Raw genomic sequence first — 57671 nt, 5'->3', positions numbered from 1 at the left:
GCGTTCGCGCCGAACTGCGTTAATATTGCCTTCATCCCTCCTTTCGGGGGGATGTTCTCTCCCTGCTATTTTTTCCCTTTCTTTTCCATAATTGATCTCTTCCGGGTGACATCTTCATTCTGCGCGCTCATTATAAAAGCAGTAGTCTTGATGGGGGTAATCTCATATGGAACAGCTGCGTGCCGAACTTAGCCATCTGCTGGGCGAGAAGTTAAGCCGGGTTGAGTGCGTGAGTGAAAAGGCCGATACCGCGCTCTGGTCGTTGTATGACAGTCAGGGTAACCCAATGCCACTGATGGCCAGAAGTTTTACCTCGCCGGGGGTTGCCAGGCAGCTTGCGTGGAAAATGTCGATGCTGGCACGGGAGGGGACCGTGCGTATGCCAACGGTGTACGGCGTGATGACACATGAGGAACACCCCGGCCCGGACGTACTGCTGATCGAGCGTTTGCGTGGCGTGCCTGTTGAAGCACCGGCGCGTACGCCGGAACGCTGGGAACAGTTGAAAGACCAGATAGTCGAGGCGCTGCTGGCCTGGCACCGTCAGGATAGCCGTGGACTTGTCGGTCCGGTCGACAGTACCCAGGAAAACCTGTGGCCGCTGTGGTATCGCCAGCGGGTTGAAGTACTGTGGGGGACGCTTAACCAGTTCAATAACACCGGTTTAACTATGCAGGACAAACGTATTCTGTTTCGCACCCGCGAGTGCTTACCGGCGCTGTTTGAAGGCTTTAATGATAACTGCGTGCTGATCCACGGTAATTTTACCCTGCGCAGCATGCTGAAAGATTCCCGCAGCGATCAGCTTCTGGCGATGGTCGGGCCGGGGATCATGCTCTGGGCTCCGCGCGAATATGAGTTATTCAGGCTCAGCGACAGCGGGGCGGCGGAAGGTTTACTTTGGCACTACCTTCAACGCGCGCCCGTTGCAGAAGCGTTTCTCTGGCGACGCTGGCTTTATCTGCTTTGGGACGAAGTCGCGCAATTGGTCAATACCGGGCGTTTTAATCGCGCAAACTTCGATCTGGCGACAAAATCACTCTTGCCCTGGCTCGCCTGAGGAACCTTTCAGCCACTGCCAGAGGCGACCGAGCGTCTCATAGCCGACGCGATCGCTATGCATCAGCCACGCCGGGGACGGGATTGCCCGTTCCCATGGGTTGAGCGGGGCATCAATGGCCATCTGGTTTGCCGGTGCGGGAAGCGGGTGCAGACCTTGTTTTTCAAAGAAAATCATCGCTCGTGGCAGGTGTGAGGCGGAGGTCACCAGTAAGAATGGGACATCGCCAATCGCCTGCTTCACTGCAGCCGCCTCTTCTTCGGTATCTTTTGGGTTGTCCAGAGTGATGATAGCGGATCGTGGCACGCCGAGTGATTCCGCGACTCTGGCACCTGCTTCAGCCGTACTTACCGGGTTCGTTTTGGCCGCCGCGCCGGTGAAGATCATTTTTGATCCCGGGTTAGCAAGCCACAGGCGAATACCTTCGTTTAACCTTGGCAAGCTATTGTTGATCAGGTTTGAGCTGGGTGCCCAGTCAGGGTCCCAGGTATATCCGCCGCCCAGCACCACGATGTACGCTACTTTCTGATTTCCCTGCCATGTCGGGTACTTATTTTCGATTGGGCGTAACAGGCCATCCGCGATCGGCTGCAGGCTCAACAGCAGCAAGACAAACCAGCCAAGCGTGATAAGCGTTTTGCCGCTTCTCTGAAAGCGACTGAACCACACCAGCGCCAGCCCCAGCGCGATGATGATGAGCAACAGAGGAAGGGGAAGCATCATCCCTCCAATGTATTTCTTAAGGGTAAAAAGCATCCTTTTTGGTTCCTTTTTTGACCATATAGCAGGTGATTACCCGTGATATTACACCAGAGAGGTTCATTCTCCGCGCGGGTGTGACAAAATAGCGGTTTTGCAGTTAGCGAGTGGAACTCTCCCAATGCGGGATCGCAATTTTGATGACATCGCGGAAAAGTTTTCGCGCAACATTTATGGCACCACGAAAGGGCAGTTACGTCAGACGATCCTCTGGCAGGATCTGGACAACATTCTTGCCACCTTTGGCGGTCAAACGTTGCGTGTGCTGGACGCCGGAGGCGGTGAAGGGCAGACGGCGATAAAAATGGCCGAGCGCGGTCATCACGTCACGCTTTGCGATCTTTCTGCTGAAATGGTCGCCCGTGCGACGCGTGCAGCAGAAGAGAAAGGTGTGAGCGACAACATGCATTTTATACAATGCGCCGCTCAGGATATCTCACAGCATTTGGAAACCCAGGTTGATCTGATATTGTTTCATGCGGTGCTGGAGTGGGTTGCCGATCCGCAAAGTGTGTTACAAACCCTGTGGTCGATGTTACGCCCGGGCGGCACGCTGTCGCTGATGTTCTACAATGCTAACGGCTTCCTGATGCATAACATGGTTGCAGGTAACTTCGACTATGTTCAGGTCGGGATGCCGAAAAAGAAAAAGCGCACGCTTTCCCCGGACTATCCGCGCGATCCACAGCAGGTGTACGGCTGGCTGGAAGAGATTGGCTGGCAGATCGTTGGGAAGACGGGCGTCAGGGTGTTTCATGATTATCTGCGTGAAAAACACAAACAGCGTGACTGTTTTGACACCTTAACAGAATTAGAAACGCGGTATTGCCGTCAGGAGCCTTTTATCAGCCTTGGCCGCTATATTCACGTCACCGCGCACAAGCCGCAGATGCAAGGATAACCTATGAGTGAATTTTCCCAGACAGTCCCCGAACTGGTTGCCTGGGCCAGGAAAAACGATTTCTCCATCTCGCTGCCGGTAGACAGACTCTCTTTCCTGCTGGCGGTTGCCACGCTGAACGGCGAACGGTTGGATGGTGAAATGAGCGAGGGTGAACTGGTGGATGCGTTCCGCCATGTCAGTGATGCGTTTGAGCAAACCAGCGAAACCATTAGCGTGCGTGCCAACAACGCAATCAACGATATGGTGCGTCAACGTCTGCTGAACCGCTTTACCAGCGAGCAGGCGGAAGGAAACGCCATCTATCGCCTGACGCCACTGGGCATCGGCATCACCGATTACTACATTCGCCAGCGTGAATTTTCCACGCTGCGTCTTTCCATGCAGCTCTCGATTGTTGCGGGTGAACTTAAACGTGCTGCCGATGCTGCGGATGAAAACGGTGACGAATTCCACTGGCACCGCAATGTTTACGCGCCGCTGAAATACTCGGTAGCGGAGATTTTCGACAGTATCGATCTGACGCAGCGTCTGATGGACGAACAGCAGCAGCAGGTGAAAGACGATATTGCGCAACTGCTCAACAAAGACTGGCGCGCGGCTATCTCCAGCTGCGAACTGTTGCTGTCAGAAACCTCCGGCACGCTGCGTGAACTGCAGGATACGCTGGAGGCCGCAGGGGATAAGCTCCAGGCCAACCTGCTACGCATTCAGGATGCGACCATGGCACATGACGATCTGCATTTTGTCGACCGTCTGGTCTTTGATTTGCAGAGTAAACTCGATCGCATTATTAGCTGGGGACAGCAGTCGATCGACCTGTGGATCGGCTACGACCGCCATGTGCATAAATTTATCCGTACCGCGATTGATATGGATAAAAACCGCGTCTTTGCCCAGCGTCTGCGTCAGTCTGTGCAGACCTATTTCGATGCGCCGTGGGCGCTGACCTACGCTAATGCCGATCGTCTGCTGGATATGCGCGACGAAGAGATGGCGCTGCGTGATGAAGAGGTGACCGGTGAACTGCCACCGGATCTGGAATACGAAGAATTCAACGAAATTCGTGAGCAACTTGCGGCCATGATCGAAGAACAGCTCGCTGTCTACAAAACCAGACAAGTGCCGCTGGATCTTGGTCTCGTGGTGCGCGACTATCTGGCGCAATATCCTCGTGCACGCCACTTCGATGTTGCACGCATTGTGGTAGACCAGGCGGTGCGCCTGGGTGTCGCACAAGCAGATTTCACCGGACTGCCGCCGAAGTGGCAGCCAATTAACGATTACGGAGCCAAGGTACAGGCGCATGTCATTGACAAATATTGAACAAGTGATGCCAGTTAAGCTGGCACAGGCGCTGGCGAATCCGTTATTTCCGGCGCTGGACAGCCAGCTGCGTGCCGGTCGTCACATTGGCTTAGACGAGCTGGATAATCACGCCTTTTTGATGGACTTCCAGGAGTACCTGGAAGAGTTTTATGCACGCTATAACGTGGAGCTTATCCGCGCACCGGAAGGGTTTTTCTACCTGCGTCCACGCTCCACGACGCTGATTCCGCGCTCCGTGCTCTCCGAGCTGGATATGATGGTCGGCAAAATTCTTTGCTACCTCTATCTCAGCCCGGAACGTCTGGCGAATGAAGGGATCTTCACCCAGCAGGAACTTTACGACGAGCTGTTGACGCTGGCAGATGAGAGCAAGCTGCTTAAGCTGGTGAACAACCGCTCCACGGGTTCGGATCTCGATCGTCAGAAATTACAGGAAAAAGTTCGTTCTTCCCTGAACCGTCTGCGTCGTCTGGGTATGGTCTGGTTTATGGGCCACGACAGCAGCAAATTCCGCATCACGGAATCTGTCTTCCGCTTCGGCGCCGATGTGCGTACGGGTGATGACGCGCGTGAGGCGCAGCTTCGCATGATCCGCGATGGTGAAGCGATGCCGGTGGAAAACCATTTGCAGCTCAATGATGAGCATGAAGAGAATCTGCCGGATAGCGGGGAGGAAGAGTAATGATTGAACGCGGTAAATTTCGCTCACTAACGCTGATTAACTGGAACGGCTTCTTCGCCCGAACGTTCGATCTGGATGAGCTGGTCACGACGCTCTCCGGCGGTAACGGTGCGGGTAAATCCACCACCATGGCGGCGTTTGTTACGGCGCTGATTCCCGATCTGACGCTGCTTCACTTCCGTAACACCACCGAAGCGGGGGCAACAAGCGGCTCCCGTGATAAAGGTCTGCACGGTAAGCTGAAGGCTGGCGTCTGCTATTCGGTGCTGGACGTCATTAACTCCCGTCATCAGCGTGTGGTGGTGGGCGTACGCCTGCAGCAGGTCGCGGGTCGCGACCGTAAAGTGGATATCAAACCGTTTGCGATCCAGGGGCTGCCAACATCAATGCAGCCGACGGCGCTGCTGACGGAAACCCTGAACGAGCGCCAGGCGCGCGTGCTGACGCTGCAGGAGCTGAAAGACAAGCTCGAAGCCATCGAAGGCGTGCAGTTCAAGCAGTTCAACTCTATTACCGACTACCACTCGCTGATGTTCGATCTGGGCGTGGTGGCGCGTCGTCTGCGCACGGCATCAGACCGTAGCAAATACTATCGTCTGATCGAAGCGTCGCTGTACGGTGGTATCTCCAGCGCCATTACCCGCTCGCTGCGAGACTACCTGCTGCCGGAAAACAGCGGCGTGCGTAAGGCCTTCCAGGATATGGAAGCCGCACTGCGTGAAAACCGCATGACGCTGGAAGCGATTCGCGTTACCCAGTCTGACCGCGACCTGTTTAAACACCTGATCAGCGAAGCTACTAACTACGTGGCTGCGGACTACATGCGTCACGCCAACGAGCGCCGCGTGCATCTTGATCAGGCATTAGAGTACCGTCGCGAGCTGTTTACCTCCCGTAAACAGCTGGTGGCCGAGCAGTACAAGCACGTCGAAATGGCGCGCGAGCTGGGCGAGCACACCGGTGCTGAGGGCGATCTGGAAGCGGATTACCAGGCCGCCAGCGATCACCTGAATCTGGTGCAGACCGCACTGCGCCAGCAGGAGAAAATCGAACGCTACGAAGCGGACCTCGATGAGCTGCAAATTCGTCTCGAAGAACAGAATGAAGTGGTGGCTGAAGCTGCCGACATGCAGGAAGAGAACGAAGCCCGCGCTGAAGCCGCCGAACTGGAAGTCGATGAGCTGAAAAGCCAGCTTGCTGATTATCAGCAGGCGCTGGATGTGCAGCAGACGCGTGCAATTCAATACACCCAGGCATTGCAGGCGTTACAGCGTGCAAAAGAGCTGTGCCACCTGCCTGATCTGACACCAGAAAGCGCTGATGAGTGGCTGGATACCTTCCAGGCTAAAGAGCAGGAAGCAACCGAGAAGCTGCTCTCTCTCGAACAGAAAATGAGCGTCGCGCAAACGGCACACAGCCAGTTTGAACAAGCTTATCAGTTGGTGGTGGCGATTAACGGTCCGCTTGCGCGCAATGAAGCATGGGACATCGCCCGCGAATTGCTGCGCGACGGCGTGAACCAGCGACATCTGGCCGAGCAGATGCAGCCACTGCGTATGCGTCTGAACGAGCTGGAACAGCGCTTGCGCGAGCAACAGGAAGCGGAGCGTCTGCTGGCAGAGTTCTGCAAGCGTCAGGGTAAAAATTACGATATCGACGATCTCGAGGCTCTGCATCAGGAGCTGGAAGCGCGTATCGCCGCACTCTCCGACACCGTCTCCAGCGCCAGCGAACAGCGTATGACCCTGCGTCAGGAGATGGAGCAGCTTCAGTCTCGTTCTCAAACTCTGTTGCAGCGTGCGCCTGTCTGGCTGGCGGCGCAAAGCAGCCTGAACCAGCTCAGCGAGCAGTGCGGCGAAGAGTTTACATCCAGCCAGGAAGTGACCGAATACCTGCAGCAACTGCTGGAGCGCGAGCGCGAGGCCATTGTTGAGCGTGATGAAGTGGGCGCGCGTAAGCGTGACGTTGATGAAGAGATTGAACGCTTAAGCCAGCCGGGTGGTGCGGAAGATCCGCGTCTGAATACCCTGGCTGAACGTTTCGGCGGTGTGCTGTTGTCCGAGATTTACGACGATGTCGGACTGGACGATGCCCCGTACTTCTCAGCACTCTATGGCCCATCGCGTAACGCGATTGTGGTGCCGGATTTGTCGCTGGTTTCCGAGCAGCTTGCTGGTCTGGAAGATTGCCCGGAAGATCTCTACCTGATCGAAGGGGATCCGCAGTCGTTCGATGACAGCGTATTCAGTGTCGACGAGCTGGAAAAAGCGGTGGTGGTGAAAATCGCTGACCGTCAGTGGCGTTATTCCCGCTTCCCTGAGCTGCCTCTGTTTGGTCGCGCTGCACGTGAAAGCCGCATTGAAAGTTTGCACGCCGAGCGAGAAACGTTGTCTGAACGTTTTGCGACGTTGTCGTTTGACGTGCAGAAAACCCAGCGCCTGCACCAGGCATTTAGCCGCTTTATCGGCAGCCACCTGGGCGTGGCGTTTGATGCTGACCCGGAAGCGGAAATCCGTAAGCTCAATACCCGTCGTGGTGAACTGGAACGAGCCATTGCCAGTCATGAAAATGACAACCAGCAGAGCCGTGTTCAGTTCGAACAAGCGAAAGAGGGCGTTGCTGCTCTTAACCGCATTTTGCCACGCCTGAATCTGCTGGCGGATGAAACCCTGGCCGACCGTGTGGATGAGATCCAGGAACGTCTTGATGAAGCCCAGGAAGCTGCGCGTTTCATTCAGCAGCATGGTAATCAACTGGCGAAGCTGGAGTCGGTTGTCTCTGTTCTGCAGAGTGACCCGGAACAGTTTGAGCAGTTAAAAGAAGACTATGCCTGGTCGCAACAGGTGCAGCGCGAAGCGCGTCAGCAGGCATTTGCCCTGACGGAAGTCGTGCAGCGTCGTGCACATTTCGGCTACTCCGATTCGGCTGAAATGCTGAGCGGCAACAGCGACCTGAATGAAAAGCTGCGTCAGCGTCTTGAGCAGGCTGAAGCGGAACGTACGCGTGCTCGCGAAGCGATGCGTAGCCACTCGGCACAGCTGAACCAGTACAACCAGGTGCTGGCCTCGCTGAAAAGCTCCTTCGACACCAAGAAAGAGCTGTTAAACGACCTGCAGAAAGAGCTTCAGGACATCGGCGTTCGTGCCGACAGCGGTGCAGAAGAACGGGCGCGTATTCGCCGTGACGAACTGCATTCCCAGCTCAGTAATAACCGCGCACGCCGCAATCAGCTGGAAAAAGCGCTGACCTTCTGCGAAGCAGAAATGGATAACCTGACGCGTCGCCTGCGTAAACTGGAACGCGACTACCATGAAATGCGCGAGCAGGTCGTGACCGCGAAAGCGGGCTGGTGCGCAGTAATGCGGATGGTGAAAGACAACAACGTTGAGCGCCGTCTGCACCGTCGCGAGCTGGCGTATCTCTCTGCCGATGAACTGCGCTCTATGTCGGATAAGGCGTTGGGTGCGCTGCGTCTGGCGGTCGCGGACAACGAGCACCTGCGCGATGTACTGCGCATGTCAGAGGATCCGAAACGTCCTGAGCGTAAAATTCAGTTCTTTGTGGCCGTTTATCAGCACCTGCGTGAACGTATTCGTCAGGATATCATTCGTACCGACGATCCGGTCGAAGCCATCGAACAGATGGAAATTGAGCTGGGTCGTCTGACGGAAGAACTGACCTCACGTGAGCAGAAGCTGGCGATTAGCTCTCGCAGCGTGGCGAATATCATCCGCAAAACCATTCAGCGCGAGCAGAACCGTATTCGTCAGTTGAACCAGGGCCTGCAGAGCGTATCGTTTGGCCAGGTAAACAGCGTGCGTCTTAACGTCAATGTGCGTGAAGCCCACTCGACGCTGCTGGAAGTGCTCTCAGAGCAGCACGAACAGCATCAGGATCTGTTCAATAGCAACCGTCTGACCTTCTCTGAAGCCCTGGCGAAGCTGTATCAGCGTCTGAACCCGCAGATTGATATGGGGCAACGCACGCCGCAAACCATCGGTGAAGAGCTGCTGGATTACCGTAACTATCTGGAAATGGAAGTTGAGGTTAACCGTGGTTCCGACGGCTGGCTGCGTGCGGAATCGGGGGCGCTCTCTACGGGGGAAGCAATTGGTACCGGGATGTCCATTCTGGTGATGGTGGTACAGAGCTGGGAAGATGAAGCACGCCGCCTGCGCGGCAAAGACATCTCCCCATGTCGACTGCTGTTCCTGGATGAAGCGGCGCGTCTTGATGCCCGCTCTATTGCTACGCTGTTTGAGCTTTGCGAGCGTCTTGATATGCAGCTCATCATTGCGGCACCGGAAAACATCAGTCCTGAAAAAGGGACCACCTATAAGCTGGTGCGTAAGGTGTTCCAGAACAGCGAACACGTTCACGTTGTTGGGCTGCGTGGTTTTGCCCCTCAGCCGCCAGAGTCATTACCGGAAACCACGGCGGACGCTTCCTGAAGCGTTTCCTGATCAGGAGCGGCGCATTGGCGCCGCTTTTTTTTTAAACTTAACTTGTGCTTAGGGCTGCGTTATCTTTAAACTTCTTTACATAAGGTAAGGCAACTGATTTGCCGTCTACCTATAATAGAAGAAAGCCCCACCGTGATGGGCATGTCGTGAAAACAGGGGGCAAGGGATGTTGCTAAAGAAAAAATGTGGTCGTCAGCTGTCTGCGCTCAGCTTATGCCTGGCAGTGATGTTTGCTCCGCTGTTAACCGCTCAGGCCGATGAGCCTGAAATTGTGCCGACTGACAGCTCCGCAACGACAGGCGCACAGCCAACGTCGTTGTCTCAACCGCTGGAACAGTCACCTGCAACGGCTATTATGGCCGGTATTAAGCCGTTGCCCGAAGGCATTGACGTCGACTCTCTCCGTCAGCAGCTACACGCTGGGCTGCCTTCAGGGTACACACCTGTATATATCAATCAGCTCACTCTGCTCTATGCTGCCCGCGATATGAAACCGATGTGGGACAACCGTGACGCAGTACGCGCCTTTCAGCAACAGCTTGCGGAAGTGGCGATTGCCGGGTTCCAGCCTCAGTTTACAGCGTGGGTTGAGCTGTTAACCGATCCTGCCGTCACCGGGCAAGCGCGGGACGTGGTCCTTTCTGATGCGATGATGGGCTACCTGCAGTTTGTGGCAGGTATTCCGGTCAATGGCAACCGCTGGTTGTACAGCGACAAGCCGTATAAGCTGGCAACGCCGGCGCTGTCGGTGATTAATCAGTGGCAGTTGGCCCTCGATAATGGCGATCTACTCCGCTTTATAGCCAGTCTTGCGCCAGCGCATCCGCAATATACCACCCTGCACCAGTCGCTTCTTGAACTGGTGGGCGATTCGCGTCCGTGGCCGCAAATGCGTGGCAGTGCGACACTGCGTCCGGGGCAGTGGAGCAGCGATGTTCCTGCCCTGCGTGAGATCCTAAAACGTTCCGGTATTCTGGACGGTGGGCCAAAGATTGCACTGCCCGGCGATGATCCGCAAAACGTCGTGGTCAGTCCATCAGCCTCTGTGAAAGAGAAGAAAGCGGTGGTCGTGAGCGACAAACCGGCGGCTTACGATCGCGAACTGGTTGCGGCAGTTAAACAATTCCAGGCCGCTCAGGGGCTGGGGGCCGATGGCGTCATCGGCCAGACGACGCGTGACTGGCTGAACGTATCACCTGCGCTGCGGGCAGGGGTGCTGGCGCTGAATATCCAGCGTTTGCGCTTACTGCCGGGAACGCTCTCTACCGGGATCATGGTTAACATTCCTGCGTATTCGCTGGTCTATTATCAGAACGGTAGTGAAGTACTGGCGTCGCGCGTGATTGTCGGACGTCCCGATCGTAAAACACCGATGATGAGTAGTGCGTTGAATAACGTGGTGGTTAACCCGCCGTGGAACGTACCGCCGACCCTGGCGCGCAAAGATATTCTGCCTAAAGTCTGGAACGATCCGGGTTATCTGGAACGTCATGGCTACACGGTTATGCGGGGATGGAACAGCAAAGAGGCCATCGATCCGTACATGGTCGACTGGTCGACGATTACGGCGTCTAATTTACCGTTCCGCTTCCAGCAAGCTCCAGGGGCGCATAACTCGCTGGGACGCTACAAATTCAATATGCCGAGTTCAGAAGCTATCTATCTGCACGATACGCCGAACCACAACCTGTTCCAGAAAGATACTCGCGCCCTGAGTTCTGGCTGTGTGCGCGTGAACAAAGCCTCAGAGCTTGCCAATATGCTGTTGCAGGATGCGGGCTGGAACGATACGCGTATTTCTGACGCCCTGAAACAGGGAGATACGCGGTACGTTAATATTCGACACAATATTCCGGTCAATCTTTACTATCTGACCGCGTTTGTTGGCGAAGACGGGCGTACTCAGTATCGTACAGATATTTACAATTATGATCTCATCTCGCGATCCGGCGCACAAATTTTGCCAAAAGCTGAACAATTAATCAGGTAAATGAAGTAGTTCGGGAGAAATGATTGTCGTAAGTTATGGTGAATAAGGGGCAATATCGCTGTAAGCCGCGTATTCACTGGGGTTGGGCGCCTTGACGTACCCGGTTTTGCCAGTTAAGGTGCCCTTCGTGCGCTAAGCATATTACGATAAACATTGACCTGTAGACCTGATTATCATGGACAAATTTGACGCTAATCGCCGCAAACTGCTGGCGTTAGGTGGTGTTGCGCTCGGCGCAGCGGCCATCTTGCCGACGCCAGCATTTGCCACCCTCTCGACACCTCGTCCGCGAGTTTTAACGCTCAACAATCTCCATACCGGTGAGTCGCTAAAAGCGGAATTCTTCGATGGCAGAGGCTATATTCAGGATGAATTAGCAAGACTTAACCACTTTTTCCGTGATTACCGCGCGAATAAAATAAAAGCCATCGATCCAGGACTGTTTGATCAGCTTTTCCGCCTTCAGGGCCTGCTGGGTACCAGCAAGCCGGTGCAGCTTATTTCTGGTTATCGCTCAATTGATACTAATAATGAACTGCGCGCCCATAGCCGTGGGGTAGCCAAAAAAAGCTACCACACCAGGGGACAGGCAATGGATTTCCACATTGAAGGCGTTTCGTTAGCCAATATTCGCAAAGCTGCGTTATCTATGCGTGCAGGTGGTGTAGGATATTACCCCAGCAGCAACTTTGTGCATATTGATACCGGTCCAGTTCGGCACTGGTAATAACGAAACACAGGAGCAGTATGAACTATCGTATTATTCCGGTTACGGCGTTCTCCCAGAATTGTTCATTAATCTGGTGTGAACAAACCAAACTGGCCGCGCTTGTCGATCCCGGCGGCGACGCTGAGAAGATCAAACAGGAAGTTGCAGATAGCGGTGTGACGCTGATGCAGATATTACTGACGCATGGTCACCTTGACCATGTCGGCGCAGCGGCGGAACTGGCACAGCACTATGGTGTGCCGGTGATCGGTCCGGAAAAAGAAGATGAGTTCTGGCTGCAGGGTTTGCCAGCCCAAAGTCGCATGTTTGGCCTTGATGAGTGTCAACCTCTGACGCCCGATCGCTGGCTGAACGAGGGAGAGCGCGTTAACGTAGGGAATGTGACTTTACAGGTGTTGCATTGTCCTGGGCATACGCCAGGCCATATCGTCTTCTTTGATGACCAGTCTCGTCTGCTGATTTCCGGCGATGTGATTTTCAAAGGTGGCGTAGGACGCAGCGATTTTCCGCGTGGTGACCACGGGCAACTGATTCAGTCGATTAAACAGAAGTTATTGCCGCTGGGTGATGACGTGACGTTTATCCCTGGACACGGTCCGATGTCGACGCTGGGCTATGAACGGCTCCATAACCCGTTCCTTCAGGATGAAATGCCTGTCTGGTAACCCGAATAAAAAAAGCCTGCATAACGCAGGCTTTTTTATGGGCGCAAATTACAGTACAGCGACAATCGCTTCGCACAGTGGCGCCATGTTGTCAGGCGTCATGCCTGCAACGTTCACGCGGCCAGACGCCACGGCGTACACGCCAAACTCTTCACGCAGACGCAGAACCTGCTCTTTGGTCAGGCCGCTGAACGAGAACATGCCGTTCTGTTTGATGATAAAGCTGAAGTCGCGGTCCGCGCCTTTCTCAGCCAGGGTGTTCACAAACAGCAGGCGCATGCGCTGAATACGCTGACGCATGTCATTCAGTTCTTGTTCCCAGATGGCGCGCAGCGCATCGTTGCTCAGGATAGTGGCAACAACAGACGCACCGTGTGCTGGTGGGTTAGAGTAGTTCGCGCGAATAACCGATTTCATCTGGCTGAACGCACGATCGACGGTCTCGTCGTTTGCCGCGACCAGCGTACAAGCACCCACACGCTCATTGTACAGACCGAAGTTCTTGGAATAAGAGCTTGCGACAATCAGCTCCTGATGCACGGCTGCGAACGCGCGCAGGCCTTCTGCATCTTCTTCCAGACCACGGGCGAAGCCCTGGTAGGCAAAGTCAAACAGCGGTAGCCAGCCTTTTTCAACGGACAGCTTCGCCAGGTGTTCCCACTGCTCAAGCGTCGGATCGATACCGGTTGGGTTATGGCAGCAACCGTGGAACAGCACCACGTCACCTGCCTGTGCTTCGCTCAGGCTCGCCAGCAGACCGTCAAAGTCGAGAGAGTGGTTTGCTGCGTCGTAGTAAGCGTATTCACGCACTTCCAGACCCGCAGAGTTAAAGACGCTCTTGTGGTTCGGCCAGCTTGGGTTGCTTACCCAGACACGCTTAACAGAGGTGTTTTTCGCAAGGAAATCCGCCGCCACGCGCAGCGCACCGGTACCGCCAGGGGTCTGTGCTGTACGGGCACGTTTGTCACTCACAATTGCGCTACCTTTACCGAACAGCAGCTCCTGGGTGCAGCGACCAAATTCAGGGATACCATCAATACCGAGGTAGTTTTTGGTGGTTTCGTTTTCCAGCAGATACTGCTCAGCTTTTTTTACGCTGGTCAGTACCGGAGTTTTGCCGGTTTCATCTTTATATACACCAATACCCAGGTTGATTTTGCCAGGGCGGTCGTCGGCACGAAACAGATCGGCCAGGCCCAGAATAGGGTCGGCAGGTGCGGCGGTAATGTTCTCAAACATGACGAAGTTCCATTGTGATTACAGAAGTGAAATCCGCTATCAGGTTAACGGTAGATTTACAAAATGCCAACCGTTTGCGACGAAAAGCGTGCGGCTTTTCAAAAGTCGCCATTATTTTCTGTCACGCATAAAAAAACAGGGCCGAAGCCCTGTTCATTAAGCATATAACAAAGTGGTGTACTGATTAGAACTGGTAAACGATACCAACCGCAGCCTGGTCGTCAGTTGCCAGCTTAGTGGATTTAGAGTACGCGTTGTCGTCCAGCAGGTTAAATTTGTACGCAGCGTATACGTTCATGTTCTTGTTGAAGTAGTACCAGGTACCGAGTTCGATGTATTTCACCAGGTCAGCATCGCCGCCAGCGAAGGTTGAACCGTTAGCTGTACGACCTTTCAGGTCCTTACCTTTAGACTGGACGTAGCCCAGGGATGGACGCAGACCGAAGTCGAACTGGTACTGAACAACGGCTTCGATGTTCTGGGTTTTGTTCGCGAAGTTGTTATCAGCTTCACGCGTCATGTTAGTGGTTTCAGCATACTGAACTGCTGCGTAGATGTTGTTCGCATCGTATTTCGCTGCAGTAGACCATGCTTCAGCACGATCGCCGCCGGCGCTTGCCCAGTCAGCGGAGTTGCCAGCAGCAACCTGCTCGTTGGTGCGGTCAGCAGTTTCATAACCGGCTGCCAGTGCGAAGCCTTCGCCCAGTTCGTACTGAACAGAGGAGCTGAAGCCATCACCGTTACCTTTAGCGCCGTTACCACCACGACCCACGTTGATCAACTGACCATCGGCGGTGTAAGTTGCAGCGACAGCATTGCTGCGCTCGTTTTTACCCTGATACTGAAGGGCGAAGCTCAGACCATCAACCAGACCGAAGAAGTTCTTGTTACGGTAGGTCAGCAGGCCAGAAGCACGACCGTTCATGAAGTTATCAGTCGCAACCCAAGAGTCGCCGCCCCACTCAACCAGCATATCGGTATATGCTGCCGCGTCATAGATAGCGCCATAGTTACGGCCGTAGTCCAGAGAGCCCGCGTCACCGAAGTTCAGACCAGCAAATGCCAGACGGGTTTTAGTACCCTGAGAACCTTCTGCGTTGGACGCGTCCATGTTGTATTCCCACTGACCGTAACCAGTGATCTGGTCGTTGATCTGGGTTTCACCTTTGAAGCCGATACGGGCGTAGGTGGTATCTTCGTTGCTGGTGTCACCGTTGGTGGTCCAGATGTGTTCACCTACAGCTTTACCGTAGAAGTCCAGCTTGTTAGCGTTTTTGTTGTAGATTTCTGCAGCGTTAGCTGCACCAGCTACCAGCAGAGCAGGGATAACCACTGCCAGAATATTGCGCTTCATCATTATTTATTACCCTCATTGGTTTTTTTATGACACTCGCCACTGCCGTCAATAAATTCTGTCAATAAATATTTCCGGAACTATTGATGAGAGTTTGGTGTCTTTATGTATCTGACAGGCATCTTTCCATTCACCGAAGCGTTTCGCTAGCCTGAAAGTGCTACAATTCTCAAGATTAAGTAACAGAAAGAAAATATGTGTAACTAAATGTGTATTTTTCGGAACTTTGTGAACCACCTCAAACTTCAGAACTCCCTGGCGAATTAAGCGGCAGTGTTTATCCTATATATATGAATTCCTTATGATTAATTTGGATAAAGGCAATTCATATAAACAGAGGCTAAACGACTTGTTTTTTCTTATGATGCAAAAAAGACATCTGGATGGCTAAAAAAATGGTTGAAATTTGTGCTATTGCTTGAGGATGTAATAATCGCAATAAGAATGGAGTTTGTTTTTTTGTGGCTGGATATTTCACGGAAACAATACGTAACAGGTAGCGGTTGTGACGGGGTGATGGTTTAAAAATGCTGACTTTACGCTGACGTAAACTGACATTGCAGAATAAAATAATGGCCAGCATTCGCTGGCCATTTTAGTCTTTTATCGATTAGAAGCTGGCGTTACGTGGAGTACGTGGGAAAGGAATCACGTCACGTACGTTCTGAACACCGGTAACGTAGGCAATCAGACGCTCGAAGCCCAGACCAAAACCAGCGTGCGGTACGGTACCGTAACGACGCAGATCGCGGTACCAGCTGTAGTCAGCCGGGTTGAGACCCATCTCTTCCATGCGCGCGTCAAGTACGTCGAGACGCTCTTCACGCTGAGAACCGCCGATGATTTCACCAATGCCCGGCGCCAGTACGTCCATCGCTGCAACGGTTTTACCGTCTTCGTTAAGGCGCATATAGAAGGCCTTAATGTCTTTCGGGTAGTTTTTCACGACAACCGGCGCTTTGAAGTGTTTCTCGGCCAGATAGCGTTCATGCTCAGACGCCAGGTCAACGCCCCAGTAAACCGGGTTCTCGAACGTCTCACCGCATTTCTCAAGGATCGCTACCGCGTCGGTGTAGTCCACCTGCGCAAAATCGGCAGAGACGAAGCGCTCCAGACGGGCTACTGCGTCGCTGTCTACGCGCTCGGCGAAGAATTTCATGTCGTCAGGACGCTCTTCCAGCACCGCTTTGAAGACATACTTCAGCATCGCTTCAGCCAGGCCGGCAACATCGTCCAGGTTGGCGAATGCCACCTCAGGCTCCAGCATCCAGAATTCTGCCAGGTGACGGCTGGTGTTGGAGTTTTCGGCACGGAAGGTAGGGCCAAAGGTGTAGATTTTAGACAGCGCGCAGGCGTACGTTTCGCCGTTGAGCTGACCGGATACGGTCAGGAAAGCCTCTTTGCCGAAGAAGTCTTTGTCATAGTCCACTTTACCTTCTGGCGTACGCGGCAGGTTTTCCATGTCCAGCGTCGAGACACGGAACATTTCACCTGCACCTTCTGTATCAGAAGCAGTAATCAGCGGGGTAGACACCCAGAAATAACCTTGTTCGTCGAAGAAGCGATGCAGCGCCTGGGCCAGCGTATGACGCACACGCGCCACTGCACCAATCAGGTTGGTACGCGGGCGCAAGTGAGCGACTTCGCGCAGATATTCGATGCTGTGACGTTTAGCCGCCATCGGATAGGTGTCCGGATCTTCAACCCAGCCGGTGACTTCAATGGCAGAAGCCTGAATTTCGAAACTCTGGCCCTGGCCCGGTGATGCCACAACCACGCCGGTAACGATAACGGAACAACCCGTCGTCAGATGCAGAACGTCATCATTGTAATTGGGCAGAGAATTATTAATGACGGCCTGTACAGGATCAAAGCAGGAACCGTCATAGACGGCAAGGAAGGAGATGCCAGCTTTAGAATCTCGGCGGGTACGCACCCATCCGCGCACGGTGACTTCCTGGTCAACGGCGACACGGCCCTGGAGTACGTCGGCTACAGGCACAACGCTCATAATATTCTCTCTGTTAATAGTCGGAAAAAATAGACACTTGTCCACCCTTATGGGGGGATATCTATGTTACCTGCCATCTGCCATCAGACAAGTAAATTTCGCAGTCAAAAGGGAAGAATTGAGAAATAAATAAGAAGTCGGGAGCCATGAAGGCTCCCGTAAGCGTTTAGCTGGCTTTTTTAATCTGCGGGAGATCGAACGCTTTGCGCAATGCGCGGACAAACGCTTTGTCATGGCAGATAGTTTTACCCGGGCTATCGGAGAGCTTCGCCACCGGCTTGCCGTTACATTCCACCAATTTTATGACGATGTTCAGTGGTTTCACCTGAGGGATGTCACAGGTCAAACGGGTACCAATCCCGAAGCTCAGGTTAACCCGGGTGTTGAACTGGCGATAGAGCTCAACCGCTTTCGGCAGGTCAAGATTATCGGAGAAGACCAGAACCTTGCTCATTGGATCAATACCCAGCTTTTCATAGTGGGCAATGGCTTTCTCACCCCATTCAACCGGATCACCGGAATCATGGCGTAACCCCTGGTAACGCTCAGCGAACTCGGGACCAAAATCGCGCAGGAAGGCATCCATCGTAATACAGTCGGTGAGGGCGATCCCCAGTTGATTTGGGTACTCCTCTAGCCATGCAGCCAGTGCCGCGCGCTGGCTGTTCGCCAGGTCTGGGCTTATCTGCTGATGCGCCTGGAACCATTCATGTGCCTGGGTGCCCATAGGCGTGAGATTAAGGCGACGGGCCAGATCGTAGTTGCTGGTGCCCACAAACCACGGTTCCTGCTGCAGACGCTTAACGATGGCCTCCTGAACGTCGCGAGAGAAACGGCGACGGGTGCCAAAGTCCATCAGGCGGAAGCGGGACATATCCAGCCCTTCAGTCAGCGTGGTGAAGCCCGCGAGCTTGGTTTCCAGCGCTGCGACCGCCTGTTCAACACCGGTTTCCGGCGAGCGGTAGCGGTGGGCCAGTTCACTGATCACCGCCAGAAGCGGCACTTCCCACATGATCACTTCACGCCACGGGCCTTCGAGACGAATATCCAGCTTACCATTATCGTTAAGTACAGTGACCTGCTCTGGCTTATAGCGGAAGTCGCGCAGCCAGTTCAGGTAGTCAGCTTTGAAGAAAGGCAGGCCAGAAAGCCACTGATATTCATCGTCCTGCAACGTCAGATGCTGCATAGCATCGACCTGTTCACGAATAGCGTCTGCGTAGATACCGAGCAAGTCGTCGCCACGGCAGCGGAATTCGGCCGCGACATGAACGTCATAGTAATGGTGGAAAACGGCTTGCTGCATATGCAGTTTATACGCGTCAGTATCCAGCAACGTATGCAGAACAGGAGAAACGAATTGAGTCATAGGTGCGCAGTAGCATCCTCTCACAGGAGCGTTTAGTACAATAAACAACTCCGGAGTATACCTTGTTTAGTGATTTATTGAACCCCGATCACAACATAAGCGCGTTTTATGGTCGAGGGCATTTTGTGCCCCGTGTTATATAAATGTAGCAAAAAAGGGTTTTGTACCTGAAAAGATGAACATTCTGCGTAGCGCGTTTTACACAACAGGAATATATTGAAACGTTACTCGACAAACGATGCATAAGGTTTTCTATGACACAACAGCCACAAGCCAAATACCGCCACGACTACCGTGCGCCGGAATACCTGATTAGCGATATCGATCTGACTTTTGACCTGGATGCCACTAAAACCGTTGTGACGGCGGTAAGCCAGGTGACGCGCCACAGTGCGACTGCTGTGCCACTGCGTCTTGATGGTGAAGACCTGACGCTGGTCTCCCTGCATATTAATGATGAAGCCTGGTCTGACTATAAAGAAGAAAACAACCAGCTGGTGATCGACAACCTGCCGGAACACTTTACGCTGCGCATCGTGAATGAAATCAGCCCTGCCGCCAACACGGCGCTGGAAGGACTTTACCAGTCTGGTGTGGCGCTGTGCACTCAGTGTGAAGCGGAAGGTTTCCGTCACATCACCTGGTATCTCGATCGCCCGGATGTGCTGGCACGCTTCACAACGAAAATTATTGCCGATAAAACGCTCTACCCATTCCTGCTCTCCAACGGTAACCGTGTGGGCGAAGGCGAACTGGAGAACGGCCGTCACTGGGTGCAATGGCAGGATCCGTTCCCGAAACCATGCTATCTGTTTGCGCTGGTGGCGGGTGATTTCGACGTGTTGCGCGATACCTTTAAAACACGCTCCGGCCGCGAAGTGGCACTAGAGCTGTTTGTTGACCGTGGCAACCTGGACCGTGCACCGTGGGCGATGACGTCGCTTATCAACTCCATGAAGTGGGACGAAGAGCGCTTTGGTCTCGAATATGATCTCGACATCTATATGATCGTGGCTGTCGATTTCTTCAACATGGGCGCGATGGAGAATAAGGGTCTTAACATCTTTAACTCCAAATACGTGCTGGCGCGCACCGATACCGCTACCGATAAAGATTATCTCGATATTGAACGCGTTATCGGTCACGAATATTTCCACAACTGGACGGGTAACCGCGTCACCTGCCGCGACTGGTTCCAGTTGAGTCTGAAAGAGGGACTGACCGTCTTCCGTGACCAGGAGTTCAGCTCCGATCTGGGTTCTCGTGCGGTTAACCGCATCAACAACGTGCGTACTATGCGCGGCCTGCAGTTTGCGGAAGATGCCAGCCCAATGGCGCACCCGATCCGCCCGGATAAAGTCATTGAGATGAACAACTTCTACACCCTGACGGTGTATGAAAAAGGTTCTGAAATTATCCGCATGATCCACACTCTGCTGGGTGAAGAGAACTTCCAGAAAGGCATGCAGCTCTACTTCGAGCGTCATGACGGCAGCGCGGCCACTTGCGACGATTTTGTGCAGGCGATGGAAGATGCTTCCAATGTGGATCTCTCTCACTTCCGCCTCTGGTACAGCCAGGCCGGTACGCCGATTGTCACCGTCAAAGACGATTACAACCCGGAAACCGAGCAGTACACCCTGACCATCAGCCAGCGCACGCCGCCAACAGCGGAGCAGGAAGAGAAACATCCGCTTCACATTCCGTTCAGCATTGAACTGTATGATAACGAAGGCAAAGTCATTCCTCTCCAGAAGGGTGGCCACCCGGTACACCACGTGCTGAATGTGACCCAGGCAGAGCAGACCTTTATCTTCGACAACGTTTACTTCCAGCCGGTCCCTGCGCTGCTGTGTGAGTTCTCTGCACCAGTGAAACTGGAGTATAAATGGAGCGATCAGCAGTTGACGTTCCTGATGCGTCACGCGCGCAACGACTTCTCCCGTTGGGATGCCGCGCAAAGTCTGCTGGCGACCTACATTAAGCTCAACGTAAACCGTCATCAGCAGGGCCAGCCGCTGTCGCTGCCTGCCCATGTGGCTGACGCGTTCCGCGCGGTCCTGCTGGATGAGAAGATTGACCCGGCGCTGGCCGCTGAAATTCTGACCCTGCCGTCAGCGACTGAAATCGCCGAGTTGTTTGACATCATCGACCCAATTGCCATCGTCGCGGTGCGTGAAGCGTTGACCCGTACGCTGGCTGCAGAACTGGCCGATGAGTTCCTGGCGATTTATAACGCCAATAAACTTGATACTTATCGCGTAGAGCACGCGGACATCGGTAAGCGTTCTCTGCGTAATACCTGCCTGCGCTATCTGGCGTTTGGTGAGGCTGAGTTGGCGAACACGCTGGTAAGCAAGCAGTACCATGAAGCGGATAACATGACTGACGCGCTGGCTGCCCTGGCTGCAAGCGTCGCCGCCGAACTGCCGTGCCGTGATGCGCTGATGCAGGAGTATGACGACAAGTGGCATCAGGATGGCCTGGTGATGGACAAATGGTTCATCCTGCAGGCGACCAGCCCGGCGCAAGACGCGCTCAGCAAAGTACGCAGCCTGCTGAAGCACCGTTCGTTTACCATGAGCAACCCGAACCGCGTACGTTCCCTGATTGGCGCGTTTGCCAGCAGCAACCCGGCCGCATTCCACGCCGAAGACGGCAGCGGTTATGAGTTCATGGTAGAAATGCTGACCGAGCTGAACAGCCGTAACCCGCAGGTGGCATCACGTCTGATCGAGCCGCTTATCCGTCTGAAGCGCTACGATGCTAAGCGCCAGGCGAAAATGCGTGCCGCGCTTGAGCAGCTGAAAGGACTGGAAAACCTGTCTGGCGATCTGTACGAGAAGATTGCTAAAGCGTTAGCGTAATAAAAGATAACCCTCCCTCTCCCTGCGGGAGAGGGTCGGGGTGAGGGCATCAGGCATTAGCCTTAGCTCGCTGTAACTCCGTGCCCCCGCGCTTCATCACCCGATCCAGCACTTCTGCCTCCAGCTCCGCCAGTCTTGCCGAACCTACGCGGCGAGGGCGCGCAATATCCACCGTCAGATCCAGACCCATTTTTCCTTCTTCTATTAACAGCACGCGATCGGCCATCGCTACCGCTTCAGACACGTCATGCGTCACCAGTAGCACCGTAAAGCCATGCTTCTGCCACAGGGATCCAATCAAATCCTGCATTTCGATTCGTGTCAGGGCGTCGAGTGCGCCGAGCGGCTCATCAAGCAACAACAGACCCGGACGATGGATTAACGCCCGCGCCAGTGCAACGCGCTGCTTCTGCCCACCTGACAGCGCCGCAGGCCATTCATCCGCGCGATTTTCCAGCCCTACGGCGGCAAGCGCCTGGCGGGCCTCCTCTCGCCAGTTGCCTTTAAGCCCCAGCCCGACGTTATCAATGACTGTTTTCCAGGGCAGCAGGCGCGCATCCTGAAACATCATGCGGGTGTCGTTCTGAATCTTTGCCAGCGGCGTTGTACCGGCAAGAATTTCACCGCCGTTTGGGGCCTCCAGTCCGGCTAACAGGCGCAACAGCGTGCTCTTACCGCCGCCGCTGCGCCCGACAACGGCTACGAATTGTCCGGCAGGAATGTGCAGATCCAGCGCATTCAGAATGGTGTTTTCGCCGTAGCGTTTGGTCACGCCGTTCAGCAGTAACGGCGTCCCCTGGTTCAGTCGTGCTGTATTCATGCTTTCGCCTCCTGAAGGGTGTAGGCCGGGTTCCAGCGCAGCCAGCTGCGTTCCAGCCACTGGGCGCTGACATCGGCGAGTTTGCCGAGCAGGGCATAAAGGATGATCGCGACTACCACCACGTCCGTTTGCAGGAATTCGCGAGCGTTCATCGCCAGATAACCGATGCCAGAGTTGGCCGAGATGGTCTCCGCCACTATCAACGTTAGCCACATCAGGCCGAGCGCAAAACGCACCCCGACCATAATGGAGGGCAGGGCGCCAGGGAGAATGACGTGGGTAAAAAGCGCGAAGCCTGATAAACCATAGCTGCGCGCCATCTCGACCAGACCACGATCGATGTTACGGATCCCATGCCAGGTATTGATGTAAATCGGGAACAGCGTACCCAGCGCCACGAGGAATATTTTGGCGCTCTCATCAATACCAAACCACAAAATCACCAGCGGGATCAGCGCCAGATGCGGAACGTTGCGCAGCATCTGAATGGACGTATCCAGCAGCCGCTCGCCCCAGCGTGAAAGACCGCTGATCAAACCCAGAATCAGGCCGATGCTGCCGCCGATGGAAAACCCAATCACGGCGCGCCAGGAACTGATCGCCAGATGTTGCCACAGCTCTCCGCTGACGCTCAGCGACCAGAACGCTTCTACGACGCCCATAGGTGCGGGCAGAATGCGGCTCGACAGCCAGCCGGTGGACGACGCGAGCTGCCAGACGGCCACGATACCGACGGGCAAAAACCACGGCGCGGCGCGCAGGAGCCATTTTTGTGAGATGGCAGACATGGTCACTCCTTAGCTTTGTGCGGCTTTTCGTGGAATAAATTCATTCGCCACGGCTTCGCCCTGAAGCTGGAGCGGTTGCGGCTGAGGAATTTCCGGGATGGCGACATCCAGATGCGGGAACAACAGCTCGCCCACTTTGTACGCCTCTTCGAGATGCGGATAACCGGAGAGAATAAAGCTGTCGATGCCCAGGTCAGCGTATTCATTAATACGGGCTGCCACGGTCGCACCGTCGCCAACCAGCGCCGTGCCCGCACCGCCGCGAACCAGACCGACACCCGCCCACAGGTTTGGGCTGATCTCCAGGTTCTCGCGCTTGCCGTTGTGCAGGGATGCCATCCGGTGCTGCCCGACGGAATCGGTTTTGGCAAACGCAGCCTGTGCTTTCGCGATGGTGGCATCATCAAGATGGGAGATGAGACGATCGGCCGCCTGCCAGGCTTCTTCGTTGGTCTCACGCACAATCACATGCAGGCGGATACCGAAGCGTACCTTACGGCCATGGGCGGCCGCTTTAGCGCGTACCTGGGCTATTTTTTCTTTCACCAACTCTGGCGGCTCGCCCCAGGTCAGATAGAGATCAACCTGCTCTGCCGCCAGGTCCTGCGCCACGTCCGATGACCCGCCAAAATAGAGAGGAGGGCGTGGCTGTTGGACCGGAGGGAAGTAGAGTTTCGCGTCGCGAACGTGAATATGTTTACCTTCGAACGTCACGGTTTCACCTTCCAGCAGACGTCGCCAGACGCGGGTGAATTCGGCGGAGGCTTCATAGCGCTCAGTGTGATCGAGGAACACGCCGTCGCCCGCCAGCTCCTGCGGATCGCTGCCCGTCACCAGGTTAAACAGGGCGCGTCCGTTAGACAGTCTGTCCAGGGTTGCCGCCTGACGCGCCGCCACGGTGGGGGAGACAACGCTCGGACGCAAGGCCACCAGAAACTTCAGACGCTGGGTGACCGGGATCATCGACGCGGCGACCAGCCAGGCATCTTCACACGAGCGTCCGGTCGGGATCAGTACGCCAGTGAAACCAATTCTGTCCGCTGCCTGTGCAATCTGCTGCAGGTAGCCATGGTCAACCGGGCGTGAACCCTCTTCCGTACCAAGATAGTGGCCATCACCATGGGTGGGTAAAAACCAGAAAAGATTCAGACTCATGATTTTGTTCCTTCTTTACCGGCGGGCTGCCAGATACGTTCGCGAATAGTGACCTGTTTTGGCACCAGGTGGTTTTGATAGAAGAGGTCAGCCGTTTGTTGCTGAAGTGCGGCGACGTGCGCGTCTACGGGCGTGATGGTGGTCGGTGGACGGTGGTTGAGATAGCTCGCGATCACCGGCTCAGGTAAGCCCATGGTTTTCGCCAGCAGGGTAATGCTCTCCTGACGCTGGCTTTGAGTCAGTGCATCCGCCTGAGTAAAGGTATCAAGAACCTCTTGCACAAAGGCGCCGTTCTTTTCCGCATAAGGGCGAGCAGCCAGATAGAACGAGCCGGTCTGTTTAAGCGTGGTGCCATCTTTTAGCACCCGTACACCGCCCTGCAGTAATGCGGCGGAATAGTACGGATCCCAGATGGCCCAGGCATCAACGTTCTTCTGCTGGAACGCGGCGCGCGCGTCGGCAGGCGTCAGGTAAACGGGCTGAATGTCGGTAAACTTGAGTCCGGCCTCTTGCAGAGCACGCAGCAGCAGGTTGTGTGAGCTGGAGCCTTTCTGGAAAGCAACTTTATGCCCTTTAAGGTCGGCGACGTTTTTAATGTCGCTATTTTCAGGTACCAGAATCACTTCGGCCTTCGGTTTGGGCGGTTCAACACCTACATAGAGCAGGTCTGCTCCCGCGGCCTGGGCGAATATCGGCGGGATATCGCCTGTACTGCCCAGATCAATACTGCCCACGTTCAGCGCTTCCAGCATCTGAGGACCAGCCGGGAACTCAACCCAGGAGAATTTTGTGTCCGGGAAGCGTTTTTCCAGAAGCTGGTGGCTTTTTGCCAGCACCATGCTGACGCTGCCTTTCTGGTAGCCAATGCGTAAGCTTTCAGGTGACGTTTGCCCGGCATGGGCCAGTGACGTTAGCGCCATCAGTCCGGCTAGTCCAATATGGGTTAAGGTTTTAAACATGTGCAACTCCTTGCGGATGACCAAAAGCAGGTGCCTGGATATCCCTGCGATGCAGGGCATGCCAGAAGGTATCCAGGGCGTTATCGAGGCGGGTCTGCAGATTCGGTGTAAAGTGCGGTTTATGTTGATAGTCGATGACCTGGGAGTCGTCCGCGAACACACCGTGGAGGATCTCCTGTGCTTTCAGGGCGTTCAGCACCGGCTTCAGGGCATAATCCACTGCCAGTAAATGCGCCACCGTACCGCCAGTTGCCAGAGGCAGCACCACTTTGCCATCCAGCGCACGTTCAGGGAGCAGGTCAAGCAGGGTTTTCAGTGCCCCGGAAAAAGAGGCTTTATAAATGGGGGTCGCCACGATTAACCCATCAGCGCCTTTAAGCTGCTCCGTCAGGGTGTGAAGCGCCGGGCTGTCAAAACGGGCATAGAGCAAATCTTCAGGTTCGAAGTTATGCAGGTTCCAGTGGCACACTTCCACATCCAGGGCATTAAGTTTTTCACGGGCATATTCCAGCAGGGCGCTGGAGCGTGAAGGGAATCGTGGACTTCCGGCCAGAGTAATGACGCGCATACGTTCTCCTTATAACCAATTGTTTGCTTTTATCTAACATTCATAACAATTTTCAGGAGTGTGACACTGAGCGGTTATTCCACTAAATGATTTATCTGCAATTTAAATGCGAAAAAGTGAATAAGAAATGAGCCGGGAGGGAAACGATTGCGTTTTACGCTGATTTTTTGCCGCAGGTCAATTCCCTTTCGGCGTCGGATCGCCCATAATCCCCTCCCGGTTTGCACACCGGGAATCCAGGAGAGTTCATGTACTACCCCTTCGTTCGTAAAGCCCTTTTCCAGCTCGACCCTGAGCGTGCTCATGAAATTACATTCCAGCAATTACGTCGTATTACAGGAACGCCGCTGGTCGCTCTGGTGCGTCAAAATGTGCCGGAAAAACCTGTGCAATGCATGGGATTGACCTTTAAAAACCCGCTGGGTCTTGCGGCAGGTCTGGACAAAAATGGCGAGTGCATTGATGCCCTGGGCGCGATGGGCTTTGGCTCTATCGAAATCGGTACCGTCACGCCGCGCCCACAACCGGGAAATGACAAGCCGCGTCTGTTCCGTCTGGTCGAAGCTGAAGGCTTGATCAACCGCATGGGCTTTAATAACCTCGGTGTCGATCACCTCGTTGAGAATGTAAAAAAAGCCCATTTTGATGGCGTATTAGGTATCAATATTGGCAAAAATAAAGACACGCCGGTAGAGCAAGGTAAAGATGACTATCTGATTTGTATGGAAAAAGTCTACGCCTATGCTGGTTATATTGCGGTGAATATTTCCTCACCCAATACCCCGGGGCTGCGTTCTTTGCAATATGGTGAAGCGTTGGACGATCTTCTGAGTGCCATTAAAAATAAACAAAATGAGCTGCAGTCGATCCACCATAAATATGTTCCCGTCGCGGTTAAGATCGCTCCGGATCTTTCCGTCGAAGAATTGATCCAGGTTGCCGACAGTTTAGTTCGCCATAATATTGATGGTGTGATTGCGACCAATACCACACTCGATCGCTCCCTGGTTCAGGGAATGAAAAACTGTGACGAAGCGGGTGGGTTAAGTGGACGTCCGGTACAATTAAAAAGCACCGAAATTATTCGTGCATTGTCAGCGGAATTAAAAGGTCGTTTACCGATTATCGGCGTCGGTGGTATCGACTCTGTGATTGCTGCACGCGAGAAGATGGCAGCAGGTGCGTCACTGGTGCAAATCTATTCCGGCTTTATTTTTAAAGGACCACCGCTGATTAAAGAAATCGTTACTCATATCTAATCTTTTCTCTTAATCAGACAACCAGGGCTTTATTTCCGGCCCTGGTTGTTTTATATTCCGTCATTGTTGCTTATTTAGACATTATAGTCTTTTATTAAATGGTGTTAAAAACGAAGCGACGAGCAGGACATTTTTAGTACAGGACGTTTGGGACGGGAGAGAAACATGCGAATTAAACCTGACGATAACTGGCGCTGGTATTTTTGCGACGAGCATGACCGTATGATGCTCGATTTAGCCAATGGTATGTTGTTTCGTTCTCGTTTTGCCCGCCGAATGTTAACCCCTGACGCTTTTTCTCCGTCAGGATTCTGTGTTGACGATGCTGCGCTTTATTTCTCCTTTGAAGAAAAATGTCGCGATCTGGTGCTCTCTAAAGAGCAACGTGCCGAACTGGTATTAAATGCGCTGGTGGCTATCCGTTTCCTGAAACCACAAATGCCAAAAAGCTGGCATTTCCTGCCGCATGGCATGAGCTGGACACCGGCGACGGGCGACGCGGCCAGCGTCAACCTGAGTGATAGCGCCGAAGAGGTGAGTCTGCTGGTGGTTGAGCCGGGCGAAAATGCCGCGCTCTGTCTGCTGGCTCAGCCCGGCGTGACAATTGCCGGGCGGACGATGCAACTTGGGGATGCCATCAAGGTCATGAACGACAGGCTGAAACCCCAACTTCGAGTGGATTCTTTCAGCCTGGAACAGGCTGTTTAAGCTTCCAGTTGTACTGAAGTTGTCGGGATGCAGCTACAGCACAGAATTGTCCCGTCGTCGGCTATTGCGGATTTTTTCAGCGCACTGACTTCACCCTCAACCAGCTTGATTCGACAGCAGCCACAGATCCCCGCGCGGCAGGAATACGGTATGCGGATCCCTGCTTGTTCCAGCTGTTCAAGTAAAACCTGCTGATTATTTCCCCGGATGATGTTGCCCTGCCAGTGAATATCCACTGATGAACTGACCTGCGTCTCGACCTCGACAAACTCGTCTTCCTGACCGGAGCCATAAACTCTTGCGGGTCCACGGGCAAGAATTTCTACCTCGTCACCGACACGGATCACGCCGCTGGAACGGGGGATCAGGTTCAGGCCAAAATCCACGTCGCCATTGTCCTGCGCAGTGCGGAACGATTGCAGAGTTTTCAGCGGCTCACCGGAAGGGTGCTTCTGGCCTTTCTCAGGGCTTACGGTGGTGAAGATACAGCGACTGCATGGCTTCGCGACATCGAAAATCACACTGCCGATGCGAATCACTTTCCAGGTGTCTTCTTCCCAGGCTTTTGTACCGGTTACCACCAGATTGGGGCGAAACTGCTCCATCTGAACGCTGGCTTTACAACGGTGCTGCAGGTCGCGCAGGGAGGCTTCACTGGTCAGCAGGAAAGGAAACCCATCCGCAAATGAGAGCGGAACTGCGTCGTGACGCTTCACGCGGCGCGTCAGCGACGGGCCTACCCAACGTAACTGCACATCGCGCGAGAAGAAGCCGCTAAGCCAGCGGTTAATCTCGTCAGCGGCAATACGCGCGGTAAAATGATTGCCCCACACTTCTGTTGGCGCATCCACAGGCGCAAAATCAGCAAAGCGGATCACCACGCTGGAACCATCCGGCGCGGTAAGATGCAAACCGTCATGAAGGGGGAAAGGGATAAAGCGAACCATCTGCGGGAACTGGCGTGCAGTAATGAACGTACCGTCAGGCTCGGTGATCATAAAGATACGATCGAAGGCAAATCCGCTCATGTCGGCAAGTGCGTGAGAAATGCCGATGCCGCGCATGGATTTCACCGGATGAATAAAAAGCCTGGATAACGTCGCCACTGCACACTCCCTCGAATGAAAATAAGCCTTCAACTTTATGACATACACGCCATATTAGCTATAATGCGCGACAATTTTCTAAGAGTAAAAGTGACGATATGAATTCTCTGTTTGCCAGTACGGCCCGTGGGCTGGAAGAGCTGTTAAAAACTGAACTGGAAGCCCTGGGTGCGCAAGAGTGCCAGGTAGTTCAGGGTGGTGTCCATTTTGAGGGCGACACGCGGCTTATTTACCAGAGCCTGATGTGGAGCCGTCTGGCGTCGCGCATCATGCTGCCGATGAAAGAGTGCAAGGTCTATAGCGACCTTGACCTCTATACCGGCGTACAGATGATCGACTGGACAGAGATCTTCACTCCGAATGCCACCTTTGCGGTGCATTTCAACGGCGTGAATGATGAGATCCGCAACAGCCAGTACGGTGCCCTGCGCGTTAAAGACGCCATTGTTGACTGCTTCACCCGTAAAAATAAGGAACGTCCAAACGTCGATCGCGAAAATCCGGATCTGCGTATTAACGTCTGGCTGAACGGCGACACCGCTAGCATCTCTCTGGATCTGAGCGGCGCAGGCCTCCACCTGCGCGGCTACCGCGATCGTACCGGTATGGCACCAATCAAAGAAACCCTTGCCGCAGCCATTGTGATGCGCTCTGGCTGGCTGCCGGGTACCCCGCTGCTGGACCCGATGTGTGGTTCTGGTACATTGCTGATTGAAGCTGCCATGCTGGCCACCGACCGTGCCCCGGGCCTGCACCGTGGTCACTGGGGCTTCAAGGGCTGGGCACAGCACGATGAAGCACTGTGGAAAGAGGTCAAAGATGATGCGCAGACCCGTGCGCGTAAGGGCCTGGCGGAATATACCTCCCATTTCTATGGTTCGGACAGCGACCCGCGCGTCATTGAACGTGCCCGCAGCAACGCCCGTCGCGCCGGTATCGGCGAGCTGGTCACCTTCGAGGTGAAAGACGTGGCGAACCTGACCAACCCGTTGCCAAAAGGTCCGTACGGTACCGTTATCAGTAACCCGCCATACGGTGAGCGTCTGGACAGCGAACCGGCGCTGATTGCCCTGCACAGCCTGTTGGGCCGCAATATGAAAGATTACTTTGGCGGCTGGAATCTCTCCCTGTTCAGTGCTTCACCTGAATTGCTGAGTTGCCTGCAGCTGCGTGCCGATCGCCAGTTTAAGGCGAAAAACGGCCCGCTGGACTGCGTGCAGAAGAACTACCATCTGGCTGAGAAAGCGGCGGACAGCAAACCGTCGGGCGTGGCGGAAGATTACGCCAACCGTCTGCGCAAGAATCTGAAGAAATTCGAGAAATGGGCGAAGCAGGAAGGTATTGAATGCTACCGCCTGTACGATGCCGATCTGCCGGAATACAACGTGGCGGTAGACCGCTATGCGGACTGGGTGGTGATTCAGGAATACGCGCCACCGAAAACCATTGATGCGCAAAAAGCGCGTCAGCGTATGCTGGACGTCATTGCGGCAACCATCGCCGTGCTGGGTATTGCGCCAAACAAGCTGGTGCTGAAAACCCGCGAACGTCAGAAAGGCAAAAACCAGTATCAGAAAATGGGTGAAAAGGGCGACTTCATTGAAGTGGGCGAGTACAACGCTCGTCTGTGGGTTAACCTGACTGACTACCTTGATACCGGTCTGTTCCTTGACCACCGTATCGCCCGCCGCATGCTCGGACAGATGAGCAAGGGCAAAGATTTCCTCAACCTGTTCTCCTATACCGGCAGCGCCAGCGTGCATGCGGGTCTGGGCGGCGCGCGGAGCACGACCACGGTGGATATGTCCCGCACCTATCTGGAGTGGGCGGAGCGCAACCTGCGCCTTAACGGTTTAACTGGGCGTCAGCATCGCCTGATGCAGGCCGACGTGCTGGGTTGGCTGCGTGATACCGACGAGCAGTTCGATCTGATCTTTATCGATCCGCCGACTTTCTCCAACTCCAAGCGTATGGAAGATAGCTTTGATGTGCAGCGCGATCACCTGCGCCTGATGACCGACCTGAAGCGCCTCCTGCGTAAAGGCGGCACGATTATGTTCTCGAACAACAAACGCGGCTTCCGTATGGATCATGACGGCTTAGCAGCCCTGGGGCTAAAAGCACAAGAAATCAGCCAAAAAACGCTGTCTCAGGATTTCGCCCGTAACCGTCAAATCCATAACTGCTGGTTGATTACCGCGGCCTGAAAGGAAAAATAAATGTCTTTAATTAGTATGCACGGCGCGTGGCTCTCTTTCAGCGACTCACCGCTTCTCGATAATGCAGAACTGCACATCGAAGATAACGAGCGTGTCTGTCTGGTGGGCCGTAATGGCGCGGGCAAATCCACGTTGATGAAAATCCTCAACCGTGAACAGGGTCTGGATGACGGGCGTATTGTTTACGAGCAGGATCTTATCGTTTCTCGCCTGCAGCAGGACCCGCCGCGTCATGTGACCGGCAGCGTTTACGATTTCGTGGCTGAAGGTATTTCTGAGCAGGCTGAATACCTGAAGCGTTATCACGAGATTTCACATCTGGTGATGACTGACCCGAGCGATAAGAATCTCAACGAACTGGCGAAAGTGCAGGAGATGCTCGATCACCACGGTCTGTGGCAGCTGGAAAACCGTATTAATGAAGTGCTGGCACAGCTCGGTCTGGAAGCCGATATGGAGCTGTCAGCGCTCTCCGGCGGCTGGCTGCGTAAAGCGGCACTGGGTCGTGCGCTGGTCAGCGGACCGAAGGTGCTGCTGCTGGACGAACCGACGAACCACCTGGATATCGAAGCGATTGACTGGCTGGAAGGGTTCCTGAAAACCTTCAGCGGCACCATCATCTTTATCTCTCACGACCGTTCGTTTATTCGCAATATGGCGACGCGCATTGTCGATCTCGATCGCGGTAAGCTGGTGACCTATCCTGGCGATTACGATACCTATCTGCTGGAAAAAGAAGAAAACCTGCGCGTGGAAGAGCTGCAGAATGCGGAGTTCGACCGCAAGCTGGCACAGGAAGAAGTCTGGATCCGTCAGGGCATCAAAGCCCGTCGTACACGTAACGAAGGTCGCGTTCGTGCGCTGAAGGCGATGCGCCGTGAGCGTAGCGAGCGCCGAGAAGTGATGGGCAGCGCCAAAATGCAGGTGGAAGAGGCGTCCCGTTCCGGCAAGATTGTCTTCGAAATGGAAAACGTTAACTATCAGGTCGACGGTAAAGTGCTGGTGAAAGACTTCTCGGCACAGGTTCAGCGTGGGGACAAAATTGCACTGATTGGTCCGAACGGTTGCGGCAAAACCACGCTGTTGAAACTGATGCTGGGTCAATTGCAGGCTGACAGCGGTCGTATCCACTGCGGCACCAAGCTTGAAGTGGCCTACTTCGATCAGCACCGCGCAGAGCTGGATCCGGACAGAACGGTGATGGATAACCTCGCTGAAGGTAAGCAAGAGGTGATGGTAAACGGCAAGCCGCGCCATGTGCTGGGCTACCTGCAGGACTTCCTGTTCCATCCGAAACGTGCAATGACGCCGGTACGCGCGCTGTCAGGCGGTGAGCGCAATCGTCTTCTGCTGGCACGTCTGTTCCTGAAGCCAAGTAACCTGTTGATTCTCGATGAACCTACGAACGACCTGGATGTCGAAACCCTGGAATTGCTGGAGGAACTGATCGACGGTTATCAGGGGACGGTGATGCTGGTTAGCCACGATCGTCAATTCGTGGATAACACCGTGACCGAGTGCTGGATCTTCGAAGGTGAAGGGCGAATTGGTCAGTATGTCGGCGGTTATCACGATGCAAAAGGGCAGCAGTCGCAGTCTCTGGCGCAGAAACAGTCAAAGTCCAAAATAAGTTCTGAACCTGCTGTAACAAAAGCAGAAACTGTCAAGAAAAGCTCGGCTAAACTAAGCTATAACCTGCAGCGCGAACTGGAGGGGCTACCTCAGCGTCTGGAAGAGCTGGAGGCCACGCTTGAAGATCTACAAGCTCAGGTTGCTGATGCGACATTCTTTACCCAATCGCACGACTATACTCAGAAAATACTGGCTGAACTGTCCGCGGCTGAAAAGGCCCTGGAAGAAGCATTTGAGCGCTGGGAGTACCTTGAGTCTCTGAAAAACGGCGCATAAACAGGGATAACATATGTGTGACCAGCACCATGCCGACAGGCATATATTATGCTCGCAATGCGACATGCTCGTGGCGTTGCCAGAGCTTGGTCACGGACATAAAGCGCTGTGTCCACGTTGCGGCGCAACGTTGACAACCGAGTGGGACGCACCGCGGCAGCGTCCCACTGCTTACGCTCTGGCAGCATTATTCATGCTGCTGCTCTCCAATCTCTTCCCGTTCATCTATATGAAGGTGGGTGGAATTACCAGCCAGGTCGATTTGCTCGAAATCCCGGGCGTGATGTTCTCAGAAGATTACGCCAGCCTCGGCACCTTTTTTCTGCTTTTCGTCCAGATAGTCCCGGCTTTTTGCCTGGTCGTTATCCTGCTGCTGGTGAACCGCGTCAGGATGCCGTCGTCACTGAAAATCAAACTCGCGCGTATCCTTTTTCAGCTTAAAAGCTGGGGGATGGCCGAGATCTTTCTGGCGGGGATTCTGGTCAGTTTCGTGAAGCTGATGGCGTATGGCGACGTGGGGATTGGCAGCAGCTTTATCCCCTGGTGTCTGTACTGCGTCCTGCAGCTGCGCGCCTTCCAGTGTGTGGACAGGCGCTGGGCGTGGGACGATATCGCACCAGCGCCGACGCTTGCGCAGACGGTAAAGGTCGGGGTGCCCGGTATTCGTCAGGGGCTACGTTCGTGTCCGTGCTGTACCGCCGTGCTGCCCGCCGATCTCGACGTTTGTCCGCGCTGCGAAACCAAAGGGCACGTGCGGCGTAAAAACAGCCTGCAGTGGACGATGGCACTACTGGTGACCTCTGTCATGCTGTATCTGCCAGCTAATATCTTGCCGATTATGATCACCGATCTGCTGGGCGACAAAATGCCCTCGACGATCCTGGCCGGGGTGATATTGCTGTGGGGTGAAGGTTCGTATCCGGTTGCCGGTGTAATCTTTATCGCCAGTATTATGGTGCCAACCCTGAAAATGATCGCGATCGCCTGGCTCTGTTGGGATGCGAAAGGTCACGGTAAACGCGACAGCGAACGCATGCACCTGATTTATGAAGTGGTCGAGTTTGTCGGACGCTGGTCAATGATTGACGTGTTTGTTATTGCCGTTCTCTCTGCACTGGTGCGGATGGGCGGATTGATGAGTATTTATCCCGCGATGGGGGCTTTAATGTTTGCACTGGTCGTGATTATGACTATGTTTGCGGCCATGACCTTCGACCCTCGTTTATCGTGGGATCGTGAGCCTGAATCAAGCCATGAGGAAGAGTAAGAGCATGGAAAATAAGAGTGGAGAGGCGAAAGTGCAGAAGGTCAAGAACTGGTCACCGGTGTGGATTTTCCCCATCGTGACGGCACTGATCGGGGCATGGATCCTGTTTTATCACTACAGCCATCAGGGGCCGGAAGTGACGCTGATTACCACCAATGCCGAGGGGATTGAGGGCGGTAAAACGACCATCAAGAGCCGCAGCGTGGATGTGGGTGTAGTTGAAAGCGCAACCCTGACTGATGATTTAACGCATGTGGAAATCAAGGCGCGCCTCAATGCTGGCATGGAAAAACTGCTGCATGGCGATTCCGTGTTCTGGGTGGTTAAGCCTCAGGTGGGACGTGAGGGGATCAGTGGCTTAGGGACGCTGCTTTCGGGCGCCTACATTGAGCTGCAACCTGGCGCTAAGGGTAACCCGCCAGCCAAATACCAGCTTCTGGATTCACCGCCGCTTGCACCGCCTGATGCCAAGGGTATCCGCGTGATCCTCGACAGCAAAAAAGCAGGTCAGCTCACGGCGGGTGATCCGGTCCTGTTCCGTGGCTACCGCGTCGGCTCGGTTGAGAAAAGCACGTTTGATCCGCAGAAACGCGCGATCAGCTATCAACTCTTCATCAATGCACCAAACGATCGACTGGTCACCAGCAACGTCCGTTTCTGGAAAGACAGTGGGATCGCGGTGGATCTGACATCGGCAGGCATGCGCGTTGAAATGGGCTCGCTGACCACCCTGTTTGGTGGCGGCGTGAGTTTTGACGTGCCGGAAGGCCTGGATTTGGGGCAGCCAGTTGCAGAGAACACCGCTTTCCGTCTCTTTGACGATCAAAAAAGCATTCAGGATGCGCTCTATACCGATCATGTTGACTTCCTGATGTTCTTTAAAGATTCCGTTCGCGGCCTGCAGCCGGGGGCACCGGTTGAGTTCCGCGGCATTCGTCTTGGTACGGTTGGGCAGGTTCCGTTCTTCGTACCGGGACTTCAGCAGGTGCTGGATGATGATTACCGCATCCCGGTGCTGATCCGCATTGAGCCAGAGCGTCTGGTCAATCAGATTGGCGAAAATCAGGATATTGGCACGCATATCTCTCAACTGATGGAACGCGGTCTGCGCGGGTCGCTGAAAACCGGTAACCTGGTGACAGGTGCTCTGTATGTGGATATGGACTTCTACCCGAAAGCTCCGCCGATTACCGGTATCCGTGAATTCGGTGGCTACAAGATTATCCCAACGGTGAGCAGCGGCCTGGCGCAGATCCAGCAGCGCCTGATGGAAACGCTGGATAAGATTAACAATCTGCCACTGAATCCGATGATTGAAGCCGCGACAAACTCTCTGAGCGAGAGCCAGGCAACGATGCGCCGTCTGCAAACCACGCTGGATAACATCAACAAGATCACAGCGAGCCAGAGCATGCAGCAACTGCCGCAGGATATGCAGAAAACGTTGCGTGAGCTGAACCGCAGTATGCAGGGCTTCCAGCCTGGTTCTGCGGCTTACAACAAGATGGTGGCTGATATGCAGCGCCTTGATCAGGTCTTACGTGAACTGCAGCCTGTTCTGAAGACGCTCAATGAGAAGAGCAACGCGCTGGTGTTCGAAGCGAAAGATAAAAAGGATCCTGAGCCTAAGAGGGCAAAAGAATGAATAAGTGGCTATTGATGGTTGGCGCTCTGCTATTAACGGCGTGCAGTTCAGGTGTAGAGAATAAAAGCTACTACCAGTTGCCTGTTAGTACGCAGAATAGCGGGCAAAGTACGGCCAGCCAGGGAAATCGTCAGCTTTGGGTTGAGCAGGTTGCCGTGCCAGATTATCTGGCAGGTAACGGTGTGGTCTATCAGACCAGCGATGTGAAATACGTGATTGCGACAAACAACCTGTGGGCCAGCCCGCTGGATCAGCAACTGCGCAACACGCTGGTGGCCAATCTGGGCAGCCAGCTTCCGGGCTGGGTTGTCGCTTCGCAGCCGCTTGGTAACGATCAAGATACGCTGAACGTCACCGTAACAGGCTTCCACGGCCGTTATGACGGTGCGGTGGTGATCAGCGGTGAGTGGCTGCTGAATCATCAGGGGCAGCTGATTAAGCGTCCTTTCCATCTGGAGCTGAAGCAGCAGAAAGATGGCTATGACGAAATGGTGAAAGTCCTGGCTCAGGGTTGGGCACAGGAGTCGGCCAGTATCGCCAGGGAAATTTCCCGGCTGCCATAAGTAAAATTCATCGTCAAAAACCGCAATCGGTCTGCCACTGATTGCGGTTTTTTTTTCGTTTTCACTTCAGGTTGTTACTTGTGCCGGGTCACAATTTTTGTACAAATGATCTTCCAGCTAGCTCACAAATATGACACCCGTATGAATTTTGAACATTGACGCTGCGACTAATTCGGGGTATTCGTTATCTGTGCCTGTGCATTTGTGCAGACACTGTTTTCTTTCCACCAGACAAAAGAATGAGGGAAACGAGGCATGAAGAGACAGAAACGAGATCGCCTGGAACGGGCTCATCAACGTGGTTATCAGGCCGGCATCGCTGGACGTTCTAAAGAAATGTGTCCTTATCAGACGATAAACCAAAGGTCACAATGGCTTGGAGGCTGGCGAGAAGCCATCGGCGACAGGGCACTCATAGCCTGATAACGTCTCTTTAAAAAAAGAAACCTCCGCAATGCGGAGGTTTCGCCTTTTTGAGATTGCGAAAAGCAATATCAGAACGCGGAAGTGTCCTGGAACAGACCCACTTTCAGGTCGCTCGCGCTATAGATCAGGCGACCATCGACCAGCACTTCGCCATCCGCCAGGCCCATAATCAGGCGACGGTTAACAATGCGTTTGAAGTGAATACGATAGGTCACTTTCTTCGCAGTAGGCAGAACCTGACCGGTGAATTTCACTTCGCCAACACCCAGTGCACGGCCTTTACCTTCGCCACCCAGCCAGCCCAGATAGAAGCCAACCAGCTGCCACATTGCATCCAGGCCCAGACAGCCAGGCATTACCGGATCGCCAATAAAGTGGCAACCGAAGAACCACAGATCCGGGTTGATATCGAGTTCTGCTTCTACGTAACCCTTATCGAAGTTGCCGCCGGTTTCGGTCATTTTCACGACACGGTCCATCATCAGCATGTTCGGGGCCGGTAACTGTGGGCCTTTCGCACCAAACAGTTCACCGCGACCAGAGGCAAGAAGATCTTCTTTTGTATAGGATTCGCGTTTATCTACCATGTTCTCAGTAAGCCTTATTTTAGTGAAGGACGCAGGATAGCTAACACGTGTACGCTGAACAAGTCCGATCAGTTCGAACCAAACCAGCCTAACCAGCGTAACGGCCATGGATAACGATGACGAGCATCCTGCTGTGTCGCCTGAGCAATACGCTCCTGAATGGTCTGCATCAGGGTGGTTTGCCCTTCGCCATCCCATACCAGGTTTGTCAGTAAGGGTAGTGCATCCTCAATCCCTTCGATGGCCCAGATGGCGAATTGCTCTTGCTCCACCGCATCCAGAATATCCTGACTGAGGCTCAAATGGCGTGCATTGGGAGCAGGAATAATCACACCCTGTTTGCCATTTAAACCGCGCTGCTGACAGATAGAGAAGAAGCCTTCAATTTTTTCATTGAGGCCTCCCACTGGCTGGGCACGACCGAATTGGTCCACCGAGCCGGTGATCGCGATGTTCTGATTGATGGGCACTTCGGCCAGGGCGCTGATTAGGGCGCACAGTTCTGCCATAGAGGCGCTATCACCATCGACTTCGCTGTAGGACTGCTCAAACGTCAGCGAGGCGGAGAAGGGGATCTGTTGCTCGAGCTGCAGCTCTGACATCAAAAACGCCTGCATGATCATCATGCCTTTCGCGTGAATGTTTCCGCCCAGCTCGGCTTTCCGTTCGATATCGGTGAACTCACCATCGCCAATATGGACAACGCAGCTGATACGGGACGGTTCGCCGATTGCGCGAGGATGGCCCGGAAATTCAATCACCGACAGGGCGTTAATCTGTCCGACGCGTTCGCCTTCTGTCTCGACCAGAATTTGTTCCAGCAGAATTTCATCCTGCATACGGTCAGCAAGATAGCCTTCTCGCCACTCACGCTGAGCCAGCATCTGTGTGAGCTGTTCTCCGGTGAACGCACCGTTACCGCTGATCACCCCCACTTCACGCAGCTGTTTGCCGATCCAGAGCGGACAGAGGGGCAGCGTTTCCTGGTCACCGGTATAGCGCACCGCTTCGCGAATCAAGCCTGGCCACGCGTCAGCCGCAGGTGTTGGCAGCGAAAAGCGTTCAGCTACAGCCATTACCCACTGGCACCACTGCGCCATATCGTCGGCATCGGCAATCTGGATGTTGTCTTCGTACTCGCTGTAGACCGCCTGCTCAGCCAGTTCCGGTTCCATCTCCTGGAAGTCTGCCAGAGATTCGCGGTCACCCGTCAGCACGACGGTCAACGACAGAGGCATAGAGGGAACAGAGACAGGCAGAGGACGGGACTCATCGTAGCCGACCCAGTCAAAACGTTGCTGGTTCACAATCGTTTTCAGACGCATCCACAACAGCGGCTGCGAGAGTAGGGTACGCAGTGAGATGATAAGTACACCGCCATTGGCGCGATGCACCAACCCCGGTTGCAGCGAAAGTTCACCATTAAACTGGCGCAGACAACCAAAGAGTTGTTCCGCCTCGACCCAGTTAGCGGTAATCACTTCGCCTTTAGCGGCAAAACGGCCATCCGCCTGAACTGCCGGTTCGAAAGTGACATCATGTCCCGCGATACCATATTCGCCGCCAAAGAGGGCATTCGTTTCCGGCTGCAACTGGCGCATGGCGTCCCCGACAAGCGTCAGGTACTCCGCTTCTTCCGGGGCTTTAAGCAACATGAAAGGTGCCGTTGCCCATGGGCTTAACACCTGCTCCAGCGCATAATGCAAACGTGGTTGCGTATCGCTAAGGATGAATTCGTGTTCTTTTGCGAGATCTGGCTGTGCAAACAGTTCCTGATAGCTCTCGGTATCCGGAACAAGGTCACGCCATGCAAGTTTCGTAATGGTCAAAGTTGATGTTTTTTAGTCAGATGTAAAAGCGTGGAGTATACCGTAAGCGAGGGGGACTACCCAAGCAGGATTGGGGATTTCGACAGGGGGATTGCCTGCATTCACTCACATATATGATTTCTTTTCAGCAGATTGCTAAAAAACTGATATTCTGAACAGAGTTACGTGGTAACACTGAGATCGCAATGAAATATCAACAACTGGAAAATCTCGAAAGCGGCTGGAAATGGAAGTACCTGGTCAAAAAGCACCGTGAAGGGGAGTTGATCACCTGCTACATCGAAGCCAGCGCTGCGCAAGAAGCCGTGGATATTTTGCTGACCCTCGAAAATGAACCGGTACAGGTTAACGGCTGGATTGAGAAGCACATCAATCCTGCGTTGTTGAACCGAATGAAGCAAACTATCCGCGCGCGACGCAAACGACATTTTAATGCGGAGCATCAGCATACTCGCAAAAAATCAATCGACCTTGAGTTCGTGGTCTGGCAGCGCCTGGCGGGGCTGGCACAACGGCGTGGTAAAACGCTGTCGGAAACGATTGTGCAGTTGATTGAGGATGCGGAGCATAAAGAGAAGTACGCTAACCAGATGTCGACGCTGAAGAACGACCTTCAGGCATTGTTGGGCAAAAAATAGACTTTTGTTTTCTTCAGATAATAAAAAACCCCGCATTGCGGGGTTTTTTTATAAGACGATAACTTATGCCGCTGGCTGAGTTACAACGTCTTTGATGCCTTTAACTTCGATCTCAACGCGACGATCTGGAGCCAGGCAGTCGATCAGTGCAGCGCGAGCTTTCACGTTGTCACAGGTGTTGCCAGTAACTGGGTTAGATTCACCCATACCACGTGGGGAGATCTTGTTAGCTGGGATACCTTTAGAGATCAGGTAATCAACAACAGACTGAGCACGTTTCTCAGACAGTTTCTGGTTGTAAGCGTCAGAACCGATACGGTCGGTGAAGCCCAGAACCACTACAGAACCGTCTTTAGGATCCAGGTTGCTCAGCTGAGAGTACAGCTGATCCAGTGCCTGCTGGCCTTCTGGTTTCAGAGTTGCCTTGTTGAAGTTGAACAGAACGTCAGACTTCAGAGTGAAGTGCTTGGTCTGTACTTCTGGAGCTGGAGCCGGCGCTGGAGCAACAACTGGTGCTGCTTCTTCCTGCTGGCCGAAACGGTAGGAAACACCTACGCTCAGCATGCCGTTGTCAGGACGAACACCAACGGTGCCAGCGTCGCCGATGTTGTTAACCCACTGGTATTCCAGACGGGTAGCGATATCACGGGTCATAGCCCACTCAACGCCACCAGCGAATACTGGGGAAACACCGGTGTCATGGTCGCTGCCAGTCTGGTTGTTGCTGGAGTCAGCGCGCCATACCATGCCGCCCAGACGGGTGTACACGTCCAGATCGTCAGTTACTGGGTAACCCAGTTTAGCGGTCAGCTGAACGCCCTGTGCTTTGAAAGCGCCGTTTACGGTGTCGCCTTTGTATGGCATACGACCTAACCAGTCGTAACCCATTTCAAAACCAACATACGGGTTAACCTGATAGCCACCGAACGCACCTGCACCAAGCTGGCTCTCGTGAGTCGGGCCATCGTTGTTCAGTTTGCTGTTGTACCAGCCGGTGTCGTGGAACTGAGACCAACCCAGTTTACCACCTGCATACCAGGTATTATCTTTCGGAGCGGCCTGCGCTACGGTAGCGAAGCCAGCCAGTGCCACTGCAATCGCGATAGCTGTCTTTTTCATTTTTTGCGCCTCGTTATCATCCAAAATTCGCCATGATAGTCTCAAAAGAGAATCACGGTTAAATCCTTCACCGGGGGGCGTGGTCAAATATAAATCTACCGATATCTTCGGCTTAGGCCGAGCACCCCTGGCGATGTAAAGTCTACAACGTAGCTGAAAACTTACAAGTGTGAAGTCCGTCAGGCATATGAAAAAAAAAGTTCCGTATACCTATTATTTAACATTTTTCGCGCGAATTTTGTGCAATAAAATTAAGGAGAACCGCACCAGACAAGCCTTGCCGCAATTTTGTGGTCGGGAACTAAAAGCACATCTTGTGGTCGAAAAAAATTCCAGGAAAAATCCTAATTTCACTCAATGATACAAATTTGAGTGAATTTTTAGCCCAGAAAGTTGTCCTCTGCGGTAAGAATCTGGACGAACCGGGCGCATTATAAACCCGATCGCATTCCCTTCTTCAGCCGCTTCAGTCAGACGAAAGTGTTCCTCTTCCGTCAATTCCTCTGGTAACCATCCAATCACTACACTGTAATTTCCGGTGCGTAAAGCCCGGATCATCGACTCAACAGTATCGCAAGGAGAGAGTTGATTAATTTGCATGACCTTTGCCAGCGGAAGGCCAGCGGACTGAACCCATTCCCGGCTCAGTTTTTGCTGTGGCGTCAGCCAAAGCTGCCAGCGAGACTGCTGACCAAGCTGCTGTAATAACGGCAGCAGCAGTAGTTGAGTTAACAGAGGCTGATCCTCACGATAAACCACTTCGCTGATAAGCCCTGTCGAAACACTGCCGACGGTGTTCTGCGCTACGTTGCCAGCGGTAGAAGTGATAAAGGTTGAGCGATTTGCATAGCCTGAAGTGTGCATATTCATTCCAGCCCTGTGGTTACTGTATGAATATACAGTAACCCCTGTATGCATAAAGATCAACCTCATTTTCGGAAAGCGACTCGCAAAATTCATTCAATATTGATGCCCCTTGAAAAATCATCTTGCCCAACAGCGATAAGTTGCCTATTTTCCTGCTAACGGATCCGCTAGTAAGAAGCATCGTTGTTAATTTTTGATTTATAAGGAAATATCATGAAAAAGATATCTTATGAACGGATCTATAAATCCCAGGAATATCTGTCTCCGCTGGGGGACATTCAACATCGGGCACTGTTCGGAGGCTATACCCTGGCAGTGGATGATGCAGTCTTTGCCATGGTGTCAGAGGGAGAACTCTACCTCCGCGCCTGTGAGGAAAGTGCGAAATACTGTGTAAAGAATGCCGCCTCGTTTTTGACACTCATGAAACGGGGGCGTCCAGTGCTTCTGAACTATTATCGCGTGGATGACGGATTGTGGCAGGACAGAGAGCGGCTGCTTCAACTCTCCTCGTTCGCACTGAGAGCGGCGAGAAAAGAACGCTCTCAGCGTCATCAACGAAACCGGCTTAAGGATCTCCCGAACCTGACGTTTCAGCTTGAAGTCTTGCTTTTTGAAGCGGGTATTACCGATGAAGAAACGCTTCGGACGCTTGGTGCGAAAGCGAGCTGGCTGAAGATGCGGGCAAGAAATAAAGCACTCAGTATTAAAGTGCTTTTCGCGCTGGAAGGTGCCATTGAGGGACTTCATGAAGCGGCACTCCCGGCGGGAATACGCCGGGAGCTGACGGAGTGGTTTAATGCGCTGCCTGAGCCACAGGAGAATCACTCCTCCAGGTAGCGATTTGCTGTTGCAGTCGGCAAATTTCTGGCAGCAGAGCGATAAGCAGACCAATTTGCTGAAGAACCAGTGGCGCTTTGCTGTCGTTTCCTGGATCAAGATGGGCAATGCGTTGAGCCAGTTCATCCAGAGCCTGTTGAACACGCGGTTCATCGGCTGGCCGGTGATGAAGTGCGTCATCGACATAACAGACTGCGTCATCCAGCAAGGCGAGGATACCCGGGTTGGTGAGTTTCTCACGGTGGGCACCCAGCGTAGAAATATAGCTGGTAAAGGTATGATTCAGACAGAGCAGGCGGAATGCCGTCTCACGAATTTCTGCGGTGGCACGAGGCTCCGTTGACATGTTAGAGACAACCGAGGCCAGTTCTGCATCGCTGTTGTGCGCATCCCGGCGTGCGATCCGGTAAGCCAGACGGTTATCGCGGCCCTGATGGTACTGTTCAAGGATGGCATCAAGATACCGGCAGTTGGCATTCATAGCCCGGTCTAACACGCGCGGCAAATTACGGAAACGCCAGTCTGGCCAGATAAAGCTGACAGCCGCCCAGGCGATCGCACAGCCAATCAGGGTGTCAATCACGCGGGGCAGGGCGACTTCAAACCCTTCACCCAGCAGGTTAAAGCAGAGCAGAACCAGCAGCGTGATGAACATGGTGGCATGGGCGTACTGCACATTGCGAAAGGCGAAGAACAACACACCGGTGATCACGATCAGGATCAGTTGGCCTTCAACGGACGGCACGAAATAGAGGACCGGCAGTCCAATGGCGACACCGACCAGCGTGCCGAGAATACGCAGCGCAAGGCGGTGTCGGGTGGCATTGTAGTTCGGCTGGCAAACGAACAGGCTGGTCAGCAGGATCCAGTAGCCATGTTGCAACCCGGTTATCTGGATAAAGGCATAACCGACGCACAATACCAGCGACATTCTCACCGCGTGGCGAAAGAGAGCCGACTCCGGCGTAAAGTTGCGGCTCAGCCGCAGCCACATATCGCTAAAACTGTGGACGCTGTCATCCGCAAGCTGATTTTCCGCATCACTACCGGGTAGCGCCATCGCCTGTTCTGACTCAATGGTCGCCAGCTGAGCATCTATCGCCCGCAGGTTATTCAGCAGATATCCCAGAGCTTTAATATGTTCCGGTGATGTTCCGCTGGCCTGAACGCGGTCAATGGCTGCATCAAGATGGCTAAACACACGTTCAAAACGGGGGTCATGTTGATAAGGCGTGCGCAGCAGAATAGAGCGCGCGAGCTGCTGGCATGCCTGGGACTGCATGGACAGCAGACGCTGGAAGCGGAACATCACGTCGCTGTAGCGAAACTTTTCTCGCAGGGCGGCATACTGAACATGCGAGGAGCTGGCACGCTCATGTATATCCTGGGCGGCAAAGTAGTAGTGTAAGGTTCTTCGCGTCCCACGCTGGCCGCGATCGCCGCGCAGACGGGTAAGCAGTGACGCTTTGGTCTGGTTAAGGGTGGCAACCAGTTGGCCGTTTGCCAGAGCCAGATCGTAGAGCGGGGCCTGGCTTTCTTCCTCGATATCCGGGTCGAAAAGCCGGGATTTTAGCTCCAGATAGTGAGCTAACTGTTCATAGCTGCGGGCAAGGTTATCCTGCAGAGGGCGTACCGGGAAGATCAGATGACCGGTTAGCGTCAGCAGGTTATACCAGATGGCGCCCAGCAACAGCAGAACCGGCTGCTGGTACCACTGGTCGTACAGGGAAACGCCCAGCATGGTGTAAATGGCGATCAGCAATGCACCAAACGCGATGGTGGCATAGCGCTGCCCAAGGCCGCCCAGCAAAATAAAGCCACTGGTTGAGAGCGTAAGACCCAGGGCAAACAGCCAGGGCCACGGAAAGAGCAACTCAACGGAAGCGGACGCAATAAAAAAACAGACCAGCGTAATCACCAGGTTACGCAAACGTCCGGCCAGACGATCGTCCAGATCCGCCAGCGCCCCCGCAACCACCCCCAGCGTGAGCGGAATGGTGAGCTTGACATCATTCAACCACCACGGCAGAGCTACCGTGCCGCAAAGCGCGATAAAAATCCTGACGTTATAAAGCCAGGTGCTGTTCCAGGTATAACGGCGAAGCAGTGGGCTTAGCATAAGCGCGGCCAGTCCTTATTTACTGAAAACGACGACGAGCATTTGCTTCACGTGCTGCCTGAGCCACTTCAACCGGAACAACCCTGCGCCCGACGGGCCAAAGGGCGATCGCGGCGATTTTAAAGTTCGCGATCCCGACCGGAATACCAATAATCGTGATGCACTGGGCAATACCCGCAAAAATATGCATGATGCACAGCCACCAGCCGAAGAATATCAGCCACAGAATGTTGAGCAGGGTGCCGCCCGTGTTCATCAACGCGTTTTTGCTCTCGGGATTCAGCTCGTCAACGTGGATGGCTTCATTTCCATACGGGATGAAGGAGAGTTTGGTGATTTCCCAGCATGAGCGGGTCAGAGGGAGTGTGAAAATCAGGACGATGCTCACCAGCGTGGCAAAAAGCCAGGAAAGGGTGGTGGCAAAACCCCCCAGTACAAAATTCAACACATTCAGAACGGTACGCATAAATCCTCACTTCCTTTCGATAAAATTAACGCCTGATGATTGTAACGTTTTTTTAGGCTGGAGCACCTTAAAACTGGCAGTTAAACTGTCAGGTAAATTATCTCTTCGTGGATTTGGCGGGACATGGAACTTAAAGCAACTTCATTAGGCAAACGCCTGGCGCAACACCCCTATGACAGGGTTGTTCTCCTCAATGCCGGGGTGAAAGTCTCCGGAGAACGCCATGAATACCTTATTCCGTTTAATCAACTTCTGGCTATCCACTGCAAACGTGGGCTGGTGTGGGGGGAACTGGAGTTCGTTCTGCCTGATGATAAAGTCGTGCGTCTTCACGGCACCGAGTGGGTGGAGACCCAGCGTTTCCATCATCATCTGAATGCGCTCTGGCAGCAGTGGAGCCAGGACATGAGCGTGATTGCCGCCCAGGTACTGCAGCAGGTGCTGGATGATATTGCGCAAAGCAACGCGCAGCAAACATGGCTTACCCGCCAGCAGACCGCCGGGTTACAGCAAAAAATCAGGCAGGCGCTCTCCGCGCTGCCGGTATCCGTGACGCGTCTCGATGAGTTCGACAATTGCCGCGATGCCTGGCGTCAGTGTCAGGCCTGGCTAAGCGATATGGATAAGAGCCGGTTCGCCCATAACCAGGCCTGGACTGACACAATGCTCACCCGATACGCCGATTTTTTCAGTACGGTTGAATCTTCACCACTCAATCCCGCCCAGGCACGTGCGGTGGTTAACGGTGAGCAGTCCTTGCTGGTGCTCGCAGGGGCCGGGAGCGGTAAAACATCGGTGCTGGTGGCGCGCGCGGGCTGGCTGCTGACAACCGGGGAAGCCGTCGCTGAACAAATTCTGCTTCTGGCTTTTGGCCGCAAAGCTGCCGAGGAGATGGACGAGCGTATCCAGGAACGCCTGCACACCCGGGATATTACGGCCAGAACCTTCCATGCTCTGGCGTTGTACATCATTCAGCAGGGCAGCAAAAAAGTGCCTGCAGTGAGTAAACTCGAAAACGACACGCAGGCGCGTCAGGCTTTGTTTATCAAAACATGGCGCCAGCAGTGCAGTGAGAAAAAGGCGCAGGCGAAAGGATGGCGTCAGTGGCTGGAGGAAGAACTCAACTGGGAGGTGCCTGAGGGCAGTTTCTGGCAGGATGAAAAACTGGCGCGTCGACTGGGCTCGAGACTTGACCGCTGGGTAAGCCTGATGCGAATGCACGGCGGATCGCAGGCTGAAATGATTGAAAGTGCGCCGGAGGAGATCCGCGATCTGTTTTCAAAGCGGGTTAAACTGATGGCTCCGATGCTAAAAGCCTGGAAAACTGCTCTGAAGGCGGAAAATGCTGTCGATTTCTCTGGCCTTATCCATCAGGCCATTATCATTCTTGAGAAGGGGCGCTTTGTCAGCCCGTGGAAACATATTCTGGTGGATGAATTCCAGGATATCTCACCGCAACGCGCAGCATTGCTTTCGGCGTTACGGGCGCAAAATAAACATACCTCTCTGTTTGCCGTAGGGGATGACTGGCAGGCCATCTACCGCTTTAGCGGCGCGCAGCTTTCGCTGACCACCGCGTTTCATCACTATTTTGGCGAAGGCGATCGTAGCGATCTGGATACCACCTACCGCTTCAATTCCCGTATTGGTGAAATCGCCAATCGCTTTATCCAGCAGAACCCGCATCAGCTGGCCAAGCCGCTTAATAGCCTGCGGCCAGGAGATAAAAAAGCGGTCACCCTGCTGGCGGATGACCAACTTGAACCGCTGCTGGACAAGCTCAGCGGCTATGCGAAGCCCGATGAACGTATTCTGGTGCTGGCCCGCTACCATCATCTGAAACCCGCAGCGCTGGAGAAAGCGGCCACGCGCTGGCCGAAACTGCAGCTTGAATTTATGACGATCCACGCCAGTAAAGGCCAGCAGGCCGACTATGTGATTGTGATAGGGCTGAAAGACGGTAGCGACGGTTTTCCGGCTCCGGTTCGTGAGTCAGTCATGGAGCAGGCTTTACTGCCGATGCCGGAAGATTTCCCGGATGCCGAAGAGCGGCGTTTGCTGTATGTGGCCATCACCCGCGCGCGTCACCGCGTGTGGCTGCTGTTCAATAAAGAAGAGCCGTCGGTGTTTGTTGATATTCTGAAGAATATTGATGTGCCGGTAGCGCGCAAGCCATAACGACGTCAGGCTTGTTTTTGTGAGCCGGGTAAGGCGTAGCCGCCACCCGGCTTAAAATTTACTTTAATCTTTCAGACAGATAACGCTGGTAGTCCGGAATAAGGATATCAACCGGCGAGTTAAACTGCGGCGATTCGATGATAAAATCCGCCGTTGAAAGGTTAGTCGCCACTGGAATATTCCAGACGGTGGCAAGGCGCAGCAGTGCCTTCACGTCCGGGTCATGCGGAACCGCATTCAGCGGATCCCAGAAGAAAATCAGCACATCAATTTTCCCCTCAGAAATCTGCGCACCTACCTGCTGATCGCCACCCATCGGGCCGCTCAGCATGGCATTGACCTCAAGACCCGTTTCGCGCTGGATCAGGTTACCGGTTGTACCGGTCGCCGAGAGGGTGTGCTTTTCCAGCAAAGACTGATGGCGGCGAACCCAGTTAAGCAGCATTTGTTTACAGTGGTCGTGCGCAACCAGCGCAATGTGTTTGCGTTCAGGTAGCGTGCGTGTTGTCAGTTCCATAATCGTATCCATCAGGTTAACTGGCTACACGATGACGGGAACTGTCTGACGCTGCAAGAGAAAGGCGAAAAAAATGTGGCTTATGATGAAGGTTGTTGCTTCGCCCATTGTAAAAAGCGGGCTCGCGTATCCGGATCGGCCTGCTGGAACCAGAATTTAAGGCGTTGTTCCGTCAGGGTTTGGGACTGAGGAGGAATGACATCCAGTTCAGATACACCGGATAACAGCGTACTGTCGTCTGCCATCATAGTGGCAAACTGGGGAAGCGATGCGCGTTTACCTGCTTTGTTATAGGTCTGGGTTGCGGCCTCATAATCCGGCCCTTTAGGGGATGTGGTCAACGCCAGAATATCAAGCTTCACCGGAATGGGCATCGCATCGCCATCCAGCAGCTCAACGCGTGGCGAGGTGTCAAAGGCCGCAGACTCTTTCTCCGTTTCAAGGCGGGGCAGGGTGATGTTCACCTGACTGATTTGACGGGTATTAAAACTGACGATCAGCGGCGGGGAGATGTACATCCGTTGTTCATGATTAGCAAGGCCGATCGACTTTTCTACCCGGAAGACCAGCTGATGAGGCCCGTTATCTAGCTCGATGCTGTCTGCGCCGCGTAATAATGAGCTGGAGACTTTTTTTCCGTCCAGAACCAGCAGATCAATGTCGGTAGAGAGCCGGAGCGTGGTCGCAAAGACGCAAACCGGCATCACTAATGCAATCACAGCAGTGGCAATTCCGGTTTTCATAGAAGGCTCCTGTCAGAAATACTGATGTTGCATTAATGTATCTAAATCTTTCGAAAATCATCTTTACTAACATATAGACATATTTCACGGTTTTGCCCTCATACATCTGTATGGGATGGATGGTTGAGATGTGCGCTTTGGCGTACACTTTGAAAAAAACCAGGAGACAAACCATGAGAGAGAACGATATTGCCGAGATTTTGACCTCCACGCGCACCATTGCGCTGGTGGGCGCGAGCGATAAACCGGATCGTCCAAGCTATCGGGTCATGAAATACCTTCTCGATCAGGGTTATCACGTTATCCCGGTGTCACCGAAGGTGGCCGGTAAAAGCTTACTGGGCCAGCAAGGATACGCCACCCTAAACGACGTACCTGAGAAAGTGGATATGGTTGATGTTTTCCGCAATTCTGAGGCGGCGTGGGAAGTGGCGCAAGAGGCCATCGCTATCGGCGCGAAAACGCTGTGGATGCAGTTAGGGGTTATTAACGAGCAAGCTGCTGTGCTGGCTCGCGAGGCTGGTTTGAACGTGGTGATGGACCGCTGCCCGGCGATTGAAATCCCCCGTCTGGGGCTGGCGAAGTAATAAAAAAAAGCCCGATAATCGGGCTTTCTTACACGCTTAGTTCCGCAGGCGTGGAGCCTGTAACTGTTTGCGGATAGTCTGAGCAAGTTCATCCATCGTGGGTTGCTCCGGATGTTCTTCCTGTAGTTCGCTACTCAGCTGCGCTTCAGCAAGATAGGTGTGAACGGGTTGTCCATCGTCACCTTCCATCACCACATGATACCAGGGCGCAGCGCGAAGCTCGGCGTTTACCGCCAGCTCGTCTGCAGACGGTTCATCAAGAGAATACTCCGGGTCGATATCCACGACCACACCCAAATACCCTAGCAAAGTGTGGCGGACCTGCTGGCCGATACCGAATTTGCTGGCAATCATAGTCACCTCCCGGGAAATACGACTTACACGTTATGTGCGGGCAATATTTCTCTTTTCAAGTTACATGACGCGACAGGCAAACCCTTTCAGATAGAGCCCTTCCGGGTAGGTAGCAATCACCGGGTGATCGGCTGCCTGACGGAACTGCTCTATAAATTGTACATCACGGCCAGCATCTATTGCGGCATCGGCGATGATTTTCTGAAATAAATCTGTGGTCATCAAGCCAGAGCAGGAGAACGTAAGCAGCACGCCGCCCGGGTTCAGCAGCTGAATGGCCAGCATGTTGATATCTTTATACCCGCGGCATGCGCCCATCAGCTGGCTTTTGTTTTCCACAAACTTAGGGGGGTCCATGACGATAACGTCGAATTTCTCGCCCTGATCGCGATACTTACGCAGCAGTTTGAAGACATCATCGCGAATAAATTCAGCTTTGCTCACATCCAGCTTGTTCAGCTCAACGTTCTGCTTTGCCACGTCCAGCGCTTCCTGCGAAGTGTCCACGCTCACCACCTGAGCACAGCCGCCCATTAACGCTGAAACGGCAAAACCACCGGTATAGGAGAAGCAGTTCAGCACGCGTTTATTGGCAACGTACTGACGCGTCGCCAGACGGCTGTCGCGCTGGTCGAGGTAGTAACCCGTTTTGTGGCCGCCCTGAATATCCACCAGCAGCTTCATGCCGTGCTCTTCAATCGGCAGCAGGGCAGGCGGCAGCTCGCCTGTCACTGGACCCTGGGTCAGCTCCATGCCCTCTTTTTTGCGCACCGCCACATCGCTGCGGTCGTAAATGGCGCATTCCGGGAACAGCGTTTGCAGCGCGCTAATCAACGCCGCACGTTGATATTCAGCACCAGCACTCAGAAGTTGTAGCACCAGGAAGTGACCAAAGCGGTCAATGGTGACGCCCGGCAGGCCGTCGGACTCACCGGCAATCAGGCGGTAGCTGTCCAGTCCGTCGCGTTTTGCCAGCCAGTCGCGCCACTGCTGCGCCTGCTGCAGACGGCGAACGAAGAAGTCGATGTCGATGGTTTCATCTTTATCGAAGGTCCAGACGCGGGCACGGATCTGGGACGCAGGCGAGTAAGCACCTCGCGCTAACCATTTCCCCTGATGGTCAACGATATCAATGGTTTCACCGAGGCTGGCTTTACCTTCCATACGGGCAACCGCGCCGGAAAAGACCCAGGGATGACGGCGCAGTAATGACTTCTCGCGCCCTTTGGCTAACACTAAACGTACACTCATAATTTGCTGTTCTGTCGATTTCAGGAAATGGCGCGTAGAGTAGCACATTCAGCAAGGCGCAATCATCTGCGGATACCGTTGAGCGTTTCGGCACAAAATCAAATCGCTTAAGCACATTACGGCATTGTCGCATGCTTTACCTTAGGGCTTCCGGTTCAGCAAAGGAAACCCCCATGAAAAAGCGCAGCGCAATCGCAATAACCGCTCTGGCGGCAATGAGTTTTCAGGTTTTAGCAGCAACGCCTTTCCGCATCACCAGCCAGGATATCTCTGGCGAACGCCGGTTGGCGCAACAGCAGGTGTTTGAGGGATTTGGCTGCCACGGTGGAAATAGCTCTCCACAGCTGGCATGGAAAAATCCGCCCGCCGCGACGAAAAGCTTTGCCGTCACGGTATATGATCCGGATGCGCCCACCGGTAGCGGCTGGTGGCACTGGACCGTAGCCAATATCCCGGCGAAGACAATGACGCTGCCCGCTGATGCCGGTAACCCGAACGGCGAGAAATTACCTGCCGGCGTTGTGCAGGGACGTAATGATTTCGGCTATTCTGGTTTCGGCGGCGCATGTCCACCCGCAGGGGACAAGCCTCACCGTTATCAGATTACCGTCTGGGCCCTGGACGTGGATAAACTGCCCGTCGACAAAAATGCCAGCGGCGCGCTGGTCGGCTTTATGATCAATAGTCACGTGCTGGCAAAGGCTGAGTTAACAGCGACCTACAGTAGATAAGGATGGCGGAGTGCAGGAGTTCCATTTTCGACATAAACATCTCACGGCGGGTGAAGTGAGTGCCAGCAAAATGCATCGCCTGCATCAGGTCAAACTCTTTTTTCCGGCTATTTGTCATATCACGCACGGCAGTAAGGTAATTGTTCAGGATGACAACCGGCTGGTGGCGACACGGGATGAGCTCATCATTATCCCTGCTAATACGGTGATGGAGATTATCAATCAGCCCGCGAACGGCATGTTTCGATCGGACTTGCTGATGTTGTCCCCGGAGATCGTTGCCGAGTTTAAAGCGCATTATCTGAAATCCTGGCCGCGTACGACGCTACATTCGCTCTGTGCCCCACTGAGCGAGGGGCTGGCGTTTATGTGGGATAACCTGCTGCATGCCGTGCGTCAGGATTTACCAGAGGCGCTACAAAAGCATCAGGCCTTTGGTCTTTTACTTGCCTTGCTGCATGATGGCGTGGCAGGTCCGCTGCTTATTGAGCGAAATATTAACCTGACCGAACAGGTGCGGCAGTTCATTATGCTGTCGCCCGCCAGAGCCTGGACCGCGCAGGACATCGCCAGCCGTCTGGCCTTGAGCGTGCCGACGCTTCGCAGACGGTTACGTGAAGAGTCGCAGAGCTTTCGCCAGATTGTGGAGGAGGTGAGGATGGCCGTTGCGCTGTCACAGTTACAGTCAACCCGATTACCGATTGGCGAAATCGCATTACAATGTGGGTATCTTTCCAGTTCTCGTTTCACCGCCCGTTTCCGGCAACACTATGGCTGTTTACCGAAAACGCTACGTTAAGGAGAAGCAAAATGGCAAAAGTCTGCACCATCGCCTGGGTTCACGGTGTCGTTCAGGGCGTCGGCTTCCGCTACAGCACCCAGCGCGAAGCGATTGAGCTTGGGCTAACGGGATACGCGCGAAACATGGATGACGGCAGCGTAGAGGTGGTGGCCTGCGGCGAAGCGGAGCAGGTCGATAAGCTGGTGGCGTGGCTGAAAGCGGGCGGTCCGCGCAGCGCGCGGGTTGATAAGGTGTTAACAGAACCGCATCAACCCGGTCGGGAATACGTTAACTTCGGTATTCGCTACTAAATACACTTCACCGGTTTTGGCAGGCCGGCAATTTTGGTGGCCTGTTTTGCCGGGCCTTTCGGGAACAGACGATAGAGATAGCGGCTGTTGCCTTTCTCTTCGCCGAACTTATTGGCCATGGCTTTGACCAGCATGCGGATAGCCGGAGAGGTGTTGAATTCAAGATAGAACTCGCGGACAAAACGCACCACTTCCCAGTGTTCGGGGGAGAGGGTGATGGCTTCTTTCTCTGCAATCACTTCCGCCAGCGCTTCGCTCCACTGGCTGCTCTCTTTCAGATAACCGTCGTTATCGGTCTCAATCTCTTTGCCTTCAAAACTCAGCATAATCATTCACACGTCAGTCAAAAACCGCAACAGTGTACCAAAAAACAAAGCCCCGCATAAGCGGGGCCAGGTTCACAGCGCTGTGGCTTAATCGCGGCTGGCGAAGCCCAGGATGCTCAGCAGGCTGACGAAGATGTTGTACAGCGACACATACAGGCTCACGGTAGCGCGGATGTAGTTCGTCTCACCGCCGCGAATGATGTTGCTGGTTTCAAACAGGATCGCGCCTGAAGAAATCAGAATAAACACGGCGCTAATCGCCAGATGCAGGGCCGGCAGCTGCAGGAAGATGTTTGCCACCATACCCACCAGCACCACCACGACACCCGCCATCAGCATGCCGCCGAGGAAGGACATGTCCTTACGGGTGGTCAGCACGTAGGCCGAGCAGCAGAAGAACACCAGCGCGGTACCGCCCAGCGCCATGCCGATAAGGTCACCCATTCCGGCAGACAGATACGCGTTCAGCATCGGCCCCAGGATGTAGCCCAGGAAGCCGGTGAAGGCAAACGCGGACAGAATACCGACGGGTTTGTCAGCGGTTTTGTAGGTCAGGAACATCAGACCATACATGCCCACCAGCGTCAGGATCAGCCCCGGAGACGGCAGCATCAGCACGGTGCTGGCGGTTGCAGTGATCGCTGAAAACGCCAGCGTCAGGCTAAGCATGAAATAGGTATTGCGCAGCACCTTGTGGGTACTGAGTAGCGATGTGCGGTCGCGTGAGGAAGTAATTATACGATCCATGAGTCACTCTCTTATGACAGATGTAATTAACGGAAAGAATAGGAAACGGCGCGCCACTCTCAAAGTGGTTTTACCCATCTTTACTCAGTACGTTAGCGCTTGAGGTGGTTATTTCATCTGCAGAAGTCCGTTTCACCAGTATGAACAGCGGTTTGCAAGTATTTATCAGATCAACCTCTTATAGGTTACTGAAAAATATTGCGTTATTACCATTAGAACGCTAAGAGTTATCTCCGGATCGTCATAAACAGACAATAAGGCGAAGGACATGAAACCACAAACACGCACTCACTTTACGCTCTCTTTGCTAACCGCCGGGATTCTGTGCGCCAGCACGGCATCCTGGGCGGCTAACGTGCCAGCAGGAACCCAACTGGCAGAGAAACAGGAACTGGTCAGGAATAATGGCAGTGAACCGGCTTCGCTCGACCCGCATAAAGTCGAAAGCGATGTCGAATTCAATATTATCAGTGATTTATTCGAAGGACTGGTAAGCGTCTCCCCTACAGGCGAAGTCCAGCCCCGACTGGCGGAAAAATGGGAGAACAAGGACAATACCGTCTGGACGTTCCATTTGCGCCCGGGCATCACCTGGAGCGACGGCACGGCCATTACCGCAGATGATGTGGTCTGGAGCTGGCAGCGCCTGATCGACCCGAAAACCGCTTCACCGTATGCCAGTTACCCGGGGAACATGCATATCGCTAACGCGGCCGATATCGCCCAGGGAAAAAAAGCGCCGGATACGCTGGGCGTAAAAGCAATCGATGACACGACGCTGGAGGTGACGCTCACGCAGCCAAACGCGGCTTTCCTCGCGATGCTGGCGCACCCGTCGCTGGTGCCGGTGGATAAAGTGCTGATTGGTCAGTTCGGCGACAAGTGGACCAAACCGGAGCATTTCGTCAGCAGCGGGGCGTATAAGCTGTCGCAGTGGGTGGTCAATGAACGCATCGTGGCGGAGCGCAACCCGCGCTACTGGGATAACGCACACACTGTCATCAACAAAGTAACCTATCTGCCCATCACGTCTGAGGCCTCGGATGTAAACCGCTATAAAGCGGGCGAAATTGATATTGTATATACGGTGCCGATCAACCAGTTCGCTCAGCTCAAGAAAACCCTGGGCACTCAACTGGATGTCTCTCCGCAGTTGGCGACCTATTACTATGAATTCAATACCACCCGGCCGCCGTTCAACGACGCACGCGTGCGTAAGGCGCTGAACATGGCGCTGGATAAAGACATTATTGCCGGGAAAGTATTAGGGCAGGGGCAGCGCCCGGCGTGGCTCATCAGCCAGCCCGATATTGGCGGTGTTAAGCTACAGAATCCGGATTACGCCAGTTGGCCGCTGGACAAGCGCATCGCTGAGGCGAAAAAGCTGCTGAACGAGGCCGGGTATAACGCCAGCCATCCGCTGAGCTTCAACCTGCTCTACAACACCTCTGAATCGCACCAGCGCATCGCCATTGCGGCCAGCTCCATGTGGAAGAAAAATCTCGGCGTGGACGCGAAGCTGCAAAATCAGGAGTGGAAAACCATGCTGGATACCATGCACACCCACAACTTTGATGCGGTGCGCTACGCGTGGATTGCCGATTACGACGATGCGGCGACGTTCCTGAACAACTTCCGCACGGGTGACAGCGAAAACACCAGTCAGTACAGCAACCCGGAATACGATCAGGCCCTGGTTAACGCTGCAAAAGCCAAAACCACGGCTGAGCGCGGCAAATTCTACCAGCAGGCGGAAGATTTACTGGGACGCGATGTGCCGGCTATTCCGGTTTATCACTACGTCCGTACGCATCTGGTAAAACCCTGGGTAGGGGGATTTACGCCGGATAAGCTGGGGTACTATTTCACTAAAGACATGTACATCAAAAAACATTAAGCCAGTGTTGATAAAATCGTCGATGTGTCGTCAGTTCAACCGATTAAACACATTTTGACTATTTTTACAGCGAACGAATGGCTGTCCTCTTTACAGCACACGGTGAGGTGTTTATAGTTCGCCTCACTTAGGAAGTGTGGCCGAGCGGTTGAAGGCACCGGTCTTGAAAACCGGCGACCCGAAAGGGTTCCAGAGTTCGAATCTCTGCGCTTCCGCCAGATATAAACCCCAGGTTACTCGTTGACCTGGGGTTTTTCTTTTTGATTGAACGATCCTGCTCACACTTTTAAAACCTCGTTATTTCCCGGTAAAAACCAGACGTTATCATTCATCTCGTAAATATTTTTTCATCTCTTACCGAGGCTTTGATGCTGGAGAATGTGTTCATCAGATAATCAGTTTCCCGCCCTTCTCAGGACGGACTGATTATCGCTGCGCTTAAACCTTACGCACGCACCTGTGGGTGTGGGCTCGTTTTTACGCATGATGATTACACAGGTTTTCCAGTATGAATTTATCCCGTCAGGAACAACGAACCTTACACGTTCTCGCCAAAGGTGGACGTATTGTGCACGTCCGCGACAGTTCAGGGCGCGTTACTTCCGTTGAGTGCTATACCCGTGAAGGACTGGTGCTGAGCGACTGCACGCTTAACGTCTTTAAAAAACTTCGCACTAAAAAGCTGATCCGTTCCGTGAACGGGCAGCCTTACCGCATCAATACCACCGGGCTGAACAACGTCCGGGCCGAGTTGGATAATCGCTAAGCGAAATAAACAACGCCACCTTTGGGGGGCGTTGAACGTGACGTTTAAGAGCGAATAAAGGCCAGAATATCAGCGTTGATGGTGTCCGCATGGGTGGTATGCATCCCGTGCGGGAAGCCCGGATAAATTTTCAGCACGCTGTTCGCCAGCAGCTTGTCCTGCAGAAGGGCTGCATTTTTATAGGGCACGACCTGATCGTCGTCGCCCTGCATCACCAGAACGGGGACCGTGATGGTTTTTAAATCTTCCGTCTGGTCGGTCTCAGAAAACGCCTTAATTCCCTCATAGTGGGCCCTGGCGCTTCCGATCATTCCCTGACGCCACCAGTTCTGGATCGTACCCTGCGAAACGTCTGCCTCGTCCCGATTAAAACCGTAGAAAGGACCGCTGGCGACGTCGAGGTAAAACTGAGCGCGGTTAGCCGCCAGCGCTTTGCGGAAGCCGTCGAAAACCTCGATGGGCGTTCCGCCGGGGTTCGTCTCCGTTTTTACCATCAGAGGTGGCACGGCGCTGACGAGTACCGCTTTGGCGACGCGGCCCTGCGGTTGACCGTACCGGGCGACATAGCGGGCGACCTGGCCGCCGCCGGTGGAGTGACCGACGTGCACGGCATTGTGCAGATCGAGGCTTTCAACCACGGCTGACGCATCTGCCGCATAATGATCCATATCGTGACCTTCACTCACCTGGTCCGAACGCCCATGACCACGACGATCGATAGCGATAACGCGATAGCCTTCTGCAAGGAAGAAGAGCATCTGGTTATCCCAGTCATCGGCACTCAACGGCCAGCCGTGGTGGAAAACAATGGGTTGAGCCTCTTTTGGGCCCCAGTCTTTGTAGTAAATGTTGACGCCGTCTTTCGTGGTTACGAATGCCATACAGCAGACTCCTCTGTGATAGACAACACGATCGCATGCCGAGTGCAAAGCGAATCATAATGTCTTAATTAAGTTGGCTTTTTATGTTTTCCGTACCGACAGTACTCCTAAAGTGTAGGAGAAAATAAAAGCAGTAGGTTTCATTTCTGTGAAAGGCATTCATTTTGCCTGGAGGCCAGAGGAGGGAGCAAATGAAGGCCCTGGAGCAACCCTCCAGAGCCTTCAGAACAACGCTAATGTCAGGGGCGTTTAGCGGTTTTCTTCAATATAGCGGGCCAGATCCGCCGGGGTTTTCAGCACCGTTGCGACGTCTGTTGGAGGGATCA

At 53.9% G+C, this 57671-nt stretch carries 52 protein-coding genes and 1 tRNA gene (2 of these 53 cut by a window edge); 28 read left to right on the top strand and 25 right to left on the bottom strand.

Annotated features, from left to right (window positions below):
- Both kdsB and AC0XWG_RS22515 read left to right on the top strand, forming a co-directional pair.
- Positions 1 to 23: the end of a 3-deoxy-manno-octulosonate cytidylyltransferase gene (gene kdsB / locus AC0XWG_RS22520; RefSeq protein ID WP_108090342.1), read on the top strand. 724 nt of this gene lie to the left of the window's left edge; 23 of the gene's 747 nt are visible here — the last part of the coding sequence; its start codon lies off the left edge, out of view; it ends in the stop codon at positions 21 to 23.
- Positions 24 to 166: 143 nt separating this feature from the next.
- Positions 167 to 1060 (top strand): YcbJ family phosphotransferase, encoded by an 894-nt coding sequence (locus tag AC0XWG_RS22515; RefSeq protein ID WP_049005477.1) that lies wholly within the window; start codon positions 167 to 169, stop codon positions 1058 to 1060.
- Here the strand turns inward: AC0XWG_RS22515 and elyC are convergent.
- Positions 1037 to 1816, bottom strand: coding sequence for an envelope biogenesis factor ElyC (elyC, locus tag AC0XWG_RS22510; RefSeq protein ID WP_129324402.1), 780 nt, complete (start codon positions 1814 to 1816; stop codon positions 1037 to 1039). The genes AC0XWG_RS22515 and elyC overlap by 24 nt on opposite strands.
- Before the next feature lie 124 nt (positions 1817 to 1940).
- Between elyC and cmoM the strand changes: the two genes are divergently transcribed.
- From cmoM to AC0XWG_RS22475, 7 genes are all read left to right on the top strand, one after another.
- Positions 1941 to 2720 (top strand): tRNA uridine 5-oxyacetic acid(34) methyltransferase CmoM, encoded by a 780-nt coding sequence (cmoM, locus tag AC0XWG_RS22505; RefSeq protein WP_028019238.1) that lies wholly within the window; start codon positions 1941 to 1943, stop codon positions 2718 to 2720.
- Between the two features lie 3 nt (positions 2721 to 2723).
- Entirely contained in the window at positions 2724 to 4046 is a 1323-nt protein-coding gene (gene mukF / locus AC0XWG_RS22500) for a chromosome partition protein MukF (RefSeq protein WP_028019237.1), read from the top strand.
- Positions 4027 to 4731, top strand: coding sequence for a chromosome partition protein MukE (gene mukE / locus AC0XWG_RS22495; RefSeq protein WP_028019236.1), 705 nt, complete (start codon positions 4027 to 4029; stop codon positions 4729 to 4731). Before mukF ends, mukE begins: the two co-directional genes overlap by 20 nt.
- Positions 4731 to 9182, top strand: coding sequence for a chromosome partition protein MukB (gene mukB, locus AC0XWG_RS22490; protein WP_028019235.1), 4452 nt, complete (start codon positions 4731 to 4733; stop codon positions 9180 to 9182). Before mukE ends, mukB begins: the two co-directional genes overlap by 1 nt.
- A 178-nt stretch (positions 9183 to 9360) precedes the next feature.
- A complete protein-coding gene (ldtD, locus tag AC0XWG_RS22485) occupies positions 9361 to 11184 on the top strand; it encodes a L,D-transpeptidase (protein WP_475681095.1) in 1824 nt (607 codons plus the stop codon).
- Positions 11185 to 11359: 175 nt separating this feature from the next.
- Positions 11360 to 11911, top strand: coding sequence for a peptidoglycan L,D-endopeptidase MepK (gene mepK / locus AC0XWG_RS22480; RefSeq protein WP_028019233.1), 552 nt, complete (start codon positions 11360 to 11362; stop codon positions 11909 to 11911).
- Positions 11912 to 11931: 20 nt separating this feature from the next.
- Positions 11932 to 12579: an MBL fold metallo-hydrolase gene (locus AC0XWG_RS22475; protein WP_025755996.1), complete on the top strand. Its 648-nt coding sequence runs from the start codon at positions 11932 to 11934 to the stop codon at positions 12577 to 12579.
- 48 nt (positions 12580 to 12627) lie between these two features.
- On the opposite strand, the gene aspC is transcribed toward AC0XWG_RS22475, so the two are convergent.
- The 4 genes from aspC to pncB form a co-directional block, all read right to left on the bottom strand.
- Entirely contained in the window at positions 12628 to 13818 is a 1191-nt protein-coding gene (aspC, locus tag AC0XWG_RS22470; protein WP_008499949.1) for an aspartate transaminase, read from the bottom strand.
- 184 nt (positions 13819 to 14002) lie between these two features.
- On the bottom strand, positions 14003 to 15175 hold the full coding sequence (locus AC0XWG_RS22465; RefSeq protein ID WP_128348091.1) for a porin: 1173 nt from the start codon (positions 15173 to 15175) through the stop codon (positions 14003 to 14005).
- 607 nt (positions 15176 to 15782) lie between these two features.
- Complete coding sequence (asnS, locus tag AC0XWG_RS22460) at positions 15783 to 17183, bottom strand: asparagine--tRNA ligase (protein ID WP_028019231.1); 1401 nt, start codon at positions 17181 to 17183, stop codon at positions 15783 to 15785.
- A gap of 166 nt (positions 17184 to 17349) precedes the next feature.
- Positions 17350 to 18552 (bottom strand): nicotinate phosphoribosyltransferase, encoded by a 1203-nt coding sequence (gene pncB, locus AC0XWG_RS22455; RefSeq protein WP_049005483.1) that lies wholly within the window; start codon positions 18550 to 18552, stop codon positions 17350 to 17352.
- A 254-nt stretch (positions 18553 to 18806) separates the two neighbouring features.
- Here pncB and pepN point away from each other — a divergent pair, with 254 nt between their 5' ends.
- A complete protein-coding gene (gene pepN / locus AC0XWG_RS22450; protein WP_128348093.1) occupies positions 18807 to 21419 on the top strand; it encodes an aminopeptidase N in 2613 nt (870 codons plus the stop codon).
- Between the two features lie 49 nt (positions 21420 to 21468).
- On the opposite strand, the gene ssuB is transcribed toward pepN, so the two are convergent.
- Genes ssuB through ssuE form a run of 5 tightly spaced genes read right to left on the bottom strand, consistent with a single transcriptional unit; the run spans position 21469 to position 25709 of the window.
- A complete protein-coding gene (gene ssuB / locus AC0XWG_RS22445; RefSeq protein WP_028019228.1) occupies positions 21469 to 22239 on the bottom strand; it encodes an aliphatic sulfonates ABC transporter ATP-binding protein in 771 nt (256 codons plus the stop codon).
- Positions 22236 to 23027, bottom strand: coding sequence for an aliphatic sulfonate ABC transporter permease SsuC (ssuC, locus tag AC0XWG_RS22440; protein ID WP_475681094.1), 792 nt, complete (start codon positions 23025 to 23027; stop codon positions 22236 to 22238). Before ssuC ends, ssuB begins: the two co-directional genes overlap by 4 nt.
- 9 nt (positions 23028 to 23036) lie before the next feature.
- The gene (ssuD, locus tag AC0XWG_RS22435) at positions 23037 to 24182 is read right to left on the bottom strand and encodes an FMNH2-dependent alkanesulfonate monooxygenase (RefSeq protein ID WP_407226081.1); all 1146 of its coding nucleotides are present in this window, start codon (positions 24180 to 24182) and stop codon (positions 23037 to 23039) included.
- Complete coding sequence (locus tag AC0XWG_RS22430; RefSeq protein ID WP_108090336.1) at positions 24179 to 25141, bottom strand: sulfonate ABC transporter substrate-binding protein; 963 nt, start codon at positions 25139 to 25141, stop codon at positions 24179 to 24181. Before AC0XWG_RS22430 ends, ssuD begins: the two co-directional genes overlap by 4 nt.
- A complete protein-coding gene (ssuE, locus tag AC0XWG_RS22425; RefSeq protein WP_475681093.1) occupies positions 25134 to 25709 on the bottom strand; it encodes an NADPH-dependent FMN reductase in 576 nt (191 codons plus the stop codon). Before ssuE ends, AC0XWG_RS22430 begins: the two co-directional genes overlap by 8 nt.
- A 248-nt stretch (positions 25710 to 25957) precedes the next feature.
- On the opposite strand from ssuE, the gene pyrD reads away from it, so the two are divergent.
- Together pyrD and zapC are read left to right on the top strand one after the other, a co-directional pair.
- Entirely contained in the window at positions 25958 to 26968 is a 1011-nt protein-coding gene (gene pyrD, locus AC0XWG_RS22420; RefSeq protein WP_108090334.1) for a quinone-dependent dihydroorotate dehydrogenase, read from the top strand.
- 165 nt (positions 26969 to 27133) lie between these two features.
- A complete protein-coding gene (gene zapC / locus AC0XWG_RS22415) occupies positions 27134 to 27676 on the top strand; it encodes a cell division protein ZapC (RefSeq protein ID WP_028019222.1) in 543 nt (180 codons plus the stop codon).
- Here the strand turns inward: zapC and AC0XWG_RS22410 are convergent.
- The gene (locus AC0XWG_RS22410) at positions 27673 to 28782 is read right to left on the bottom strand and encodes a YcbX family protein (protein WP_475681092.1); all 1110 of its coding nucleotides are present in this window, start codon (positions 28780 to 28782) and stop codon (positions 27673 to 27675) included. The two genes, zapC and AC0XWG_RS22410, sit on opposite strands and share 4 nt — an antisense overlap.
- Before the next feature lie 98 nt (positions 28783 to 28880).
- On the opposite strand from AC0XWG_RS22410, the gene rlmKL reads away from it, so the two are divergent.
- From rlmKL to rmf, 6 genes are all read left to right on the top strand, one after another.
- Complete coding sequence (gene rlmKL / locus AC0XWG_RS22405) at positions 28881 to 30989, top strand: bifunctional 23S rRNA (guanine(2069)-N(7))-methyltransferase RlmK/23S rRNA (guanine(2445)-N(2))-methyltransferase RlmL (RefSeq protein WP_134707401.1); 2109 nt, start codon at positions 28881 to 28883, stop codon at positions 30987 to 30989.
- A gap of 12 nt (positions 30990 to 31001) precedes the next feature.
- Positions 31002 to 32909: an ABC transporter ATP-binding protein gene (locus AC0XWG_RS22400; RefSeq protein WP_028019219.1), complete on the top strand. Its 1908-nt coding sequence runs from the start codon at positions 31002 to 31004 to the stop codon at positions 32907 to 32909.
- A gap of 13 nt (positions 32910 to 32922) precedes the next feature.
- Positions 32923 to 34176 (top strand): membrane integrity-associated transporter subunit PqiA, encoded by a 1254-nt coding sequence (pqiA, locus tag AC0XWG_RS22395; RefSeq protein ID WP_028019218.1) that lies wholly within the window; start codon positions 32923 to 32925, stop codon positions 34174 to 34176.
- A 4-nt stretch (positions 34177 to 34180) separates the two neighbouring features.
- Positions 34181 to 35821 (top strand): intermembrane transport protein PqiB, encoded by a 1641-nt coding sequence (gene pqiB / locus AC0XWG_RS22390; protein WP_028019217.1) that lies wholly within the window; start codon positions 34181 to 34183, stop codon positions 35819 to 35821.
- On the top strand, positions 35818 to 36384 hold the full coding sequence (gene pqiC / locus AC0XWG_RS22385) for a membrane integrity-associated transporter subunit PqiC (protein ID WP_028019216.1): 567 nt from the start codon (positions 35818 to 35820) through the stop codon (positions 36382 to 36384). The genes pqiB and pqiC overlap by 4 nt, the downstream gene beginning before the upstream one ends.
- 255 nt (positions 36385 to 36639) lie before the next feature.
- Positions 36640 to 36807, top strand: a complete 168-nt coding sequence (rmf, locus tag AC0XWG_RS22380; RefSeq protein WP_013097261.1) for a ribosome modulation factor — start codon at positions 36640 to 36642, stop codon at positions 36805 to 36807.
- A gap of 71 nt (positions 36808 to 36878) precedes the next feature.
- Here rmf and fabA read toward each other — a convergent pair whose 3' ends face one another.
- A complete protein-coding gene (fabA, locus tag AC0XWG_RS22375; protein WP_008499931.1) occupies positions 36879 to 37397 on the bottom strand; it encodes a 3-hydroxyacyl-[acyl-carrier-protein] dehydratase FabA in 519 nt (172 codons plus the stop codon).
- Between the two features lie 68 nt (positions 37398 to 37465).
- Positions 37466 to 39226, bottom strand: a complete 1761-nt coding sequence (locus AC0XWG_RS22370) for an AAA family ATPase (protein ID WP_475681091.1) — start codon at positions 39224 to 39226, stop codon at positions 37466 to 37468.
- A gap of 185 nt (positions 39227 to 39411) precedes the next feature.
- On the opposite strand from AC0XWG_RS22370, the gene matP reads away from it, so the two are divergent.
- Positions 39412 to 39864: a macrodomain Ter protein MatP gene (gene matP, locus AC0XWG_RS22365; protein ID WP_008499929.1), complete on the top strand. Its 453-nt coding sequence runs from the start codon at positions 39412 to 39414 to the stop codon at positions 39862 to 39864.
- Positions 39865 to 39927: 63 nt separating this feature from the next.
- On the opposite strand, the gene ompA is transcribed toward matP, so the two are convergent.
- Both ompA and sulA read right to left on the bottom strand, forming a co-directional pair.
- Positions 39928 to 40983, bottom strand: a complete 1056-nt coding sequence (gene ompA / locus AC0XWG_RS22360; RefSeq protein ID WP_108090330.1) for a porin OmpA — start codon at positions 40981 to 40983, stop codon at positions 39928 to 39930.
- Positions 40984 to 41337: 354 nt separating this feature from the next.
- Complete coding sequence (gene sulA, locus AC0XWG_RS22355) at positions 41338 to 41847, bottom strand: SOS-induced cell division inhibitor SulA (RefSeq protein ID WP_128348152.1); 510 nt, start codon at positions 41845 to 41847, stop codon at positions 41338 to 41340.
- A gap of 216 nt (positions 41848 to 42063) precedes the next feature.
- Between sulA and AC0XWG_RS22350 the strand changes: the two genes are divergently transcribed.
- Positions 42064 to 42690, top strand: coding sequence for a TfoX/Sxy family DNA transformation protein (locus tag AC0XWG_RS22350; RefSeq protein ID WP_028019211.1), 627 nt, complete (start codon positions 42064 to 42066; stop codon positions 42688 to 42690).
- Here AC0XWG_RS22350 and yccS read toward each other — a convergent pair.
- Together yccS and AC0XWG_RS22340 are read right to left on the bottom strand one after the other, a co-directional pair.
- On the bottom strand, positions 42647 to 44809 hold the full coding sequence (yccS, locus tag AC0XWG_RS22345) for a YccS family putative transporter (protein ID WP_028019210.1): 2163 nt from the start codon (positions 44807 to 44809) through the stop codon (positions 42647 to 42649). The genes AC0XWG_RS22350 and yccS overlap by 44 nt on opposite strands.
- A 19-nt stretch (positions 44810 to 44828) precedes the next feature.
- Positions 44829 to 45275, bottom strand: coding sequence for a YccF domain-containing protein (locus AC0XWG_RS22340; protein ID WP_023335159.1), 447 nt, complete (start codon positions 45273 to 45275; stop codon positions 44829 to 44831).
- 123 nt (positions 45276 to 45398) lie between these two features.
- Between AC0XWG_RS22340 and helD the strand changes: the two genes are divergently transcribed.
- Positions 45399 to 47453 (top strand): DNA helicase IV, encoded by a 2055-nt coding sequence (gene helD / locus AC0XWG_RS22335; RefSeq protein WP_475681090.1) that lies wholly within the window; start codon positions 45399 to 45401, stop codon positions 47451 to 47453.
- Positions 47454 to 47511: 58 nt separating this feature from the next.
- Here the strand turns inward: helD and mgsA are convergent, their stop codons facing one another.
- Both mgsA and csgI read right to left on the bottom strand, forming a co-directional pair.
- On the bottom strand, positions 47512 to 47970 hold the full coding sequence (gene mgsA / locus AC0XWG_RS22330; protein ID WP_049006707.1) for a methylglyoxal synthase: 459 nt from the start codon (positions 47968 to 47970) through the stop codon (positions 47512 to 47514).
- An 80-nt stretch (positions 47971 to 48050) separates the two neighbouring features.
- Positions 48051 to 48713, bottom strand: coding sequence for a curli synthesis inhibitor (gene csgI / locus AC0XWG_RS22325; protein WP_028019207.1), 663 nt, complete (start codon positions 48711 to 48713; stop codon positions 48051 to 48053).
- Positions 48714 to 48886: 173 nt separating this feature from the next.
- On the opposite strand from csgI, the gene AC0XWG_RS22320 reads away from it, so the two are divergent.
- Positions 48887 to 49300, top strand: a complete 414-nt coding sequence (locus AC0XWG_RS22320; RefSeq protein ID WP_032666992.1) for a CoA-binding protein — start codon at positions 48887 to 48889, stop codon at positions 49298 to 49300.
- Between the two features lie 36 nt (positions 49301 to 49336).
- On the opposite strand, the gene hspQ is transcribed toward AC0XWG_RS22320, so the two are convergent.
- Together hspQ and rlmI are read right to left on the bottom strand one after the other, a co-directional pair.
- The gene (gene hspQ / locus AC0XWG_RS22315) at positions 49337 to 49654 is read right to left on the bottom strand and encodes a heat shock protein HspQ (RefSeq protein ID WP_008499919.1); all 318 of its coding nucleotides are present in this window, start codon (positions 49652 to 49654) and stop codon (positions 49337 to 49339) included.
- Positions 49655 to 49714: 60 nt separating this feature from the next.
- Positions 49715 to 50905 carry a 23S rRNA (cytosine(1962)-C(5))-methyltransferase RlmI gene (gene rlmI / locus AC0XWG_RS22310; protein WP_028019205.1) on the bottom strand — a complete coding sequence of 397 codons (1191 nt, stop codon included), beginning with the start codon at positions 50903 to 50905 and terminating at the stop codon, positions 49715 to 49717.
- A 173-nt stretch (positions 50906 to 51078) separates the two neighbouring features.
- Between rlmI and AC0XWG_RS22305 the strand changes: the two genes are divergently transcribed.
- The 3 genes from AC0XWG_RS22305 to yccX are packed head-to-tail and all read left to right on the top strand — an operon-like array spanning position 51079 to position 52728.
- Complete coding sequence (locus tag AC0XWG_RS22305) at positions 51079 to 51636, top strand: kinase inhibitor (RefSeq protein WP_049006713.1); 558 nt, start codon at positions 51079 to 51081, stop codon at positions 51634 to 51636.
- A 10-nt stretch (positions 51637 to 51646) separates the two neighbouring features.
- On the top strand, positions 51647 to 52435 hold the full coding sequence (locus AC0XWG_RS22300) for an AraC family transcriptional regulator (protein ID WP_049006715.1): 789 nt from the start codon (positions 51647 to 51649) through the stop codon (positions 52433 to 52435).
- Positions 52436 to 52446: 11 nt separating this feature from the next.
- Positions 52447 to 52728, top strand: coding sequence for an acylphosphatase (gene yccX, locus AC0XWG_RS22295; protein ID WP_049006717.1), 282 nt, complete (start codon positions 52447 to 52449; stop codon positions 52726 to 52728).
- Here yccX and tusE read toward each other — a convergent pair.
- Positions 52725 to 53054 (bottom strand): sulfurtransferase TusE, encoded by a 330-nt coding sequence (gene tusE, locus AC0XWG_RS22290; RefSeq protein WP_028019201.1) that lies wholly within the window; start codon positions 53052 to 53054, stop codon positions 52725 to 52727. The genes yccX and tusE overlap by 4 nt on opposite strands.
- A gap of 87 nt (positions 53055 to 53141) precedes the next feature.
- Positions 53142 to 53801 carry an FtsH protease modulator YccA gene (gene yccA, locus AC0XWG_RS22285; RefSeq protein ID WP_023335168.1) on the bottom strand — a complete coding sequence of 220 codons (660 nt, stop codon included), beginning with the start codon at positions 53799 to 53801 and terminating at the stop codon, positions 53142 to 53144.
- A 268-nt stretch (positions 53802 to 54069) separates the two neighbouring features.
- On the opposite strand from yccA, the gene AC0XWG_RS22280 reads away from it, so the two are divergent.
- The 3 genes from AC0XWG_RS22280 to AC0XWG_RS22270 all read left to right on the top strand — a co-directional run bounded on the left by AC0XWG_RS22280 (position 54070) and on the right by AC0XWG_RS22270 (position 56464).
- Positions 54070 to 55698 (top strand): ABC transporter substrate-binding protein, encoded by a 1629-nt coding sequence (locus tag AC0XWG_RS22280; protein ID WP_128348104.1) that lies wholly within the window; start codon positions 54070 to 54072, stop codon positions 55696 to 55698.
- Positions 55699 to 55828: 130 nt separating this feature from the next.
- A tRNA-Ser gene (locus tag AC0XWG_RS22275) sits at positions 55829 to 55916 on the top strand.
- A gap of 290 nt (positions 55917 to 56206) precedes the next feature.
- Positions 56207 to 56464, top strand: a complete 258-nt coding sequence (locus tag AC0XWG_RS22270) for a YjhX family toxin (protein ID WP_028019199.1) — start codon at positions 56207 to 56209, stop codon at positions 56462 to 56464.
- Between the two features lie 44 nt (positions 56465 to 56508).
- Here AC0XWG_RS22270 and AC0XWG_RS22265 read toward each other — a convergent pair whose 3' ends face one another.
- A complete protein-coding gene (locus tag AC0XWG_RS22265; protein WP_128348105.1) occupies positions 56509 to 57345 on the bottom strand; it encodes an alpha/beta fold hydrolase in 837 nt (278 codons plus the stop codon).
- Between the two features lie 249 nt (positions 57346 to 57594).
- A protein-coding gene (locus AC0XWG_RS22260; RefSeq protein WP_008499867.1) for an acyl carrier protein crosses the window boundary here: on the bottom strand, positions 57595 to 57671 show its 3' portion. The gene runs 142 nt beyond the window's last position; only the last 77 of its 219 coding nucleotides appear in the window; its start codon lies off the right edge, out of view; the stop codon is at positions 57595 to 57597.

The organism is Enterobacter sp. DVT3837 (assembly GCF_056238685.1).
Note: the sequence above shows the minus strand (reverse complement) of the source record. Positions and strands in the feature narration are given on the sequence as shown.

What these genes read in the sequence shown, in the direction of transcription:
- AC0XWG_RS22465 (WP_128348091.1), bottom strand. Translation starts at nt 15,175, where the DNA reads ATGATGAAGCGCAATATTCTGGCAGTGGTTATCCCTGCTCTGCTGGTA.
- ssuC (WP_475681094.1), bottom strand. Translation starts at nt 23,027, where the DNA reads ATGTCTGCCATCTCACAAAAATGGCTCCTGCGCGCCGCGCCGTGGTTT.
- AC0XWG_RS22265 (WP_128348105.1), bottom strand. Translation starts at nt 57,345, where the DNA reads ATGGCATTCGTAACCACGAAAGACGGCGTCAACATTTACTACAAAGAC.
- cmoM (WP_028019238.1), top strand. Translation starts at nt 1,941, where the DNA reads ATGCGGGATCGCAATTTTGATGACATCGCGGAAAAGTTTTCGCGCAAC.
- asnS (WP_028019231.1), bottom strand. Translation starts at nt 17,183, where the DNA reads ATGAGCGTTGTGCCTGTAGCCGACGTACTCCAGGGCCGTGTCGCCGTT.
- aspC (WP_008499949.1), bottom strand. Translation starts at nt 13,818, where the DNA reads ATGTTTGAGAACATTACCGCCGCACCTGCCGACCCTATTCTGGGCCTG.
- rmf (WP_013097261.1), top strand. Translation starts at nt 36,640, where the DNA reads ATGAAGAGACAGAAACGAGATCGCCTGGAACGGGCTCATCAACGTGGT.
- AC0XWG_RS22475 (WP_025755996.1), top strand. Translation starts at nt 11,932, where the DNA reads ATGAACTATCGTATTATTCCGGTTACGGCGTTCTCCCAGAATTGTTCA.
- yccS (WP_028019210.1), bottom strand. Translation starts at nt 44,809, where the DNA reads ATGCTAAGCCCACTGCTTCGCCGTTATACCTGGAACAGCACCTGGCTT.
- zapC (WP_028019222.1), top strand. Translation starts at nt 27,134, where the DNA reads ATGCGAATTAAACCTGACGATAACTGGCGCTGGTATTTTTGCGACGAG.
- AC0XWG_RS22350 (WP_028019211.1), top strand. Translation starts at nt 42,064, where the DNA reads ATGAAAAAGATATCTTATGAACGGATCTATAAATCCCAGGAATATCTG.
- AC0XWG_RS22340 (WP_023335159.1), bottom strand. Translation starts at nt 45,275, where the DNA reads ATGCGTACCGTTCTGAATGTGTTGAATTTTGTACTGGGGGGTTTTGCC.
- elyC (WP_129324402.1), bottom strand. Translation starts at nt 1,816, where the DNA reads ATGCTTTTTACCCTTAAGAAATACATTGGAGGGATGATGCTTCCCCTT.
- mukF (WP_028019237.1), top strand. Translation starts at nt 2,724, where the DNA reads ATGAGTGAATTTTCCCAGACAGTCCCCGAACTGGTTGCCTGGGCCAGG.
- pyrD (WP_108090334.1), top strand. Translation starts at nt 25,958, where the DNA reads ATGTACTACCCCTTCGTTCGTAAAGCCCTTTTCCAGCTCGACCCTGAG.
- ssuB (WP_028019228.1), bottom strand. Translation starts at nt 22,239, where the DNA reads ATGAATACAGCACGACTGAACCAGGGGACGCCGTTACTGCTGAACGGC.
- rlmI (WP_028019205.1), bottom strand. Translation starts at nt 50,905, where the DNA reads ATGAGTGTACGTTTAGTGTTAGCCAAAGGGCGCGAGAAGTCATTACTG.
- yccA (WP_023335168.1), bottom strand. Translation starts at nt 53,801, where the DNA reads ATGGATCGTATAATTACTTCCTCACGCGACCGCACATCGCTACTCAGT.
- hspQ (WP_008499919.1), bottom strand. Translation starts at nt 49,654, where the DNA reads ATGATTGCCAGCAAATTCGGTATCGGCCAGCAGGTCCGCCACACTTTG.
- AC0XWG_RS22400 (WP_028019219.1), top strand. Translation starts at nt 31,002, where the DNA reads ATGTCTTTAATTAGTATGCACGGCGCGTGGCTCTCTTTCAGCGACTCA.
- ssuD (WP_407226081.1), bottom strand. Translation starts at nt 24,182, where the DNA reads ATGAGTCTGAATCTTTTCTGGTTTTTACCCACCCATGGTGATGGCCAC.
- pqiA (WP_028019218.1), top strand. Translation starts at nt 32,923, where the DNA reads ATGTGTGACCAGCACCATGCCGACAGGCATATATTATGCTCGCAATGC.
- fabA (WP_008499931.1), bottom strand. Translation starts at nt 37,397, where the DNA reads ATGGTAGATAAACGCGAATCCTATACAAAAGAAGATCTTCTTGCCTCT.
- pepN (WP_128348093.1), top strand. Translation starts at nt 18,807, where the DNA reads ATGACACAACAGCCACAAGCCAAATACCGCCACGACTACCGTGCGCCG.
- ldtD (WP_475681095.1), top strand. Translation starts at nt 9,361, where the DNA reads ATGTTGCTAAAGAAAAAATGTGGTCGTCAGCTGTCTGCGCTCAGCTTA.
- AC0XWG_RS22430 (WP_108090336.1), bottom strand. Translation starts at nt 25,141, where the DNA reads ATGTTTAAAACCTTAACCCATATTGGACTAGCCGGACTGATGGCGCTA.
- rlmKL (WP_134707401.1), top strand. Translation starts at nt 28,881, where the DNA reads ATGAATTCTCTGTTTGCCAGTACGGCCCGTGGGCTGGAAGAGCTGTTA.
- mukB (WP_028019235.1), top strand. Translation starts at nt 4,731, where the DNA reads ATGATTGAACGCGGTAAATTTCGCTCACTAACGCTGATTAACTGGAAC.
- AC0XWG_RS22515 (WP_049005477.1), top strand. Translation starts at nt 167, where the DNA reads ATGGAACAGCTGCGTGCCGAACTTAGCCATCTGCTGGGCGAGAAGTTA.
- yccX (WP_049006717.1), top strand. Translation starts at nt 52,447, where the DNA reads ATGGCAAAAGTCTGCACCATCGCCTGGGTTCACGGTGTCGTTCAGGGC.
- pqiB (WP_028019217.1), top strand. Translation starts at nt 34,181, where the DNA reads ATGGAAAATAAGAGTGGAGAGGCGAAAGTGCAGAAGGTCAAGAACTGG.
- AC0XWG_RS22270 (WP_028019199.1), top strand. Translation starts at nt 56,207, where the DNA reads ATGAATTTATCCCGTCAGGAACAACGAACCTTACACGTTCTCGCCAAA.
- AC0XWG_RS22305 (WP_049006713.1), top strand. Translation starts at nt 51,079, where the DNA reads ATGAAAAAGCGCAGCGCAATCGCAATAACCGCTCTGGCGGCAATGAGT.
- csgI (WP_028019207.1), bottom strand. Translation starts at nt 48,713, where the DNA reads ATGAAAACCGGAATTGCCACTGCTGTGATTGCATTAGTGATGCCGGTT.
- helD (WP_475681090.1), top strand. Translation starts at nt 45,399, where the DNA reads ATGGAACTTAAAGCAACTTCATTAGGCAAACGCCTGGCGCAACACCCC.
- AC0XWG_RS22320 (WP_032666992.1), top strand. Translation starts at nt 48,887, where the DNA reads ATGAGAGAGAACGATATTGCCGAGATTTTGACCTCCACGCGCACCATT.
- AC0XWG_RS22280 (WP_128348104.1), top strand. Translation starts at nt 54,070, where the DNA reads ATGAAACCACAAACACGCACTCACTTTACGCTCTCTTTGCTAACCGCC.
- sulA (WP_128348152.1), bottom strand. Translation starts at nt 41,847, where the DNA reads ATGCACACTTCAGGCTATGCAAATCGCTCAACCTTTATCACTTCTACC.
- mukE (WP_028019236.1), top strand. Translation starts at nt 4,027, where the DNA reads ATGTCATTGACAAATATTGAACAAGTGATGCCAGTTAAGCTGGCACAG.
- matP (WP_008499929.1), top strand. Translation starts at nt 39,412, where the DNA reads ATGAAATATCAACAACTGGAAAATCTCGAAAGCGGCTGGAAATGGAAG.
- tusE (WP_028019201.1), bottom strand. Translation starts at nt 53,054, where the DNA reads ATGCTGAGTTTTGAAGGCAAAGAGATTGAGACCGATAACGACGGTTAT.
- mepK (WP_028019233.1), top strand. Translation starts at nt 11,360, where the DNA reads ATGGACAAATTTGACGCTAATCGCCGCAAACTGCTGGCGTTAGGTGGT.
- mgsA (WP_049006707.1), bottom strand. Translation starts at nt 47,970, where the DNA reads ATGGAACTGACAACACGCACGCTACCTGAACGCAAACACATTGCGCTG.
- ompA (WP_108090330.1), bottom strand. Translation starts at nt 40,983, where the DNA reads ATGAAAAAGACAGCTATCGCGATTGCAGTGGCACTGGCTGGCTTCGCT.
- pncB (WP_049005483.1), bottom strand. Translation starts at nt 18,552, where the DNA reads ATGACTCAATTCGTTTCTCCTGTTCTGCATACGTTGCTGGATACTGAC.
- ssuE (WP_475681093.1), bottom strand. Translation starts at nt 25,709, where the DNA reads ATGCGCGTCATTACTCTGGCCGGAAGTCCACGATTCCCTTCACGCTCC.
- pqiC (WP_028019216.1), top strand. Translation starts at nt 35,818, where the DNA reads ATGAATAAGTGGCTATTGATGGTTGGCGCTCTGCTATTAACGGCGTGC.